Consider the following 55,919-nt stretch of genomic DNA (forward strand, 5'->3'; position numbering starts at 1 on the left):
GCCGCCTGCCGCATCGTCATCCTCGAAGACCAACTCGAGGAAGCCCAGCGCATCAACGCCGAATACCGCCGCGCCGCGAACGCCACAGCCGGCACCGACTGACCACACCGACACGGGCCTGGACACGGGCACGGGCATGTACGGGTGTCACCAGTTGACGGCGTCGTCCATCGACTGCTGCCAGTACGTGACCTTGAGCGAGTCGTCGACGTAGACGCCCTTCGCGGGCAGCGGCGGGTGGGCGCCGGTGCCGACGCTCCCGCTGCCGGAGCGGCCCTGGAAGTAGACGGTCAGGGACTTCGCGGTGTAGCCGTTCGCGCCGCTGCCGTCGGTGGCGGACAGGTTCACGGAGGCGTAGCCGGACTCGCCCGGGGCGAGCGTGACGACCGCCTGGGGCTGTGAGGCCTCGATGACCGGCGGCACGGCCTGGGCCTCGCCGAAGCGGACGGCCGGGTAGCCGTACAGGTAGCAGCTCTTGCTGCCGGTGTTGGTCACCGTCAGCAGCATGTGGTTCACGGGTCGGGTCAGCGGGGCCGCGACCGTCCTGGTGGTGGAGCCCTCGCAGGTGACCGGGTTGCCGGAGGAGGCGGGCGCCTTCGCCGCGGGCATGCGCGAGACGGACGTCGCGGCGCCGCCGCCGGACCCGGTGCCGGAGGACCCCGCGGCGGCCGAGGAGCGGGGGGTGGCCGACGAGTCCGTGGTGCCCGAGGGAGCCGGGGAGGCCGTGGCCCGGGAAGAGGCCGCGGACGAGGGGCTCGTGCCGGCCGCGTGACCCTCGACCTTGGTGCCCGTCCCGCTGTTGCACGCGGTCAGTGAGAGCGCGGCGAGGACAGTGGTCGCGGCGGCGGCGACGAGGCGGGTGCGGGAGGTGCTGGACATGTCGATGTGCCCCTTCGGAGTTCGGGTGGCGGTGGTGATTGGATGACCGAAGCTTGTGAGGTGATCCGTCCCGACCGCCACGTTCAGCGGGCAGTTGGGGACACTGGAACACCGAAATGGGCTCTGACCAGGCAGAACGCGGTGACCCTGGAATACGTGAACGGGACACGGGGGGTTGAGGGGAACGGGTGTCAGAGGCAACGGGGACCGAGCGGAACGAGGCGTTCGCGCAACTGCTGCGGGAGCTCAAGGACCGGTCGGGGCTGAGTTACGGGACGCTGGCCAAGCGTCTGCACATGAGTACGTCGACACTGCACCGCTACTGCAACGGCACCGCTGTGCCGGTCGAGTACGCCCCGGTGGAGCGCCTCGCGCGGGCCTGCCGGGCCACACCGCAGGAGCTGGTGGAGCTGCACCGGCGCTGGATCCTGGCGGACGCGGAACGTGGGCGCAGGCCGGACCAGGCCGTGGTGAAGGGTCCGGTTCAGGAGGCCGGTCCGGACGGGGGCGACGCCGAGACCGGGGACGGGGACGGTGAGTCCGTTGTCATCGACACCGCCGCCGAGGCCGCACCGCCCCGGCGTCCGTCCTGGCTCCGTCGTCGCCGTACCGTGCTGATCGCCTCCGTCGCGGTGGTCGCCGCGCTGGGGGCCGTCGCGTACACCCTGCGGCCGACGGCCGTCCGGGCCGGAGACACGGTGCCGACGTCCACCGGCACCCTGGACATCGGCACCGCCGCGCGGCCCTCCGCCACCCCGTCGGCCGACCGGAGCGCACCCAAGCCGTCCGCGTCGGCCACCACCTCTCCGACCAGGACGACCGGTGGGGAAGGTGCCGGGTCCGCTGCGTCGAAGGGCGAGGACGAACAGAGCGCGGGCAGCGCCACCGACGCCGTCCCGCTCACCGTCGGCATCCGCCCCTACGTCTACGACGATCCGTGCAGCCAGCACTTCCTCGTCGACAGCGATCCCGAGCAGGTCGGCCCACCGGCGCCCGAGCAGGACGCCCCGCGCTGGGCCGCCGCGTACGGGGCGGTCTCCTCGGGCGAGCAGCGGGTCGCGCTCACCGTCCAGGGCACCGGTGAGGAGACCGTCGTACTGAACGCCCTGCACGTCCGCTTCCTCACCAAGGACGCGCCGCTCGCCTGGAACGACTACTCGATGGGCGTCGGCTGCGGAGGCGGTGTCGGCACCAAGTCGTTCGACATCGACCTGGACAACGGCAGCCCGACGGTCAGCGTGAAGAACGGCCAGCGCGACTTCCCGTACAAGGTCAGCCAGTCCGATCCGGAGGTCTTCTACATCAGCGCCCACACCAAGGCGCACGACGTGCGCTGGGACCTCAGTCTCGACTGGTCCAGCGGCGAGCGCAGCGGTACCGTCCGCATCGACAACGACGGCAGCGCGTTCCGCACCAGCGCGGACGTGAGCCGGCCGGGCTACGACTATCCGCTGGGCTCCAGCGAGTGGATCGAGCGGGTGGGCGGCTGATCGGGGCGTACGCCGTGGTTCACAGCAGTTCGGGCTGCGGCTGCGGCGCTCGCGCCGGCACGGTCGCCGGTTCCCACCGGGCGACGGTGCGCAGGTAGCCGTAGATCACCGAGCCCATCGCCAGCAGGACAAGGGGTCCGGCCAGCCAGGGGTACTCGGCCATCCGTACCGGCAGGAAGCGGTACGACACCAGGAGCGCGACGAAGACCGCCGTGCCGTAGGCGGTCAGCCGGAGGCCGGAACGGTCCCAGCCGCGGTCGAACGTGCGCACTCCCGCCTCGATGGTGAGGGTGAACACCACGCCGGCGACGAGGTCCACGCCGTAGTGGTAGCCGAAGCCCAGCGTGGCGCAGAGGGTGGCGATCAGCCAGAAGGTGCCCGCGTACCGCAGGAACCTGGGGCCCTTGCGGGAGTGGATGAAGATCGCGGTGGCCCACGCCGTGTGCAGGCTGGGCATGCAGTTGCGGGGGGTGATCCCGTCGAAGGGTATGGAGTGCGGCGCCGATATCGGCGGCGGCGTCTGCGGCCACAGGTTCGCCACGGCCCAGTGCCCGTCGCTCGGTATCTGCGGCGACCACAGGGCGATCGACGCCCAGTGGTCGGTCCCGGTGCCGTAGGCGAAGACCGGTCCGACCACCGGGAAGATCATGTAGATACCCGGTCCGAGGAGGCCGATCAGCAGGAAGGTGCGCACCAGGTGGTGGCGCGGGAAGCGGCGGTCCGCCGCCACGTTGCGCAGTTGGTACAGCGCGACGACCACCGCGGCGACCGCCAGCTGGCCGTAGATGGTGTCGAGGAAGTTGAAGCCGACCGCTCCGGTGGCCGTGATGATCCGGCCCATGACCCACGAGGGGTTGCCCAGGGCGTGGTCGGCGTTCGCCAGGTACGGGTCGAGGACCATGTGCCGGCTCTTCGCGGTGATGAGGAGCCAGGTGTCACCGGTCTTGCGGCCGGCCACCAGGAGCAGGCCCAGCCCTACGCCCTTCAGCAGCAGGACGCGTTCCGGGCCGGTGCGGCGGGTGAGGGCGAGGACCGCGCAGGCCAGGATCACCCACAGCGCGCCGTTGCCGAAGGGGTGGCCGTGGGGCACATGGAGGTCGAACATCCACCGGACCCCGAGGATGACGAGGTCGACGCCGATCGCGGCCCCGAGCGCGATGAACCGCTGCCGCCAGGTGAGCACCACCATCATCAGGGCCAGGCCGGCGTACAGCAGGGGGCCTGACTTGGGCGGGTACACGAACTCGCGCATCTGAGTGCCGAGCGGTCCCGGCAGGCCGTAGCGATGCGCGGTGAGCTCCATCGCGACGAAGAAGCCGAGGGCCACGAAGGCCGCCACGGCCCAGAGTCTCGCCCGCGGAGGAGTCTGCGGTGGCATGTGTATCAATTTCGGCCAATTTCACTAGATGCTCGTCAGAGAACCGCCCGCCCGACTGAGGAAGAGGGAAGGATCGCGGTCCGGGTTCCTGTGTCCCCCTGAGAAGCCCGGCTCACCGAAGATGCAGGGTATGACATCCGGCGGTAATCGAACACCGCACGGTGTCCACGTCAGGAGATGGCGCGCAGCCCGCCGTGGGCCGGGCGGCGGAGTTCCTCGACGGCCTGGTCCGTCGCCTCGTCGGCGGGGAGCAGGACGACCAACTGCTGCGCGTCCGCGGAGAGGTCGAGGGTCTCGCGGACCAGCCGGAGCTCGCGTCCGGAGGGGTGCCGGAGCCGGAGGTCCCCGCGCTGCGGAACGACGTGCCGGTGCAGGCGGCGGGTGAGATCGGGGCCGGCGAGGGGTGCGAGTTCCGCGGTGAACCACTCATAGGAGTCGAGGGACGGGCCCAGCCACAGATCGAAGGCCCGCTCGTCCGCGACGTCGTCCCAGTCGGCGAAGAACGACCGGGCGCGGGGGTCGGTGAAGACGTACCGGGTGAGGTTAGGGGTGTCGGAGTCGAGCAGTCCGGTGCCGCTCGTCACCGCCTCGAACGCACTGGTGTGGGAGAGGACGTCGCCCGTCCGGTTGGTCACCAGGGCGATGCCCGGCTCCAGAAGGCGCAGCGTGCGCAGGACGGACGGCCGTACCTGGCGCGTCGGCGGGGCGGGCCGGGTGTGGCTGACGCACTCCCCGCCGCTGATCTTCGCGAGGTAGCGCAGATGGTCGCGCTCCGCGGGGTCGAGGCTGAGCCCGTCGGCCAGGGCGTTGACCACCGCGATCGAGGGATGGCGGTCGCGGCCCTGCTCGATGCGGGTCAGGTACTCGACGCTGATGCCCGCCCGGGTGGCGAGATCCGATCGCCGTAGCCCGGGTGACCTGCGGCGCCCATGGTCCGGCAGGCCCAGCGACTGCGGCTGGACCGGGCGGCACGCGGTGCTGCACCTGGAGAACGTGCTGACCGAACTGCACGCGGTCACGATCCGCGACGGTCTCGCCTTCCCCTACTACTTCACCGCGTGGCAGGACGGCCGTCCCCTGGATCCCGGGGCAGCCGAATACGCCAAGACCCTGCTGGAGCAGCTGTCCTGGTGGACGGGCGCCCTGCGCACGGCACGCGAGACGACGCCGTACCCGGTGTGAGCGGGGGCGGGTGCTTGCGGAGCAGCCGGCTGTGGGGGGCCGGTGGGCACTGAGGGTGCAGTGCACCCAGGGCAGCGGGGGCTCGTGGCGGGCCGCGGGGGCTCGGCGAACCAGGGCAGATCGACCGGCCCGAGCGCCGGCACCGACCCGGGGACGCGGGCGGCAGGCAAGGCGGGCGGCAGGCCACGGGTGCGGCCACTTGTCCGACCAGCAGCCCTACCTCGGCCGGCTGGACACCTGGGAGTCCTGGCAGCGGTGGCGGGACCTGGTGGTCGAGCGCTACGAACCCCAGGGCGACCATTGCCCGTTGGGGGCACTGTTCCTCCAGGTCGGCCGGGACCGGCCCGGGGCGCGGGCGATCGTGACCGAGCTGATGTGCCCGTGGCAGGAGCAGCCGGCCCTCGGCATGCGCGCCCTGCGGGCGAACGGCCTGGTCCCGCCGACGCTCGACGTCGACCGGGCGGCGGCCACGCTGCTCGCGGGTATCCAGAGCCGCGTGGCCATCATGATCTCCACGGGCGACTCGACCCACCTCAGGGCGGCGCTCGACACGGGCATCGAGCACCTGCGGAGCGGGTGAGCGCGTGGACGCGATGCCATGATCAGCCCCGTGTCGCCGCGCTCGGCCTGTCGGTGCAACCCTTCGTGCAGCCCCGTTGATCCACGGGTCGCAGCCGCAGGCAGGCGGCCGACGGGACCTGCGGTCGATCAGCGGCGCTCGATCGGGCTGTCGCCACCCGGACGGGGGACGCGTGTGATGGATCACGGTGGGCGGCCCGGGTGGGGTTTCGGGCGGTTCGGCCGGGTGCAGAAGTCTGGTGTGGTGACATCACATATGCGGGGGCGCCGATGTCAGGATCGGGAGCGTCCCGGCGGCGGACACCGCGCCGGCTCCACGACGAGCGGCGTGAGGCCGAGCTCCTGGAAGGAGGAGACGCGTCGGCGTCCCGACGAATAACTGTCGCCGTCGCGACAGAATCACGTGCGGGGCGCAGCGAGGTTTTCGGAGTGGACGCCACCAGAATGCGGGGCGACGTAGATCCGCCAACCTACCGTGTGTTACCGTGATAAAAGTTGCAGTTTTGGTTTCCGGAGAATTTCTATGAGGTTCACCGGCGTCTTTCCGGGTCTTCCGGAGGGGAGTCCATCGCGGCGACTCGGGGTCCGTACAGTGCGGGTCCCGGCACTGCCCCCTAGGGAGATTCAATATGGCATCTGGCACCGTGAAGTGGTTCAACGCGGAAAAGGGCTTCGGCTTCATCGAGCAGGACGGCGGCGGCGCCGACGTGTTCGCGCACTACTCGAACATCGCCACCTCCGGCTTCCGCGAGCTTCAGGAAGGCCAGAAGGTTACCTTCGACGTCACGCAGGGCCAGAAGGGCCCGCAGGCCGAGAACATCGTTCCCGCCTGACGCTGACGCGTATCTTCACGGCTGGGGCCCGCACTCTTCGGGTGCGGGCCCTGTCCCATTGCCGTGAAAGAATCTGATTGTCCCGAAGAATGTGATTTTCTTCGTTTCTCCTCGGCTCTTTCTTGCGAATTCTCGTGCGGTTTCGCCGCGCCTCGGAGGAATTCCTCGACACGTGCCGCACGCATCGAGGAAGGGTTCCCCTCCCATGGACCGCACCCGCCGAACCGGGAACAACGGGAACAACACGTCCCGCCTCCGCTCCCGGGGCGCGAGCCACCCGCGCTCCCGCCCGGCCGCCGCACCCCGCGGCGAGTTCACCCTCCCCACCACCGTCACCGAGGCCCTGCCCGCGGTGGAGGCGTTCACCGACCTCGACCTGCCCGAGCGACTGCAGGCCGCGCTCCGCGCCGAGGGTGTGACCACACCCTTCCCCATCCAGGCGGCGACCCTGCCGAACTCTCTGGCCGGCCGTGACGTCCTGGGCCGTGGCCGCACCGGCTCGGGCAAGACGCTCGCCTTCGGTCTGCCGCTGCTGGCCCGACTGGACGGACAGCGCGCCGAGCCCCGGCACCCGCTCGCCCTGGTCCTCGTCCCGACCCGCGAACTGGCCCAGCAGGTCACCGACGCGCTCACCCCCTACGCGCGGGCGCTGCGCCTGCGCGCGGCCACCGTCGTCGGCGGCATGTCGATCGGCCGGCAGGCGTCCGCGCTGCGGGCCGGCGCCGAGGTCCTCGTGGCGACGCCCGGCCGGCTCAAGGACCTCATCGAGCGCGGCGACTGCAGCCTGAACCAGGTCACGATGACCGTCCTGGACGAGGCCGACCAGATGACCGACATGGGCTTCATGCCCCAGGTCACCGCCCTGCTCGACCAGGTACGACCCGACGGCCAGCGGATGCTCTTCTCCGCCACGCTCGACCGCAACATCGACCGGCTGGTGCGGAACTACCTGCACGACCCCGTCGTCCACTCGGTCGACCCGTCCGCGGGCACCGTCACCACCATGGACCACCACCTCCTGCACGTCCGGGACGACGACAAGCACGCCACCGCCACCGAGATCGCCGCCCGTGACGGCCGCGTGATCATGTTCCTGGACACCAAGCACGCGGCGGAGCGCCTCGCCAAGCACCTGCTGTCGGTGGGCGTGCGGGCCTCGGCGCTGCACGGCGGCAAGTCCCAGCCGCAGCGCACCCGGACCCTCGGCCAGTTCAAGGACGGCCAGGTGACGGTCCTGGTGGCCACCAACGTCGCGGCCCGCGGCATCCACGTCGACGACGTCGACCTCGTCGTCAACTTCGACCCGCCCGCCGACCACAAGGACTACCTGCACCGCGGCGGCCGTACCGCACGCGCCGGCGAGTCCGGCACCGTCGTCACGCTGGTCCTGCCGCACCAGCGCCGCTCCGTGGACCGTCTGATGTCCGACGCCGGCGTCACCGCGCGGACCACCCGGGTCCGCCCGGGCGAGGCCGAGCTGAACCGCATCACCGGCGCCCGCACCCCCTCCGGTGTGCCCGTCACCCTCCCCGCGCCCGCGCCCGCCGAGGCCCCGAAGCGTTCCGGCTCCGCGGGACGCAACCGCAGCAGCCGCTCCGCGCGGGGCCGTCGCCGCTCCACCCCCACCAGCCGATAGCCGTACGACCGCTGAGGGGGCCGGTGGCCGCGCCGCCGGCGTCCCGTCGAGAAGGAGACGAACAGGGCCGCACCCTGGCCGTTCTCACCGTCACACCCCGACCGCTCCCCGTGGAGGCACCATGCGCATCGTCATCGCACGTTTTCCCTTCGACCTGACCATGAGCGAGGTCGAGAGGTCGATGGACGGCGTCCAGCCCGAACCCGCCACCGGCCTGTGTGTGACCGTCGGCCCCCACGTCTACCCGGTCAAGCAGGTCGGTCAGGTGATCACCCGGCAGGACCGCCGCGACTTCACCGCCAACGAGGTGGGCCGGGCCCTGACCCGGCTCGGCTTCACCTGCCACGAGGTCCAGCCGCCCCGCCAGGAAGCCTTCAACGACCCGGCTGCGTCGCTCCCCTGGGCCGACACCCCGCTGGGCTGACGCCCCCAGGGCGACCGGCACCGCCCATGCCCCGGCCCGGCCCCGCCCCCGAGATCACTCCGTTCCGTTCCCCCCTCCGGCCACCCCGTGCAAGACTGCGGCTCCCCACGGCAGAGCCGCCGTGTTCCTCCTGTCATCGCGTGACATCGCTTGAGCGAGGAGCTGCGCGGCGGGACGCTGGGAGCATGGACAGCAGGGGCGGCACACCCGGAGGCACCGTGGAGGGACGCGTACCCGAGGACCTGGCGGTCGTCGTCGGCGCCGACGGGACCATCACGGTGTGGAGCGCCGGGGCGCGTCAGCTGCTCGGGTACGAGGCCGAAGAGGTCGTGGGCCGGCCCGCCGCCGGACTGCTCGCCACCGACCTGCCCGAGTCCGCGCGCCGCCACGTGGCCGTGGGCCGCAGCTGGGCCACCGAGGTCGCGCTGCGGCACCGGGGCGGCGACCGGGTCGTCGTACGCCTGAAGGCGACACCGCTCACGGACGGTGACGGCGCACGGCCGTGGCTGGTGACCGCCGCCGTGCCCGAGCGCATGGCCGAGCCCCTCGAACCGGACGCGGAGGCCCTGTGGGACCTCACACTCGCGCAGCTGCCCGTGCCGGTGGCGGTCTACGACACCGAGGCCCGGCTGGTGTCGGCCAACGAGGTCATGACCCGGGTGATGGGCCGTAGCCTGGCCGAGATGCGCGGTCTGACCCTGTGGGAGATCGAGCCGAACCCGCCCTTCGACGAGTACGACCGCCTCCAGCGGCAGGTCCTGCGCACGGGCGAGCCGCTCTTCCACGAGAACTTCGGACAGGCCCCCGGCGAGGTCCGGGGCCACGCCTGGTCGATGTTCCTGTCCCCGCTGAAGGACGCGAGCGGGGCCGTGCGGGGCGTGTCCGCGGCCGTCTTCGACACCACCGAGCAGTACTGGGCCCGCCGCCGCCTCGCCGTCCTCAACGACGCCAGCCTGCGCATCGGCAGCACCCTGGACGTGGCCCGGACCGCCGACGAGCTGGCCGAGGTGGCCGTGACGGGCTTCGCGGACTTCGTCACCGTGGACCTGCTGGAGTCGGTGGCGCTCGGTGAGGAACCGGCACCGGTGCCGCCGGACCAGCCGGTCACGGTACGCCGTACCGCGCAACGGTCGATCCTCAATGGCTGCCCGGAGTCGGTGGTCCCCACCGACGGGAGGACGTTCTACCCGGTGGGCACGCCCCCGATGCGGGCCCTGATAGCCGGCCGCGGCACCCGCCCGGAGTCCTGGGATCCCGGGATGCGGGAGTGGGTCGACTCCTCCCCGGCCCGTGCCGAGACCGTGGCCAAGTACATGATCCACTCGGTGATGATGGTGCCGCTGCGCGCCCGGGGCGTCACCCTGGGCCTGGTGCACTTCCTGCGGCACCGTACGGCGGAGCCGTTCAGCGAGGACGACCTGCTGCTCGCTGAGGAGATCGTCGCGAGGGCCGCGGTGAGCGTGGACAACGCCCGCCGCTACACCCACGAACGCCGTACCGCGCTCACCCTCCAGCGCAGCCTGCTGCCCGAGCGCCCGCCGGACCTCGCGGCCATGGAGGTGGCGTACCGCTATCTCCCGGCGGGTTCCGGCGCGGACGTGGGCGGGGACTGGTTCGACGTCATCCCGCTGTCCGGCGCCCGGGTCGCCCTGGTCGTGGGCGACGTGGTGGGCCACGGCATCCACGCCTCGGCGACGATGGGCCGCCTGCGCACGGCCGTACGCACCCTCGCGGACGTGGACCTCGCCCCCGACGAACTCCTCACCCAGCTCGACGACCTCGTCGTCAGGCTCGACCGGGAGGAGGGGCCGGACACCCGCGACCGGGGTGCGGAGGCCCCGACGCCGAGCGAGGTCGGGGCCACCTGTCTGTACGCCGTCTACGACCCGGTCTCCCGCCGCTGCACGATGGCCCGCGCCGGCCACCCGCCGCCGGCCGTGGTCACCCCGGACGGCGAGGTCCGCTTCCTGAAACTCCCGGCCGGCCCGCCCCTCGGCCTCGGCGGCCTGCCGTTCGAGTCCGTCGAGGTGGAACTGGAGGAGGGCAGCCTGCTCGCCCTCTACACCGACGGCCTGGTCGAGGCGGCCGACCGCGACATCGAGGTCGGCCTGAACCTGCTGCGCGGGGCCCTCGCCGACAAGGCGGGCCCGCTGGAGGAGACCTGCGACGAGGTCCTGCGGACGGTCCTGCCGGCCCGCCCGGCCGACGACATCGTCCTGATGCTGGCCCGCACCTCGGCCCTGGACGCCGGGAAGGTCCGCACCTGGCACCTCCGGCGCGACCCGGCGGCGGTGGCACGGGCCCGGAAGGCGGCGAGCGAACAGGTCACGGCGTGGGGCCTGGACGATGCGTCCTTCGCGACGGAACTGATCGTCAGCGAACTCGTCACGAACGCCGTCCGCTACGGCGACGACCCCGTCGTCCTGCGACTGATCCGTGACTCGGCGCTGATCTGCGAGGTCTCCGACGGCAGCAGTACGGCTCCGCATCTGCGGCGGGCGAGGGTGTTCGACGAGGGCGGGCGGGGGCTGCTGCTGGTCGCGCAGATGGCGGAGCGGTGGGGGAGTCGGCAGACGGCCACGGGGAAGACGATCTGGGCGGAGCTGGGGTTACCGGCCGAGTAGACGCGGGACGGCAAACGGAACGGTGAATTCACCCACCTGTGCGACGATGCGGCCGTGAACGCACCCTCCAGCCCTTCCGCCGGCACATCCCCCACGGAGCCGGCCCCCAAGTCACCTGGTTTCGCGGCGGAGTTCAAGGACGCCGTGACGTTCCGGGCCTTCGGCCTGGTCCTCGGCGGCCTGCTGGTCCAACTGGCCTTCGTCTTCTCGTACGTAGGCGCCTTCCACTCCCCCACCCCCCACCGGATCCCCGTAGCGGTGGTGGCCCCCCAGCAGGCATCGGCGCAGATCGTCGCCAAGTTGAACGCACTGGACGGCGACCCGGTGAAGGCGACCGCGGCCTCCAGTAAGGCTGTTGCCCGCGACTGGGTCATGACGCGGCGCGCGGACGCGGCCTTCTTCCTCGACCCGAAGGGGACCGAGGACACCCTGCTCGTCGCCTCTGCCGGCGGCCCGTCGGTCTCCCAGACCGCCACGCAGATCGCCCAGAAGATCGAGGCGTCCGAGAAACGCCGGATCACGGTGACGGACATCCGCTCCCCCAACTCCGGTGACGGCCGCGGCATGACGTCCTTCTACCTGGTCCTGGGCTGGGTGATCGGCGGCTACCTGACCGCGACGATCATGGGCATGGCGTCCGGCTCCCGTCCGGCGAACCGCCCCCGCACCCTGATCCGCCTCGCGGCCCTCGTCCCGTACGCGATCGTCTCGGGCCTGGCCGGAGCGCTGATCGTGGGCCCGGTCTTCGACGCCCTGGGCGGCCACTTCTGGGCCCTGAGCGCGATCGGAACCCTGACCGTCCTGGCCTCGGCGACCACGGCACTGGCCCTGCAGACCCTGCTGGGCCTGCTCGGCACGGGCCTGGTCATCCTGCTGTTCGTGGTCCTCGGCAACCCGAGCTCGGGCGGCGTCTACCCGGCCCCCCTGCTCCCCGCCTTCTGGAGCGCGATCGGCCAGGCCCTGCCGCCGGGCGCGGGGACCACGCTGGTCCGCAACACGGTGTACTTCTCCGGGCATGCGACGGGGTCCGCACTGTGGGTGCTGGGGGCGTATGCGGTGGGCGGGGCTGTGCTGGCTTGGGGAGCGTCCTGGTGGCGGGAGGGGCGGAGGGCTGCCACGGCGGCGGAGACCTCAGTGGCTGTCTGACGGGCGGTACGGCCGAGCCGTACCCCACGCTCCGCGTCACGGTCGGCGCCCGCCACGGATTCCCGTGCGGGGCGCCGCCCTTACGGGCGAAGCGACCTTTCGACGACGCGGGCATCGCAGCCGCTGCAGCGCTACGATCCCGCCCATGACTTCACCCCAGGCGGATGCCGCGTAGATCCCGGCGCGAGCTGAGGACTGCCGTGCCCGGCAGGCGGAGAGAGGATCGGGTCAGCACGCTGCTCGTCAGCGCATGTGCTCCGTTCGCGTGTGCTGCCGTGCACACGTACCTCTTCGTCGACGGCCTCGACCTGATGGCTCGCAGCGACAGCAGGATGGCCGGGCTCGGTCCCGGGCGGCTCCTCCGCCCGGGCGGGCCGCTCTGGCCGACGGACATGCCGTGCACGGTGGAGGTGGCGGCCGATGATCCGCCGGGGCCGGGCAGGCTGACTCTCCGGGTACGGCTCCGCGGCGAGACGGTCGTCTGGTCCGACCTGATGTATCCGGGCGTGGACGGCAGGCCCGTCGAGTGCGTTCGCTTCCGCCTGGAGCAGTACCTGGGCGAGATGGAGCGGGCGTACAGGGCGTTGACCTCCGAGTGAGCGAGGTCGTACCGCCGGCCACCCGGGCACCCCTACGTCGCCGCCGCCAACACCGGCCCCCGCGCTTTCGTCGCGTGTGCCCTCCGGAGGAACGGCCTCTCGATCGCGTAGTACGACAGCAGTGCCATCAGGAGCGTGAGCATCACCGTCCACGCCAGTCGGCCCTCCGTCACACCGAGGGAGGCGAGGAGGCGTACGACCGGGTAGTGCCAGAGGTAGATGCCGTAGCTCAGGTTGCGGCCCACCCAGGCCAGGGGGGTCAGGGCCAGCAGGCGGGACAGGCGGTCGTCGGGGCGTAGTTCCAGGGCCGTGACCAGCGTGGCGGAGAGGGTTGCCACGGCGAGGAAGCCGATCGTGTACCACGCGGCCGTCCAGACGCCGAGGTCCTCGGTGACCGGGACCTGCCAGGCGACCAGGCCCAGCAGGGCGAGGGCCGGCCACGCGAGGCGGGCGGACCAGGTGCGCAGGAGGGCGAGGCGGGGGTCGTCGGACCGCAGACGCGCCAGGGCTACGGCCACCAGGGCGCCGGCCAGCAGTTGGTCGGCGCGGGTGTCGGTGCCGTTGTAGATGCGGTGGGCCGCCTCCGGGTTCCACAGGACGCAGCGCCAGAGAAGGGGGAGCACGCACAGGGCCGCCGTGCAGAGGAGGACCGTACGGGCCCGGAACCGTCGTAGCAGAAGCAGCAGCATCAGGGGCCACAGCAGGTAGAACTGCTCCTCCACGCCCAGGGACCAGGTGTGCGCGAGCGGGCCGGTGAGGCCGGAGTAGGGGCCGGACTCCATGGCCCGTACGACGTTGGTGAGGAAGGCGGCCGACAGGCCCGCGGCCTGGAGGGAACCGTCGAAGCCCCACAGGGAGGTGGTCGACGCGAGCAGCGCGCAGAACGCGCACACGGCCAGCATCGCGGGGACCAGGCGCAGCCAGCGGCGGCGGTAGAAGGACATGAGGGAGATGCCGCCGCGGCGGACGTACTCGGCGAGCAGCAGGCGGGTGATGACGAAGCCGCTGATGGTGAAGAAGACGTCCACGGCGACCGCGCCGCCCGGCAGCACGTCGGGTTCCACGTGGTGGACGATGACCAGCGCGACGGCGAGGGTGCGCAGTCCGTCCAGGCCGCTCACCCGGCCGGTGCGGGACACCGCGGACGGAAAACCCCGGCTCGCACGGGGTGCGACCGGGGCTGGGGGTCTGCGGACGCCGACCGCCGCGTCCGCTCCCTCGTGCCCTTCCTGCTCCGTTTCCGCCACGGCCGTCGAGTCCGGTGCCTTCGCCATGAAAGAGATCTCTGCTCACCTGCCCGCTGAATCGAGTAATCCCGGTGCGCCTAACCGGAATCCACGCTCGCATGCCTCTCTGGGCGCGGGCTGTGCCGAATCACCACCGGGCCACAGCACACGCACAGGGCGGGCTCAGGGGGCGGGTGGGGGGCGGGTGAGCCGGGGCGCACGTCGTACGGCGTCATGGTGACGGTGCCGACGACGGCGGGCTGAGGTTTCAGGGGAACAGCGCGAAGGCGGGCGCGCCAAAGGTACGGCCGGCGGTCGACTGCCAGGGTCCGGGCCCCTGGCCGGCGCGTACGGCGCGAGCCAGGGGGACGATCCGAACCGGAAACACGTCCACTCGGGGATCCGCGCTCCGAACGGCAACGACTACGGAAAGGAGCTCATCGGGCAGCACTGTCCGACCCCACCGCGCGGTGAGACGGACTAGGCCGCTTCCGGCCGCGGGAAGGTCTCGTCCTCGTCGTCCCCGAAGTCCGGGGCCTGGAAGGGGTTCGTGGTGGGGGGCGGCAGGGCCGCCGGGGTGCGCTGGGGCTGCCCTTCAGGGGCGGAGAACAGCGAGGTCAGATCGATGAGAGGGAGTCCTTTCTCCTACAGCTTGGTCATCTTGGAGTACGGACTCAGGATCCGCATCTGCGACGAGCCGAAATCGACGAGCACAGCGATTCCGTCCTCGACGCCGATCACCCGGCCGAGACCGTACATGTCGTGTGTGACCTGGTCGCCCACGGCGAAGTGCTTGGGTGCGGGTGCGACCGGTGCCTTGAAGGGGCTGGTGGGCAAGTGACGCTTCGGTGCAGCAGGCTTTGTCATCCTTCTCAGTATGCGCCTATGGCCGCCCCGCCCGCGCCGTCTGTCCCGGACCGATACGAACACGCAACGGGCGGCGGGCCGCGAAGGACGTCACGAAGGCCGCCCGCGACTCGGCCGGCCTCCGCGCCCTCCCCACCTCCGCCGATCAAGAAGCAGGTAAGAACCCCCTGGCCAGGTGCAACTTTCGCGGCGGGCATATGGTCCAGCTTGCGCCCGGTCCTGATCAATGTGCCGGGCTCCTTCTGTCCCATGTGGGAGATTTTATGAGTTCTGTCTCGGTCGGGCGTGCGGTCGCGGGGGCGTTGGTCCTCGCCGGGCTCGGGAGCGGGGTCGCGTTCGCCGACGACTCCGCGCCGAGCGACGGGCTGGAGATCCAGGCGCCCTACGAGCAGGCGGTCGTCGCCGCGCCCGGTGACGGCGGTGCGGCGCAGTACCGGTCGATGGCGTTGGGACTGCAGCACTACAACGGCGACTTCACCGTGACCGACGGGCGGCTGACCGTCGACGCCTCCGGGCTCGCCGGGGTCGCCGAGATCGCCTGGCCCGACACCTGCGTGCCCGACGCCGCGGGCACCGTCGCCGTCTGCGACACCGGTGACGTGCCGGTCCGCTACAGCCCGCAGGTGCGGCTGAGGCTGCGGGCCGTCGCCGGCGCCGCCGTGGGCGCGCAGGGTGCGATCGAGTACTCGGCCACGGCCACCGGCGGCCCGGACGGCACACTCACCGCCCCCGAGTACTCCGCGGAGACCTTCGTCACCGTCGGATCCGGTCCCGACCTCGGCGTCACCGCCCCGCAGGACGTCACCGGTGTCGCGCCCGGCACCGGTCTCACCGTGCCGTTCTCCGTCACCAACACCGGCAACGAGACCGCCCACGGCTTCACCGTGCAGATGTGGGCGACGTACGGCCTAGGCGTCACCACCCGCTACCCGCAGTGCACCTACACCGGCCCCGACGAGGCCGACGCCCAGTACCCGGCGATGACGCACGCGACCTGCTCCTTCGACACCGATGTCGCGCCCGGCGCCACCGTGGAGCTGCCCGAGCCGCTGCGGCTCGCGGTCACCGACCACGCGCTGTACGAGCGGTTCGACTACGAGGTCGAGCCCGCGGGCGGCGTCACCGACCTCGACAGCTCGGACAACGGCCGCGCCCTGCACATCGACGCCGACAACACCGCCGACTTCGCCGTGCACGGCAGTGAGGTGAGCGGCGCGCAGGGCGACACGGTCACCGCCGGTCTCCGCTTCGTCAACCGCGGCCCGGCCTGGGTCGCCGACGTCGCCTCGGGAGACCCGGTCCCCGCGATCGACTACTACCTCCCGCCGGGCACCACCGCGACCTCGGTGCCCAGCACCTGCCACACCGCCGCGCCGTCCGCCGACGACCCGGCGGTCCCGCACTACGTCTGCACCCTGCCGACCTGGACCAGGCCCGACCTGAAGGTCGGCTTCCCGTTCCGGCTGCGCGTCGACCAGGTGATCCCCGACGCCACGGGCCGGGTCGTCGTCCGTCCCTACGACGGCAGTCCGTCCTTCGCCTTCGACCCGAAGACCAGGAACAACTCGGCCAAGGTGGTCGTCAACCCGTCCGCCTGACGGCGGTGACCCCGGTGAGGGGGCGCGGGCCCGCGGCCGGCCCCCTCACTCCCGTACGCTGCCCATCTCCGCCATGAATCCCGCGGGGTTGCTGTCGAAGCCCCGGATCAGCTCCGTGAGGTGCCACGCCCCGGACGGGTCACGGGTGAACTCCGCAATCGTCGCGGCCGTGGCGTCCGCGACGCCCGCGAAGTCGTCGGCCAGCAGGCGGCGGTAGCCCTCGACGACGAGCACCCCGGCGTGGGTGAGGTCGCCGAAGGTGCGGGGGCCGCCGTTTTGGTGGATGGCGACGCCGACCACCACCCGCCCGTAGGCGGACGACAGGCGCTCGAACTCCAGCTCCATCACCTCGACGAACCCGAGACCGAGGCCGGTCTCGCTGTGCCGGGTCATGTTGATGGTGCCGTCCGGTGAGCGGCTCTCGGTGTGCACGACGTACTCCGGCCGCCCGTACGGGTCGCCCGTCGCGTAGGTCGCGGCGATGATGTCGAGGTGCCGGGCCGGTTCTCCGTAGGCGCTCGGGTCCCACTTGAGCCGCACCTGGACCTTGCCAAGACCCGCACCGTCGGCATGCATCAAGCCGCTCCCCGTCCACGTTCCCCCGGGACCCTCCCGCTTGCTGAAGTATGTGCTCTGATCTGCCTCTTGATGCCTCACTGACGGTCATCTCCTGGTCAGATCCGGCCGAGGGGGCCGTCAGCCGGCCGCCGCACCCGACCTGCGCCAGATGTCCGCGGCCTCCTCGGCGGCGCCGGGCGCCACGAGCAGCAACGGCTGATTGTGGGACGGGAGTTCGGGCAGGGCCACCGCTCCCGCCTCCCGCGCGATCAGCAGCGCGGGGAGCCCGTCGACGGCGTGGAAGCCCCCGATCGCCGCCGCGGTCGCCCGGCCTGCCGCGACCTGCGCGAGGGAGAGCGCCGTGGAGCCCATCACGCGCACCGTGCAGTGCCGGTCGGCGAGTTCGGCCAGGAGGGGGTCCATGCCGGGCCAGTGGGCGTGCGCGGCCCACTCGGTGAGGAAGACATGGCCGGTGAGGGTGGTGTGGGCGGCCGCGTGCGTGCGGGTGCCGTTCAGATACGCGCCGCGGCCCCGGACCGCCGTGAACGTCTCGCCGCGCCACGGGTCCGCCACCACGCCGAGCAGCGGGGTGCCGTCGGGGGCGGCGAGGCCCAGCGAGTAGGAGCACCAGCCCAGGGAGTGGGCGTAGTTGGTGGTGCCGTCGACCGGGTCGACCACCCAGTGCGGGGCGCCGGCCGAGCCCTCCCTCGTGCCGTACTCCTCGCCGACGATCCCGTGGTCGGGGAAGGCCCGCCCGAGGACCTCGCGGGTGTGGGTCTCCACCGCCTCGTCGGTAGCGGTCACGATGTCCGCGGGGCCGTCCTTCTCCCGCACCTCGGCACCCGGGTCGCGGGGGCGCCGGATCGTCTCCGACGCCCAGGCCGCGAGTTCCGTCGCGACCTCCAGTGCCCGGTCGAGATCCACGTCAGCCATGTCGGCCACCCTACGGGCACGGGGCCCGGCGGCCGGCGACCTCCCGGTGAACCCGGGATGGACCCTGTCCTACAGCCGGAACCCAGCCCCTCACGCCGTCTCCTCCTCGCTCACCGACGGCTGCAACGGCAGTGCCGTCCTCACCTCGAAGCCGCCCTCCGGGCGTGGTCCCGCCCTCAGTTCGCCGCCGATGGAGTGGGCGCGTTCGCGCATGCCCATGACGCCGAAGCCCTTAGACGGCTCGGCGGCCAGGGTGGGCGGGCCCTCGTCGGTGACCGTGATGAGGAGGCGGGGGCCGGCGTAGACGAAGCGGACGTGCGCGGTCTGGGTGGCCGCGTGCTTGCTGACGTTGGTGAGCGCCTCCTGCACGATCCGGAACGCGGTCAGGTCGACGCCCGGGGAGAGGGGCTGCGGCTCCCCCTCCGTGGTGACGGTGACGGTGATCCCCGCGGAGGCGCACGAGGAGACCAGTTCGGGCAGCCGGGCGAGGCCGGGGGCGGGTTCCAGCGGGGCGCCCTCGTCGTCGGTCTGCCGCAGCAGGCCCAGCGTGGCCTTCAGTTCGCGCAGTGCGGAGGAGGTCGTACCGGTGAGGTCGTGCAGGATCTGCTGGGTCTGCCGCGGGTTGGCGAGCGCGAGGTGTTCGGCGGTGCCGGCCTGGGCGTTGGCGAGGGCCAGGTGGTGGGCGACGACGTCGTGCAACTCCCGGACGATCCGCATACGTTCCTCGGTGACCCGGAGCCGCGCCTCCTCCTCGCGGGTGCGCTCGGCGTGGTCGGCGCGGGCCTGGGTGGCCTGGAGGTAGGCGCGCCGCAGCCGGGTCATGGTGCCGGCTGCGAGGGGAAGGAGGAGCCAGAAGACCGGGCCGATGGTCCTGAGCAGCAGCGCCACATGGTCCATGGAGTCGGAGAAGGCCGCCGCGAGCGTCAGCATCACCATCGTGGGCAGGCCGTAGGCGCGGATGGTCTCGCGCTCGGTGAGGGTGGCCAGCCAGTACAGCGAGGCCATGACGGGCCCCAGCAGCAGGGGGGTGAGGAGATACCCCTGCGCGATCACGACCGTGGCGCAGACCGCGTTGACCACGACGGTGAGGCGCGGGTGGGTGCGGTGCTTGAGCAGGGCGAGGCAGGACACGCCCATGAGGGGACCGCCAGCCTGTCGTCGTCCGGCGGCGTGGCCCCGGGCAGCGTGAGCGAGGAGCCGAGGGTCGCGGACCCGAACAGCATCACGACCAGTGCCAGGTCGACGAGGAGGGGATGGCGGTCCGAGAACTCCTCCAGGCGGTCGGTGTAGCGCCGCTCCGGGCTGGTGGTCATCGTGGTCTCCGGTGGGTGGACTCAGGGCCCCATGGTGAGCGAAGGGGGCCGGACGGGGGTGGCCGGGTGGGTGCGCTGCGGAGCATCGCGGCGCTGTGCGTCGCGTCCGGGCCGACCGGTGTGGCCGTGCCGGACCCGGCTCAAGCAGCCGGCGCCGGGCGATGGGAAGGTGCTGCGTCTGGTGAGCGCGCATCTGGGGTCGCTGGCATCGAGGGACCTCAAGGCACGCTGCCGGGACGGCACGGAGCACTCCGCTCAGGCGTGGGCGGTGCGCAACGGCGACGGACGGCACCGCCTCCGCACGACCGGAGTGATCGTGCGGGGCATCGGACCGTCCAGGCCGGACCAGGTGTTCCCGGGCGTGAGGGAACCCGCCCCCGCGTCCCCGGACCCCCGACACGATCCGTGCCGCTCGGACGCGGAGCGAACGCGGGTGACCAGAACGCCCAACACCGTCCGGGGCGTTCGGCCGAGTACGAGACCTGGCAACAGGACTCACCCCCGCTCAGTCACCAGGAACGGTCTCCACCTCTGGTGCCCCTCCAGGCTGTCGGGACGAGGGCCGCTAAGTCGTCGTGCGCCTGCCGACAATCCCCCGCACTCAGAACGCAGTACGCGGCCCCGCACGGGTAGGCCCCCGGGACGACGGCGGGGCCCGGGAACCGGCACGCGTGATTTTCTGTGTTTCCTCTGTGAGACGACCAGTTCTTTGAGGCTTGACCAGCCCAAGGGGGAACAAAAGTAGTGAAGTTGAGACGACTCAGACTCGCCGGGGCCGCAGTGAGCGCGCTCGCCGTGGCCTGGACCGCGTCCCCGGTGTCCGCGGCCGCGCAGGACACACCGACCGTGCCGACACCGACCGTGCCGACCCTGGCCTGGTCGGACTGCCAGGGCGGCTTCCAGTGCGCGAACGCCCAGGTGCCCCTGGACTACCGTGATCCGCAGGGAAGGAGCATCACCCTGGCCGTCATACGCAAGCCGGCGGCCGACCCCTCCCACCGCAAGGGCACCCTGTTCCTGCAGCCCGGCGGCCCCGGCAACTCCGGCGTGGACTTCGTCCGCAACAACTACGCCGACCTGCCCACCCAACTGCGCGACGACTTCGACGTGTTCGGCTACGACGTGCGGGGCGTCGGCCGCAGCTCGCAGGTCGTGTGCTGGGACGACCCGACCTACACCCAGGCCGTCACCGCCGCCAAGGGCGTCCCCGGCCCCGACGCCTACGAGCCCGCCGTCCGGCAGGCCGCCGACTTCGACCAGGCCTGCCAGGACAACGCGGGCGACCTGCTGCCGTACGTCGGCACCCAGTACGTGGCCCGGGACATCGACCTCCTGCGCCAGGCGCTCGGTGAGCAGCAACTGACGTACTACGGGCGCTCGTTCGGCTCCTACATCGGTACGGTCTACGCCGCGATGTTCCCCAAGCGGGTCCGCGCGCTCGCGCTCGACGGGGCCTACGACCCGGAGCACTACACCAACCAGCCGTACGCCTACGACCGCCCGCAGTACCTCGCCCTGGACGGGGCGATGAGCCGCTTCCTGGACTGGTGCAAGGCCGACCAGGCGACCTGCGGCTTCGGTGACGGCGACCCGCGCGGGGCGTTCGAGAAGCTGAAGGCCGACCTGGACGCCAACCCGGTGCCCACCGCCAACGGGGGCCAGGCGAACGGCTACACGCTGGTCTACCGGCTGATGTTCAACATCAACGAGGGCAAGGTCATCTGGCCCTCCTTCGGCGAGGCCCTGCGCAAGGCGCAGTTGCGCGACAACACCTCGTTCCTGCTGCGGCCGCCGTCCCCGGCCAGCTTCGACTTCCTCAACCCGAACGTCGTGGTCGAGTGCGTCGACAAGAAGTACCCGACCGACCCGGCCCTGCTGAAGCGCCAGGTCACCACCAACGCCCGGCTGGCCCCGCTGCTGGGCCCGGCCATGGCCTACGGCCCGCCGACCTACGACCACCAGCACGCCACGGCCTGCGTGCAATGGCAGGGCGAGCACACCAGCCGCTACGCCGGCAACTTCCACGCGAAGGGCTCCGCGCCGATCCTCGTCATCGGCAACACCGGTGACCCGGACACCCCGTACCAGGACGCGGTGGCGCTCTCCCGTGAACTCGACAACGGCCGGCTGCTCACCTTCAAGGCGGAGGGGCACACCGCCTTCAACCGCAGTGTGTGCGCGTCGGACGCGATCACGAACTATCTGGTGGACCTGAAGGTCCCGGCCCGTGGCGCGAGTTGCGCGGACGAGACCCAGCCGCCGTCGTCCACCCCGACGGTGGCCCCGCCCGGCACGACGCTCTCGGAACTCCGCAACGGCGTGAACGAGCGGGTCGACCGGATCGGCGCACTTCGCTGACCGAACGTCGCTGACCGAACGAACGAGGGCCCGGGTCTCCTGTGAGACCCGGGCCCTCGCACGCCCCTAGTTGTAGAGCGCGATCCTCGGGAGCACGGTCCCCTGGGCCGCGGGGTTTGTGACCGTGATCCGGTAGACCTGAGTGAGGGTCTGGCCCGCGTGCAGGGTGCGCTGAGCGGCCGTCAGGTCGGTGAAGAGCGTGCCGGTCTGGCTCGCGGTCTCCACCGGCCGCCAGCAGCCGTGCGCGGTGCGCTGCTCGACCAGGACGTCCGACGGCGTGAGGAAGGGGCCCGCGTCCGGCGACTCCACCAGGAGCTGCGGGGCGACGGTCCGGTCCGCCGGAGTGTCGTTGCGGTAGGTGACGGTGACCTGGTGCTGCCGGCCGTCGGCCACGAGGGCAGTGGCGGGCAGGTCCACGAAGTCGACCGGTACGGCGGGCTGTTGGGCCCGGACGGCCGCGATCGTGGTCGTGGTCGTGGGTGCGGCGGACGCCGGGCCGGCCGCCGCCAGACCGGCGAGGGTCATGGCCGCGGCGACGAAAGCCACCTTGAGACGAGTGCTGTTCATCAACACGTTCGCTGTTCCTTGTCGTGCGTGGGGGATGTCGTTCAAGGGGACCGCGGCAAAGGGAAAACCGTTGGCCGATTCTCGTGGATATTTCGTGGATACCCCCCGGTAGATCACCGCGAGCCCTCATTGCGGCCATAGCGGACTGGTAGCTTCCGCGTCACCGGCCTGGGGGAGCGTCGACGCCGGTACCCCCCACCCTTTTCTCCGAATGACCGGACGGAATCCCTTGCGTACTTTCCGTGAAAGCCCCGGCGGAAGACACCGCTGGCGCATACCGAGAAGCCGGCGCGGTCGCATAGCCGCGGCCGGCGCGATGTCCGTGCTCTCGCTGGCCCTCATCGCCCCGCTGGCCTCGGCGGCCCTGACCGACCCCGCCGACCCGACGCCCGCCCCGAAGGCGGACCACGTCACCGACACCTCCCGACTTCCCTCCGGCTGGCAGAAGTCCGGCGACCGGATCGTCACCTACGACGGTGACGGCACCGGACTGCACGTCCTGGTCGCCGACGCGGCCGACGCCTACAAGTGGCACACCGCGGCCACCCTGTCCGAGCCGGGCATCGACACCGACCAGTGGATCGGCCAGACCTGTGTGACCGGGTCCGGCGACCGTGCCGTCGTGGTCTACGCGCCACGGCAGGCCGTCAACGACCAACAGGGCTTCCAGCAGGGCGCGTTCGCGGCCGTGGTCGACCTGGCGGACGGCACCGTGACCAAGCTGCCCGAGCTGGTCTCCCTCGCCTACTTCAACCCGGGCTGCGGCGACGGCGAACAGGCCGTCCTGACCCGGCCGCAGGGCGACGGCACGCAACTGCTCACCGTCGACGCCGCGAAGGGAGAGCTGGTCCGGCAGCAGACCGTCGCCGCCCAGCTGACCTCCGCCGTGCCCTTCGGCGACAAGATCGCGGCGGCCTCCGGCGACTCGGTGGTCTCGGTGGACGCCAAGGGCTCGACCAGCACCCTGGCCAGGACCGGCGGCACACCGTTCCGGCTGGTGCCGGACGCGCACAGCGGGCTCGCCTACCAGGTCCCTGCCGGGACGAAGGTCCAGGTCCACCGCGTCACCTCGGCGGGCACCGACCGGCTCCTCGGCTCCGGCACGCTCGGCGCCCTCGCGGTGCACGGCAACGGCGGCCGGGTCTTCGTGACCGGCACGGACGCCGAGGACGCCGTGAAGACCCTGCCGAAGAGCTGGCGCACGCTGGACGTGCCCGCCACCGCCGAGGTCTCCACCACGGGCGGCCTCGCGCTGACCTCGGTCGGCAACGGCACCGAGGCGGCCGGCGGCAGGAAGGCGGCGGCGGACATCGCCCGGTCCGTCGGGATCGGCGCGGTGCTGCCCGGCAACGACAGCACCGTCGACTTCACGGTGCGGCCGAAGATCTCCCGGACGTCGCAGGGAGCCGAGCAGTCCCCGGCGCTGTCCGACGGCGTGCACACGGACAGCGTCACCCCGGGCGACGACGACCCGTCGACCTCCACCACCGACCCCGACCGCGCCTGCGCCGTCACCCGCAACGATCCGAGGCTCCAGTCGCTCCAGCCCTCGACCGCGCAGGTCGAGTGGGCGACGGACCTCGCCGTGCAGGGCAAGCTCGATGTGCGCCGCCGCAGCGGCTGGAACGGCAGCGAACTCCCGTCGTACACCCCGCAGAACCTGTTCCCGTCCACCCCGCTCAAGGGTGGCGGCCGGGTGCCCGCGCAGATCATGCTCGGGGTGCTCTCCCAGGAGTCCAACCTGCTCCAGGCGAGCTCCCGGGCGGCCGCCGGGGAGAGCGGCAACTTCATCCAGGGCGGCTACTACGGCAACGCGGGCAGCGTCCACACCGTCGACTGGGCGGCCGCCGACTGCGGTTACGGCATCGCCCAGGTGACCAGCGGCATGGCGAAGGCCGACACCACGTACACCGCCGAGCAGCAGCAGGCGATCACCGTGGACTACGCGGCCGACATCGCCGCGGGGCTCCAGATCCTCCAGGACAAGTGGAACCAGCTGTACGACAAGGGTCTGCTCGTCAACGGCGGCGACCCGCGGTACCTGGAGAACTGGTGGCTCGCGCTGTGGGCCTACAACAGCGGCCTGAACCTGCCGAGTTCGACCGACGCGAGCGCTCCCTGGGGCCTGGGCTGGTTCAACAACCCGGCCAACGGCCTCTACCCGGCCGACCGGAAGATGTTCCTCTCGTCCGGTTACGACGACGCCCGCAACCCCAACCTGTGGACGTACCCGGAGCGGGTGCTCGGCTGGGCGGCCTACTCCCAGCAGAAGACCGACCCGGCGACCGGGGCGACCGTCCGGGCGTTCACCGTCGGCGACTGGCCCGCGGGCGCGCCGGCCGCCGAACCCGCGCACGACACGTTCTGCGAGCCCGCGGTCAACGACTGCGACATCAGCAAGCCGCACAAGGTGGAGGGCTCCAGCCAGCCCGAGGGTCCGTGCCAGCGAGACGACTTCAAGTGCTGGTGGAACCAGCCGGTGAACTGGACCGACTGCACGGCCACGTGTGGCACGGAGGTGCTGAAGTACCAGGTCGGTGACCCCGAGCCGAAGGTCGCGGTGCCCCACCCGGCCGCCTGTGCGTCCACCCTCCCGGCGAACGCCCTGATCGTGGACGACGTGCCGAACACGGTGAAGTTCCGGGTGGGTTCCGCCAACCCCTGTGCGGGTGAGCGCAATTGGACCAGCCGGGGCACGCTGACGTTCACCTTCGGATCGGCCCAGCAGAACGGCTCGACCGTCTACCCCTCGAAGATCGACTTCCATCAGCTCGGTGCCGGCTTCGGCGGGCACTTCTGGCTCACCCACACGCGGGCGCCGAGCTACACCGACTCGGTGGTCACCGGCACGTGGACGCCGGACCGGAAGGTGGTGGGATCGGCGGAGGTGATGGTGCACCTGCCCGACCACGAGGCCAACACCCCGTCGGCCACGTACCGCATCGACCTCGGTGACGGCACGGTCGTGGAGAAGACGATCTCCCAGGACACCGGTGGCAAGAACGCCTGGGTCTCGCTCGGGACGTACGAGTTCAAGGGCACGCCTCGCGTCACACTGAGCTCGGCGACGGCGGACGGCACGGGGGACGCGTCGATCGCTTGGGACGCGGTGGCGTTCGTACCGGTGAGGGGGGAACCGGCGGGTTCGTGAGTGCGGCGACGGTCGCCTTCCGTCTGCCGCGCCGTCGGGGCTTGTCGCGCAGTTCCCCGCGCCCCTAAAGGCGCTCGCAGCGCCCGTCGTCGGTCCACCGGACCGACGGCGGGCGTTCCCATGCGTGCGGCCCGGACGGGAACTGCGCGACAAGCCACGACGGACCCGCACCCGGCAGCGGCGGTCGCTCACCAGGCGGTGGCGTTCGTACCGGTGGAGGGAGGACCGGCGGGGTCGTGAGTGCCGCTGCGGTCGTCTTCCGTCTGCCGCGCAGTCGTGGCTGGTCGCGCAGTTCCCCGCGCCCCTTAAGGCGTTGCAGTGAGCGCCCGGCGTCAGACCCCGGACCGACGGCGGGCGTTCCCGTGCGGCGCCCCCGGACGCGCCCCTCAGGGGCGCGGGGAACTGCGTGTCAAGCCACGACGGACCCGCACCCGCACCCGCACCCGCACCCGCACGCGACCATCACCCCCCACGGCGCTGCCAAAACACTGGCGGTCCCCCCAGGGGACTCACCCCAACGCCGCCCCCGCCCGCACCGCCTCCACGAACGCCGTGATCAGGGCCGGGTCCTTGACGCCCCGGCTCGCCTCCACGCCGCTGGAGACGTCGACGCCCCAGGGGCGGGTGACGTCCACGGCCTCCCGTACGTTCTCCGGGGTGAGGCCCCCGGCGAGGAGCCACTTCTCCCCCGCCCCGGCCACCTGCTTCCGCGACCAGTCCCACGCGATGCCGGAGCCCGGCACCGGGGCGTCGAGGAGCAGCATGTCCTCGCCGAACTCCCCGCAGCGCGGCAGGGAGTCACCGAAGGCGGCCGCGCGGATCAACGTCCACCCGCCGCCGGAGAGTTCGTCGTAGTAGCCGCGGTCGTCGGGACCGTGCAGCTGGACCGCCCCGATGCCCGACTCGGCGGCCACCGAGCGGACGTACTCCAGGGGTTCGCGGCGGAACACGCCCACCGTGAGGACGCTCTCGGGGATCCTGGCGGCCAGCCGTGCCGCCGTGGCGGGGTCGATGCGGCGCGGGCTGTCGGAGAAGACGAACCCGATGGCGTCGGCGCCGGCCTCGACGGCCGTGTCGACGTCCTGCTCGGTCCTCAGGCCGCAGATCTTCACGAAGAGCGTCATGCCGCCCACCGTATCCAATTCGCATGCGTGAACAACGATCACATACACAACCGTTGACGCGGCCATGGCAAGCGCTTACCGTCCGAACGATACGTGCCCCCGTCGCCGCACACCATGGAGACGAACGATGCACCTGAGACCAGTCATCGCGTCCGTCGGCCTCATCGCCGGCACGCTCGTCGCACTGTCCGGCACCACCGCCCAGGCCGCCACCACCCGCTACGAGGCCGAGACATCCCCGGCCATCTGCACGGGAGCCGTCGAGACCGAGTACGCCGGCTACTCCGGCAGCGGATTCTGCAACGGCACCAACGCCACCGGCGCGTACGCCCAGTTCACCGTGACCGCACCCGCATCGGGCACGGCGACCCTGAGCGTCCGCTTCGCCAACGGCACCACCACCGCACGCGCCGCGGACATCATCGTGAACGGCTCGACGGCCACGTCGGCGTCCTTCGAGTCCACCGGCACCTGGACCGGCTGGACCACCAAGACGCTCACCGTCCCGGTGAACGCGGGCAGCAACACCATCCGGCTCAACCCGACCAGCGCGAACGGTCTGCCCAACGTCGACTACCTGGACGCCGAGACGTCCGGCACGACCACCCCGCCGCCGTCGAGCAGCGCGCTGTACGTGTCGCCTAGCGGCACCGACAGTGCGGCCGGCACGGTGACCGCGCCGACCACCCTCACCTCGGCGATCAGCCGTATCTCCGCCGGCGGCACCATCTACATGCGGGGAGGGACGTACGCCTACTCCTCGACGGTGACCATCCCGGCCGGCAACAACGGCACCTCGGCCGCCCGCACCACGCTCTCCGCCTACCCGGGCGAGACCCCGGTGCTCAACTTCTCGGCGCAGACCGAGAGTTCCACCAACCGCGGCATCCAGCTCAACGCCAACTACTGGAAGATCTACGGCCTGGTCGTCGAACGGGCCGGTGACAACGGCATCTACGTCGGCGGCAGCAACAACATCGTCGAGCGCACGGTGACCCGCTTCAACCGGGACACCGGGCTCCAGCTGGGCCGGATCGCCTCCTCCACCCCGGCGAGCCAGTGGCCCGCCAACAACCTGATCCTGAGCGCCGAGTCCCACGACAACGCCGACTCCGACGGCGAGGACGCCGACGGCTTCGCCGCGAAGCTCACCACCGGCACCGGGAACGTGTTCCGGTACGCCGTCTCGCACAACAACATCGACGACGGCTGGGACCTCTACACCAAGACCGACACCGGCGCGATCGGCCCGGTGACCATCGAGTACTCGCTGTCCTACGGCAACGGCACGCTCAGCGACGGCTCACAGGCCGGCAACGGCGACCGCAACGGCTTCAAGCTCGGCGGCGACGACATCGCGGTCAACCACGTGGTCCAGCACTCCCTCGCCTACCGCAACGGCCATCACGGGTTCACGTACAACAGCAACCCCGGCTCGATGACCATCACCAGCAACGTCTCCATCGGCAACACCGAGCGCAACTTCAACTTCGAGACCGGCACCTCGGTCTTCCGCGGCAACACCTCGTGCGACAGCGGAGGCAACGACCGGTACGCCGGTGACGCCGACGGCTCCAACCAGTTCTGGTCCGGCACCAACGGCTCCCGCTGCGCCACCTACGCGGGCGCCCTGGGCTGGTCCTACGCCTCCAACGGCAGCCTGGTCGTCACCTTCGGCGGCAAGCAGGTCACGCTGTAGGGCATGGCGAGGACCCCGGGCTCGGTGATCCGTGCCCGGGGTCCGCTTCCTTCACTGCTTATGCGCGGCCTGTTACTGCTTGGGCGCGGCCTGCTGGACGACCTCGAAGGTCCACAGCGTCGAGCCGGAGGCGGCGGGCCTGGGACGGCCCTGCTCACCGCCGCCCCCGTGCGAGGCCTGCGACATCCCGGTCATCCACGCCTGGAAGTCCTCCTCGCTGCGCCAGCGCGTGTACACGAGGTAGGTGTCGGTGCCCTCGACGGGACGCAGCAGCTCGAACCACTCGAATCCGTCCGAGTTCTCGACGGTCCCCGCCCGCGAGGCGAACCGCTTCTCCAGCGTCTCGCGCTGTTCCTCGGGGACCGTGAGTACGTTGATCTTGACGATGCTCATGGCGGCCATTGTGCGCCCACGGGCATCAACGGGACGTCAGCGGGCCGCGGCCCGGGCGGGCACCTCACCCTGCTTGTCGACGACGGCGGTCTCCATCACGGCGCTGGTGCCGGCGAGGGCCTCGGTGGTGATGCCCCGGTCCGGGTCGGTGAGGTAGAAGCGGGAGCCGAGCAGGGCGAGGGTCTGCCTGTCGAAGATCCACTCGTCGCGGGTCGCGAAACCGGTGTCGTCGAGGGTGATGGCGATGCCGTGCCGGCCGGCCGCGTCCACTGCGTCCGGGATCTCCCGCACTCCGGGAAGTTTCGCGGCCGCGCGGTAGAAGGCAGCGGCGTTGGCGGGCGGCATGACGGCGCCGCCGATCAGGTCGCCGATCAGCGAGAAGACCGCCTGGTCCCGCGACTCCCCCTCGACCGGCCTGGCCTCCTTGTAGAGCCGGGCGAGTAGGGCGTCGGGGTCGGTGGGCAGCGAGGCCAGCCACCGGTAGGTCGGGTGGAAGACGCCCGCGGGGACAGGATCCGTGCTCTCGATCGGACCCAGTTCACCGGGCATGATCGCGTCCTTGCCGCTGGACCTGAGCCATCCGGTGACACGCAGGGGCCGGGGGTCCTGGGAGGTCCACCTCTCCTCGGTGTGCAGGGCGCCGAGCCGCACGGGGCCGGAGAAGCTGCCCGTGTTCGACCGGTCCAGCGTCCTGACGTAGACGAACTGGTCGTCCCGCACCCGGATCGTGTCGCTCGCCATGGCGGCCGTGGCGATCCGGTTCAGGGTGACGGAGGCGCCCGCGGCGGTCACCGACGGGGTGGACCCGGTCGCCGGGGCCCGGCCGTCCACGGAGAGGGTCACGAGCAGGGCGCCGGCCAGGGCCGCGGAGGCCAGCGGCACCAGTACGGCGGGCCGCAGGAACCGGCTCCGCCGGGGCGTGGCCGCTGTGTCGTGATCTGTGGCCTGATCTGTGTCGTGATCGATCTGCTGCATCAGTACGTCCTTGAAGTGACGGTGGCGCTCCGGCGGGAGGTCCCATTCCGCCGGGGTCGACAGCAGTTCCTCGGCCTCGCTCATCGGGTCTCCTCCCGCAGGAACAGGGCCGCGAGCGCGGCCTCACTCTCCATCTCTCCGTGGGCCGGGGGCGGTTCCGCCTCCGAGCTCAGCCGGGCCAGCCGGGCGCGGGCCCGCGACAGCCGGGACCGCACGGTGCCGACCGGGACGCCCAGCGCCTCGGCGGCCTGCCGGTAGTCGAGGCCGGCCGACACGCACAGCGCGAACACCTCACGGTCCTGCCGCCCCAGCCGGCCCAGGGCGCGATGCACCACCGCGAGCCGCCGGGCATCGTCGATCCGTCCGGCGGTCTCCTCGGCGAAGTCCGCCACCGGGCGCGGCTCAGGGCTGCGCGCCAGGAAGGCGAGCCTGCGCCGCAGACCCCGGTTGGCGTTGTGCGCCTTGTGCGTGGCGATGCCCAGCAGCCAGGGCTTCAGCGAGCCGCCCTCTGGCTCCACGGTCTGTCTCGTCCGCCAGGCGGCGAGGAACGTCTCGGACATCGCCTCCTCGGCCTCCGCCCAGTTCCCGGTCAGCCGCAGGGCGTGGTTGTAGACCGCCCGCGCGTACCGGTCGTACAGCTCGCCGAAGGCCGCCCGGTCGCCGGCCCGTATCCGCGCCCGCTCCGGTTCCGCCGCTTCTGTTTCCCTCACACCACTTACGCTCCGCACCCCGGCCCCGGGTTCCTGTGTCCTGTGACACACGGACCACACACGAACCGCATACGCTGCGGACCATGCAGCAGCGAGAGGTCATGCAGAACGTCGTCGGCATCCTCACCGAGGCCCTCGAGATGCGACGCCAGGTCCGTGAACACCCGGACCGGCAGGTCTCGCTGACCGGCGCCATCTCGGCGCTGCTCGTGGAGACCCTGCCACAGATCCACCTCCCCGCGGACGCGAGCGGGCACGCGGCGGCGGACGCCGTCGTCGAGGAGCTGGGCCCCGCCATCGCGAGCATCGCCAACTGCTTCGCGTTCGCCTTCGTCCAGCTGGCCGAGGTCCACGACGAGGGCCGCACCGACACCTCCGCAGCGGACGTCCTGCGGCGCATCTCGCTCCAGTTCGCGAACGGCGCCGGGAAGTAGGCCTACGATCCCGTCGAAATTCCTGGGCCACCACGACATCCGATCCGCCGCGAACGACGAACAGTCCCCGGGGACGCACCGGAACGGGCGCCCGGGGCGACGAGGGAGGCGCCGGGAGCCCGTTCGTGTGCGGCGGGTGCGGGTGAGGTGGGTGCGGGTGGGTGTCCGGGTCACCGCTTGGGCAGGCCCAGCCGGCCCCGGGTCGCGGCCAGCAGGATCAGGGCCGCCGCCGTGGTGCCGAGGACGAGGGCGTGGGCGGCATCCCGGTCGGACAGCGACGGGAACATGTCCGACCAGGCGAGGGAGACGAAGTTGTTGACGCCGGTGTGCAGCAGCATGACCAGCGGCATGCTCTCGCCGGACCTGTTGAACACCCAGGTCATCACGCAGCTGAAGGTGATCGTCATCGCGATGAACTCCACCGGCACGGTCCACGCGACGTGCGGCCCGCCGCCCCACTGGGTCAGGAACAGCGGCAGGTGCCAGCAGCCCCACAGCGCGCCGACGACGAGGGTCGCGGTCAGGGGGCCGTAGCGGCGCTGCATCCGCGGCATCGCGAACTCCCGCCAGCCGGGCTCCTCCGCGAGACCGGTGGTGATCATCTGGATGAGCAGTCCGGGGAGGTACGCGGCGAGGATCATCACGGACGGCAGCGCGGGTCCGCGGCCGGCCAGCGCGGCCGAGGCGAGGGTCAGCGCGGCCGGCACCGCGAGCAGGACGGCCAGGTACCAGCGCCGGCTCACCCGGAACTTCGTCATCCTGGCCCGCCAGGTCCGCAGCCCCGCGCGGCCCTCGGTGATCCCCGTGACGAGCAGCGCCGAGGCGATCGGGCCGAGGTAGGCGCCGGGCAGGACGCCGGTGAGCTGGCTGCCCGCGCGGCCGCCGGGGAAGGTGAGGTGCCAGACGCCGAGGCCGTTCTCGGAGAGGACGTACGGCGTCCAGGCGGCCCAGCTCAGTGCGAAGGCCAGGGTGAAGAACCAGGTCAGGGGGTTGCGCCGGATACTTCCGCGCAGCCCTCCGGCCTCTTGCGCGGCCGGTCGGGTCTCGGTGCTGACGGGGGCTTGGACGCTCACCGCGGGGTCCCTTCGGAGGGGCTGATGTGATGCGTCCAGCACACCAGCGCCAGGTCCGCGGATCATTGCCGCAGGGGGCCCGAACTCCCTTGCAGCAGGCTGTACTACGACCGTCGCCGGGCGTCCTCCAGATAGCGCAGTACGGCTGCCACGCGCCGGTCGACCTGGTCCGTGGGCGCCAGGTCGAGCTTGGCGAAGATGCTCCGGATGTGCTTGTGCACGGCCCCGTCGGTGACGAACAGTTTCTCCGCGATGGCGCTGTTGCCGAGCCCCTCGGCCATCAGGGCGAGTACGTCCTTCTCGCGCGGGCTGAGCCGCTCGAGCCGCACGTCCTGGTGGGACCGGGTGAACAGCTGGGCGACGACCTCGGGGTCGATGGCGGTGCCGCCGGACGCCACCCGGCGCAGCGCGTCGAGGAACTCCTCGACCCGGCCGACCCGTTCCTTGAGCAGATAGCCCAGCCCGCCGACCCCGCCGGTCAGCAGCTCGGTCGCGAAGCTCTGCTCGACGTAGGCGGACAGCACGAGCACGGCGAGGTCGGGCCTGCGCCGCCTGGCCTCGACGGCCGCGCGGACGCCCTCGTCGGTGTGCGTCGGCGGCATCCGTACGTCGAGGATGGCCACGTCGGGCTTGTGCGCGTCGATGGCGTCGAGCGCCCCCTCGGCGGTGTCGGCCGTACCGACCACGTCCAGCCCCTCGGCACGCAGCAGCAGCGCGAGCCCCTCCCGCAGCAGGGGGTCGTCCTCGGCGATCACGATCCGCATGACAGGTCCGTCTCCAGTGTCCCAGTACCGTCCGGCGGGCCCGCCGGACGAAGAGTGCCGTCACAACAGACGGGGCCGTCCCCCGCCCCGTCCCTCACCCGGCACAGGGCGACTCCGCCTCCAGGGCCCCGAAGCCGCCACCGGAGACGTCGCATTGCCGGGCGGAAGGCGCCGCCGCAGACCGCGCCCCGCGCGCCGAATCCGGGCCCCGTCACAGCCCGCACGGGAGATCCACCTCCACGATCGTCGGGCCGCCCGGTGAGCCCCGTCCCGCCGAGTCCGTCGACACACCCGGCCGCGCCACGCCCCGCAGCGACACCTGATCCGCCGCCGAAGCCCCTCGCGCCGCCAGGCAGAAGGTGCCGTCGCCGAGCACCGCCCCGCACGCCGAATCCGGGCCCCGTCACAACCCGCACGGGAGATCCACCTCCACGATCGTCGGGCCGCCCGGTGAGCCCCGCAGCGCCGACACCTGGCCCGCCGCCGAAGCCGCCGCCGGAACCGTCGCCCCGCCGGGCAGAAGGTGCCGTCGCCGAGCACCGCCGCGCGCGCCGAATGCGGGCCCCGTCACAGCCCGCACGGGAGATCCACCTCCACGATCGTCGGGCCGCCCGGGGGGCTCGTCAGGTGGAGGGTGCCGTCGTGGGCGGCGACGCGGTGGCGGATGCCGGTGAGGCCGGAGCCGCCGTGCTCGTCGGCACCGCCCAGGCCGTCGTCGGTGACCCGCAGCAGGAGCCGTGAGCCGGGGGCGCGGACGGTGATCGTGGCCCGGGACGCCCCGCTGTGCTTGGCGATGTTGGTCAGCGCCTCGGCCGCGACGAAGTACGCGGTCGCCTCGACGGAGGCCGCGCAGCGCCCCGGCATCTCGACATCGACCGCGCACGGCACCGCGCTCTCCGCCGCGAGCCCGGTCAGCGCCCCCGCGAGACCCCGGTCGGCGAGGACCGGCGGCAGGATGCTGCGGGAGACGGTCCGCAGCTCCGCGAGGGCCTGTTCGGCCGCGGACTGGGCCCGCTCCAGGAGTTCGTCGGCGCCGTCCGGGTCGCGGGCGACCATCCGGCGGGCGGCCCCGAGCAGCACGGTCACCGTGACGATCCGGTTCTGGGTGCCGTCGTGCAACGAGCGCTCGATGCGCCGCAGTTCGGTGGCGTGGGCGTCCAGCGCGGCCGCCCGGGTCGCGGTCAGCTCGGCGATGCGCAGGGAGAGGTCGGCATCGGGTCCGGCCGACAGCAGCCGGCGCCCCGGGCTCGCCTGGAGCCGTGCCATGCCGGGCGTGAGCCCCAGGATGATGGCGATCCAGCCCACGCCGAGCAGGCACACCGCGAGGGCGTCCGGCCAGGACTGCGCGACGCCGATGCCGATGGACGTGGCGGTCGCGTCCTTCGGGGCGAGCCGCCAGTACAGCGGGAACGCGGTGTCCCGCAGGGCGAGCACCGGCAGGACGAAGCCGATCAGTCCCAGCGGCAGGCCCCCGGCCAGATGCCGGACCAGCCACAGCAGTTCGCGCCGGGTCGTGGGGTCACCGAGGGCGGCCCGCAGCCGCGTCGGCGGTGGCGCGGGGGCGATGACCTCGGGGCCCCAGCGGGCGAGCCGGACGCGTTCCATGCCGGCCAGGGCGTGCAGCACACGCACCCCGCCGGGCGCCAGCACCAGCCACAGCAGCACGAACGGTGTCAGGACCGCCGTACCGAGTCCGGAGACCAGCTGGCCGAGCGCGGCGGCCGCGGTCGTCGCGGTCCCCACGACCAGGCCCTTGACGTCGTCGGTGGCCATGCGAACCCCCCTCGGGCCGGAGAACAACGACCCTAGGCGGACCGTGAGTTCACCAACAGGCCGGGAGGCGGAAAGTACAGCCTGCTGTACCCCGGACCGGGCGGAGTACGGGATCGGCCGGGCCCGGTGGGGGCTCGTAGCGTCGGCACCACCGGGAACGACCCGACGCCCCGCCCCCTGGAGTGAACCGTGACCCTTCTCCTCTGGCCCCTGCTCGTCCTCAGTGTGCTCGGCAACGCAGTGGCGTCCTTCACCCCGGCCGACACCGCCGTCCACCTGGCCTTCGGCACGGTCACCGCACTGACGGCGACCGCGCTCGCCGTACGGCGCGTGCGCACCGGCCCCTGAGGATCGGCTACTTGAGACCGATCGCCGCGCAGTCCGCCGCGTACTCGGCCGTGCAGATCTGCTTCACGGTGTAGACGTCGTCCCTGATCACCGTCTGCTGGATGTTGTCCCTGGTCAGGGCGACCACCGGCACCAGCACGGAGGGGATGTCCTGCTGGGTGGGGCTGTCGACCTTGTCGGTGACCAGCGCGTCGAACTGCAGGTCGCGGCTCTGGATCTTGTACACCGCGATCTGCGCCGCGTTGGTCGCCTCCAGCAGGAACGACTTGTACACGGTCATGTACTGCTCGCCCGACACGACCCGCTGCACCGCGGCGAGGCTCGCGTCCTGACCCGTGACCGGCGGGATGCTGGTGGCCCCCGCCTCCTTGAGTTCGTCGATGACCGCGCCCGCCATGTCGTCGTTGGCCGAGTACACGGCGGCGATGTTCTTCAGCCCTACGGAGGCGATCGCCGCCTTCATGTTGGCCTTGGCGACCGAGGGCAGCCACTCCCGGGTGTCGTACTGCTTGGCGATGACGACCTTGCCGTCGAGCTCGTCCAGCGCGCCCTTCTTGAAGAGCGCGGTGTTGGGGTCGGCGGGCGAGCCGTTCATCATCACGATTTTGCTGGTCTCCGCCTTGTCGCCGAGCGCCTCGACGACAGCCCGGCCCTGCACCTCACCGACGAGTTCGTTGTCGTGCGAGACATAGGCGTCGATCGGGCCCTCGGCGAGCCGGTCGTAGGCGATGACGGGGATGCCCGCGTCCTTCGCCTTCTGGACGTCAGGCCCGATCGCCTTGGCGTCGACCGCGTCCACCAGGATCACGTCCACCTTGTCGGTGACCATCTGCCGGAACTGCTGACTCTGCCGCTTCGCGCTCGCCCCGGCGTTGGCATAACTGACCTTGCCCTTGCCGTGGGTGAGGGTCGCCACCTCCTTCTTGATGAGGGGGTGGTCGAACCGGTCGAAGCGGCTGGTGTCCCGGTCGGGCAGCAGCAGACCCAACGTGATGTCGTCGCCCTTCTTGGGGCTCACCGCGGTGTTGCTGGCGCCCACTCCGCAGGAGGTGAGCAGCAGGGCCGACGCGCAGACGGCCATGACAGGGGGGATGCGACGCATGGCGATCCTGGGGGTGGGGGGCTGTCACGTAGGCGCAACAGTAAGTGCCCTCAATCCCGATCAAACGCCCTGACCGTTTCCTTCAAGGGATCACCACCGGGCATACGCAACTGGGTGTCGATGTGCACAAGTTGCACGGCGGTCAGGGCCCGCACCATGAGGATCCCGGCGACGGCCGCGCCGACCACGGCGAGGTCGGCGACGAGCAGTGTGGTCACGCCGTGGTAGGCGCGGGCGATGACGTCGTCCGTGTCGCCGTCGTACATCAGGCCCACCCCGGTGACCATGCCGACGAGCCACAGCGCCCACCAGACGTTCACGACGACGGGCAGCTTCCGGTCCGGGGCGCTCTTGTGGTGGACGTCGGCGACGATGCCGCGCGGGATCCAGAGATTGGCGAGGGGCACGAACCAGGAGACGTAGACCCAGACGCCGGAGTAGCGCGCGGGCTCGCCCGACATGGCCCGCGCGTTGTCCCGCATCCGCCCCAGCCAGCCGATGAACAGGGCCGCGCACAGCAGGGTGAGGACGCTTCCCGCGGTACTGACCAGGTGGTACGAGTCCTCCAGGGAGTTCAGCGGGCGGTGCCGGCCCTCGCCCTGGTCCGGCGGCCCCGAGGTGGGCTCCCCCGCGACGGCGAGCCGGATGTGCCAGACCGCCCGCAGCGCCCAGGCGGCCCCGGCGAGCCCGAGTCCGACGACGGCGAGCCGGGCGGAGCCACGCACGCTGCACAGCACGGGCCGAACGACGTTCTCACTCACGGAGTCCCCCTTCGAAAGGATCACTTCACCCTCTCATCGCCACGAACCCGTCGATCGGTTCACGGGGGACGCATCGACGGACCGGTCGACAACGTGGGCACGGCACCGGCCCGGGGACACCTCACGCCCCGGTTACGTTTCGCTCAACCTCTGGTTGCGGGGCGGTGATCGGGCGACGATGGGCACATGACTCTGGCCGAGCGTGCCCTGGAGCGCCTGGAAGCATGGTCCGACCTCAGCACGGGCCTGCCCAGCTGCGGAGCGGGCCTGGCGCTGCGCTCCGTTCACAGCGAGATCGTGCACTTCCACCCGGGGCGGGACGTGGATCTGCACCTCACCGAGCCGGCCATCCGCAGGTTCCACGACGACCTCCAGGAGTCGACCGCGGTCCGGCTGCTGCCGGGCTCCCGCTGGGTCACCGTGCACCTCGACTGCGAGACCGACGTCGACCTGCTGATGAGCCTGGTCAGCGTGGCGCTCATGGCCCACCAGGCGGGCCCCCGCGCCGTCGGTCCGGCGCCGTGCAACTTCCACCGGGTCACGGTCGTCCCCCGGGACGTCTCGTTCGCGCCGATCCGGTGAAATCGGCGATAATCGGACCATGAGTACGGCGACGTTTGTCCTGGCGGCCTCGTCGAGCGAAGTACTCAACGTGATCGCCGCCTTTGCCGGTGGGCTGTTCATCGCCGGCGCGCTGGTGTGGGCCGTGCAGTTCGGCATGCGGGTCCAGGACCGGGAGCTTCCCCGGCCGCTCAGCGATGAGCAGCCGCACCTCCCGGAGACCGGACCGATCCGTGAGACCCGGGAGATGCGGGAGCCGGACGAAGTGCCGGTCCCGATGGAGGGGCAGGAACGGCTGATGCCGTACCAGCTCCATCACGCGGGAAGCAGACGAGGAAAGGACCAGCACCGCAAACGCTGGCTGCCCGGCTCCAGCGGCGGCTTCGGCAGCGGCGGCATCGGGCACGTGTGACCGGGCCTCCCCGGTGGCGGCGTGCTGCCGTGACCCGGTGGGTCAGGCATGCCCCGGTGGATCAGGCCCGCATGCCCGGCCGGTACACCGCCAGCGCCCAGATGACGAAGAAGTCGAGGCCGATCATGATGACCGACCACACCGGGGCGTAGGGCAGGAACAGGAACTGGGCGAGCATGCTCAGCGAGGCGAGGAAGATGCCGGTCATCCGCGCCCAGGCGGCGCCCCGGAGGATGAACGCGCCGGTGAGGACGGCGAGGGCGCCCAGGCAGAGCAGGATCACGCCCCAGCCGGTGTGGTTGATCTTGTAGACGTAGTCGCCGACGCGGGCCCAGACGTCGTCGTCAGCGAGCAGGGAGATGCCCTGGAAGATCGCCAGGATGCCGTTCATCAGCATCAGCACACCGGCGAAGACCACCCCGCCGGCGGCCCACGCGGCCTCGGTCGGCGTGGGGCCGGGGCCCGGGGTCGGGGTCGAGGTCATGCCGGCGGACGGCTGGGTGGCGTGCGGTTGCTGCGTCATGGCCGTGTCCCACCTTTCGTGGTCGATGTTGCTTCGACCATCCGGCGGGGCGGGGCCGGCCACCACGGGAGTGGGCCGTTCGGGTGACACGGGACATGCGGCCGTGGCGCGGAGGACCTTCACTGGGGGGACAGACCCGCACCCGGGAGGCGGGACGAGGAGGCGAGATGACCCGCTGGACGACGGCCGCACTGCTGACGGCCCTGGCCCTCACCGGCCTGTCCGCCTGCTCCGACGACGACAGCCCGTCGTCGGTGGCGAGCAAGGCCGCGTCGGCCGCCTCCCGCGCCGGGGAGGCGGTGTCGTCGGCGACGGCGGAGGCGGGCAGACGGTTCGACGACATCAAGAACGGCGTCGACGCCAAGGACGACGTACGGCTCGGTACTCCCGCGACCGCCTCCGACGGCCGTACGACAGTCGGGGTCACCGCCGCCAACAGCGCGGACTCGGCGAAGTCCTTCGCCGTCCAGGTCGACTTCACCGACGGGTCGGGCAAGCTGCTGGACGCGGTGGTGGTGACGGTCCGGGACGTCCCGGCGGGCGGCTCCGGGAAGGGCACCGCCCGCAGTACGCACGCCCTGTCGGGGGACGTGCGGGCGAAGGTGTCCCGGGCGGTGCGCTACTGACCCTCGGCCGGCGTCACGCCATCCAGAAGAAAACGGCCGTCATCCGCTTCTCCTCCAGCGTGCTGCCGCGGTAACCGGTCGCGCTGTGCACGAGGTTCGCGTTGTAGAGGAGCAGCCGGTTGTACTTGTGCGGTACCCGTACGTCCTCCTCGAAGGCGTCGGGCGCGACGAACCGGGTGCCGAGGGCCTCGACGAGGTTGTTGTGCGGGGCCTGTACGACGTTGCCGCCGAGCCGCCCGCCGGGCATGGACTGCCGGTAGAAGCTGGTGCCGCAGTCCTTGGGGACGCCCGGGTTGAGATAGAGCACGGCGGCGTACCGGCACAGCGCCCGGGAGTCGGTGTGCGGCCGGGGCTCGCTCTCGCCCTCCCCGACGACCTGGACGCAGTTGTGGTTGAGGGTGCCCCCGCCGGGCGCCTGCTGCACCCACAGCTTCGCGGCCCCCGTCGCCTTCCGCACCTGCCGCTCCACGTTCGCGAGTTCGGCGGGCTCGAGGCCAGGCATGGCCCGCAGCCCCGGCCAGGTCTCCGAGGTGTACGGATGCCCCCGCGCCCAGTCGTCCTTCGCGAGACAGCGTTCCCGTACCGCGTCGACGTCCGGGAGCACGTCGTCGATCACCCAGTAGTCGCGGCCCTTGGTGGGCTTGCGGTACGGGAGGACGGGGAGAGGCCGCTGGGACCGCTGTGGCATGGACATGCGGTGAATCTAGGTCCAGGGCCCGTCAGGTCTCTCCCGCGATTTCCTCCGGAGTTCCCCGCGAACCGGTCAACGAACGGTCAACCGGCGCGGCGGGACGCTGTCCTGACGGGGCGTGGTGTGAGCCCGGCCATCCTCCGGGAAAGATGATGAACATCCCTGGCCCGGCGTGCGTACTCCTGTGCGTCCGACCCGCCTCCCGGCGGGAGACCCCTACCGGGCAGGAGGCACGGTGCCACTCTCGCGCAATGCGATGGGAACGCTGTTCGTGGGCGGAGCCCTCACGCTGACACTGGGCGCTCTCGCATATCCGTCCATGCTGGGTGTCAGCCAGGCGTCGACCGCTCAGGACAGAATCATCGCCCAGACGCAGTGGGGCCCGCTGACCGAGCTGGACCGGGACTTCGTCGTCAAGGTGCGGGCGGCGGGCCTGTGGGAGTACCCGCTGGGCCAGGTCGCCCTGCAGAAGGGGACGACCCCGGAGGTGAAGGAGGCCGGACGGCACCTCATCGACGGACACGCGGCCCTGGACGCGGCCTGCCGCAAGATCGCCCCGATGCTCAACATCACCATCCCGAACGTGGCGAGCCCGCAGCAGGTCGGCTTCGTGAACACGATCGAGTCGAGCAACGGCCAGCAGTTCGACACGAACTTCGCCAACATCCTGCGGGTGACGCACGGCTCGATCTTCAACACGATCTCGAAGGTCCGCTCCACCACCAAGAACTCGCTGGTGCGGTCGCTGGCCGACATGGCCAACGACACGGTGCTCGACCACATGACGGTCATGGAGAAGACCGGCTTCGTCAACTTCGACCAGGCCCTCTTCATGCAGACCACTCCGCCGAAGCTGCCCGCCACCGACCTGACGCCGCCCGCGCCGCAGCCGGGCGCACCGATGGTCGTGCTCACCCCGCCCGCCAACCCGACGTCGACGCCGCTCGCGGTCCCGGGCGAGAACGCGAACGGCACGACCCCGGCCACGGGCGCGACCCCGGCCCCGACCCCGACCGTCGGCTAGCCCTAGCCCAGCCAGACCGTCGTATCCGGTGCCAGCAGCCCGTCCTCCAACGGGCTGCTGGTCAGGAGCACCTCCCCGGCCGGCAGCGGGACGGCGGCCTCCGACAGGTTGGTGACACACCGCCAGCCCTCGTGGCGGGCGAAGTCCAGCACGCCGACCGGGCCGCCGTCGGCCCAGGCGAGCTCTTCCCCCTGAAGGAGCTTGCGGCGCAGGCGCAGGGCGGTGCGGTACAGCTCCAGCGTGGAGCCCTCGACACCGTCCTGGGCCTCGACGGCGTACTCGGCGAACCACTGCGGCTGCGGCAACCAGGCGCCGCCGGCCCCGAAGCCGTACGACGGACCGCTCCGCGTCCAGGGCAGCGGCACCCGGCACCCGTCGCGCCCCTTGCGGACCCGGCCCGTCTGCTCCCAGATCGGGTCCTGGAGCACCTCGACGGGCAGGTCGGCGACCTCGGGCAGCCCGAGTTCCTCGCCCTGGTAGACGTACGACGATCCCGGCAGCGCGAGCATGAGCAGCGTGGCCGCGCGAGCGCGTCGCAGGCCCCGGGTGAGGTCGATCCCGGGCGCGTGGCCGCCGGACAGCAGCCAGGCGTTCTCGTCGGTGCCCGGCGGGAGCACGAGGCGGGAGGCGTGCCGTACGACGTCGTGGTTGGAGAGCACCCAGGTGGCCGAGGCGTGGGCCGCGCTGGCGGTGGCGAGGGAGCCGGTGATGGCCTGGCGTAGCTCGCCGGCGTCCCAGGGGGTCTGGAGGTACTCGAAGTTGAAGGCCTGGCCGAGTTCGTCCGCGCGGGCGTACAGCGCGCGGCGCGGGCCCGGGACCCAGGCCTCGGCGACGGCCGTACGCGGCGGGGTGTAGGAGTCGAGGATCGCGCGCCAGTCGCGGTAGATCTCGTGGACCTCGTCGCGGTCCCAGTAGGGATGGCTGCCCGGCTCCAGCTGGTCCAGGGCCTCCTCCGCGACACCGGGCAGGTCGCCGAGGTCGCGCAGCGGCTCGGTCAGGTCCTTGGCCAGCGCGTGCGCCACGTCCACCCGGAAGCCGTCGACCCCGCGGTCGGACCAGAAGCGCAGGGTGGTGCGGAAGTCCTCGCGGACCTCGTCGTGGGACCAGTTGAGGTCGGGTTGCTCGGGGGCGAACAGATGCAGGTACCACTGTCCGTCGGCGACCCGCCGCCAGGCGCTGCCACCGAAGACGGACTGCCAGTCGGTGGGCGGGAGTTCGCCGTGCGCGCCGCGCCCGTCACGGAACACGTACCGCTCGCGCGCCGCGGATCCGGGGCCCGCGGCGAGAGCCTCCTGGAACCAGACGTGCTGGTGGGAGGTGTGGTTCGGGACGAGGTCGACGATCACCTTCAGGCCGAGCCGGTGGGCCTCGGCGACCATGGCGTCGAAGTCGCCGAGGGTGCCCAGGCGCGGGTCGACGTCCCGGTAGTCGGCGACGTCGTAGCCGCCGTCGGCGAGTTCGGAGGGGTAGAAGGGGCTCAGCCACAGGGCGTCGGCGCCGAGGGCGGCCAGGTGCGTGAGGCGCTCGGTGACACCCCTGAGGTCCCCGAGGCCGTCCCCGTCGGCGTCGGCGAAACTGCGGGGGTAGACCTGGTAGACGACGGCCTGCCGCCACCAGTTCGGGTCGTTGCTGGAGAGGTCGGGCGAGGGGTCGGGCGTGGTGGTGCGGGAGGTCACGCGGGCTCCTCTGCAATGCGGGTGCGGTGCAATTCGGGAAGGCGACAAAGGGGATATCTGTCCACCTCACCAGAAAAGTGAACCTGGCTTTTGCGGAGTTGATAGTTCCCTGTGTGTCGAAATTGTGATGACAGTCGAACCGGCCATGTATCACCGCAGGTTGACAGCATTCCGCCAGGAGATCCACGATGTGCAAACACCGTGGCGCATGTGACCAATGGGCCCAGTGTTTCTGATGCTTGCTGTTACCACTCACTCTCATCCTGACGGGATACGTATGTCCATAGCGAGTCGTGTCACCATGCGGCGCCTGTTGGGGACGGGCGCCGCGACGCTCGCCTTCTCCGCCGCCCTCGCCTCCGTCGCCTCCGCCTCCGACTGCCCCGGCGGCAAGGGCTGGCAGGACGGCGGGCACTACACGCCGGGTACGGGCGCCGGCTCCAAGACCGAGACCGACCGCTGCGAGTTCTCCCTCGACGGCAAGAACTTCTTCGCCTCGGTCAAGGTCGACGACCAGAACCTGAAGCCGGGCGACGACGGCAAGGTCCACGTCAAGGTCCGCGCGGCGGGCGACGCGACCACCTGCACCGCCTCTCTGGCGTCCTACCTCGCGCACGGCCCGACGTTCGCCACCTCCGGCGAGCAGGTCTTCCACGACTTCGACACCGTGACCGTCAAGGCCGGCTCCGTCGACACCCTCGACGTCGCGATCCCCGACGCGGGCTGCTACGGACAGGTCGACCTGTACCGGGGCAACACGAAGTTCGACGGCAAGCTCGACGCCAACGACGGTTTCACGCACGGCGACCTCCCCAAGGGCCCGGACCACCCGGTCATCAAGGACAAGCTGATCGCGGCCTGGAACGGCGGCACGAAGGACTGCACGACCACGCAGACCACGCCCCCGGCGACCCCGCCCGCGGAGGAGTCCACTCCGCCGGCCTCGGAGTCGACCCCGCCGGCCTCCGAGTCCACCCCGCCGGCGTCCGAGAGCACGCCTCCGGCCTCCGAGACCCCGGGCACGGGCACTCCGACCCCGTCCGCCTCGGAGTCCACCACGACTCCGGGCGCCCCCACCCCGAACGGCGGCGGCGGTGACAACCTCGCCGAGACCGGCGCCAGCAGCAACACCCCGCTGATCGCGGGCGGTGCGGCGGTGCTGCTCGCGGGCGGCGCGGGCATCGTGCTGGCCACGCGTCGCCGCAAGGCTTCGCGCGCCTGACCCTTCCTGACGACGGGGCCGTCCCACCCTTCGGGGTGCGGGCGGCCCCTTCCGCGTTCCCGCGCGTGCCGCTCGTCAGTGAAGGGTGGGCCGGTAGACGAGCTCCTGGATGTTCCTGTCGAGCGTCCGGCTCTCCAGCAGCTCCAGGTCGAAGTCCTCCGCGCCCTGGAAGACCGGGTCGAGCCCGGTCCGGCCGGTGATGACGGGGAAGACCGTCACCTGCACGCGGTCGACCAGACCGGCGGCCATCAGGGCCCGGTTCATCCCCAGGCTGCCGTGCGAACGCAGGGGCACATCGGACTCCTTCTTGAGCCGGGCGACGACGTCCACGGCGTCACCGCTCACGACGCTCGCGTCCGGCCAGCCGAGCGAGTCCTCCAGGGTCGTCGAGACCACCGTCGCCGGCAGGTTCCTCATCCGGGTGACCCAGGGGTCCCGCACGTCGTCCCCCGCACTGCTCTCGGCCAGCATCCGCGCGAAGGCCCGGAAGGTGGTGGCCCCGAAGACCATCCGCTGTTCCTCCCCGTACAGGGCGAGTCGGCGGTCGAGCAGCTCGGGCCCCTGCTTGCCCCAGTAGCCGGTCCAGTCGCCGCCGGCGGCGCCGTAGCCGTCGAGTGAGGAGAAGACGTCGAAGGTGTAGGTGGCGGTCATGTCGTTCTCCGGTCTCTGGAGGATTCTCTCGCCTGGGTAGACCCGGCACACCTCCGGATCTCATCGCCGTGCGCGTCGCCGCACCCGCTGTGGCCCAAAAAATCGAACACATGATTGAATCCGAGCATGCGATCGTTCCCCGACGACCTCGCCCGGGCACAGCGGGAGTGGAGTTCCACCTACCGACAGCTCGCCGAGCACCCCGGCCGCACGGACCTGCGCCGACGCCTGCACCGACTGTCGACCCAGGTGTTCTTCCACCCTCACTGGCGGCGACGGCGCCCGCACCCCGCCGAGTGGTGGCAGCTGCGTGACCTGGGCCGTCCGGGCACCGGGAACACGGCCGAACGGCGCGACCGATGACGGACCGAAGTGCGGGACCGTACGCCCCGGACGATCCTGAGGACATGTCCGGACCGATCCGCGTGATCGTGCACCCGCCGTCCCCCACCGGCGGCCGCCGCGTGCGCGTCGACGGCGAGATCCTCGGCCTGGCCCACAACCTCACCGACGTCGCGGAGTTCCTGCGCCGGGCCGGGCTGGAGATCGACCCGGCGGAGGTGGCGGTCTCGCCGTGGATCGAGTGGAAGGGGGGTGGGCCGGAGCGGTGGGGGCCGGACGAGTAAGGGCTCGGCGATGACCCCCCTCCAGCTCGGCATGGCAGCGCCCAAGATCGAGTAAAAGGAGCTCGCGCAGGCGTTCGCCTCCCCCGAACCGGCCTAGTCTCACCTCAACTCCAGCGGACAGCTGACTGGATGTGAGAGGCCGTGCGCGTCGGCGATCCCCGCCCTGACCGGCCAGGGGGGAGCGCACCCGATGCGCCGTGCACAACCACTCGTGAAACCACTCGTGACGTCCGCCGCTCTGGTGGTCCTGCTCGGCGGCCTCGGCGCCGGCACCGCGCACGCGGACACCGCCACCACGCTGTACGTCGACAACCTCGCCGCCACCTGCAGCGACACCGGCCCCGGATCGCAGGCGGAACCCTTCTGCCAGATCCAGCCGGCCGCGCAGGCCGCTGTCGCGGGCGACACCGTCCGCATCACGGGCACCAACACCGCCTACGCCCCGGTGACCATCGCGGCCACGGGCACGGCGGACGCGCCCATCACCTTCATCCCCAGGTCCGGCAGCAGTTCGAACGTCACGGTGGCAGGCGGACCGAATACGGCGATCACCTTCTCCGGCGCCCAGTACATCGACATGGCGGGTGTCTACGCCTCCGCGGGCGGAGCCAGCCCGCTGGTCTTCGCGGGCGCGCAGCACATCACCTACCGCGTGGCCACGGTCAGAGCCGGCACCACGGCGACCACGCCGGCGGTCGCGGTCGACGGTTCCTCCTCCGGCATCACGCTCACCCGTGACCTGGTCACCACAACGTCCCGTCCCGGCTTCGGCAGTGCGGCCGGAGCGCAGGACATCACGCTCGCCGACGACCGCGTCGACACGGGCGCGGCCGACGGCGTCTCGGCCGTGGGCACCACGGGCATCCACCTCGCCGGCGACACCGTCATGACCCTCTGCGGAAGCGCGGTCAGGCTGACCGGGGGCACCTCCGGATCGGTGGAGAACACCGTCGCGCTGCCCGGCGGGACCACCAGCTGCTCCAGCACCGGCACACCGGCCGAGATGACGGTGGACTCCTCCTCCGCCTCCCAGGTCACCGCCGACTACAACGCGGTCAACCCGCTGTCCACCGGCACCGACTACGACTGGGCCGGCACCGCGTACGCCACCCGCGAGGCCTTTCAGGCCGGCACCGGCCAGGGCGCCCACGACCTGGACCAGACGGATCTCACCCTCCCCTACGAGGGACGGCCGACGGAACACTCCCCGCTCATCGACTCGGCCGACGCGAACGCCCCGGGTGAAACGTCCACGGACTACGACGGCCGCCCCAGGGTGAACGACCCGCTGGTCGCGGACACCGGCACGGGCGACAGCTCCTACGACCGCGGCGCCACGGAGTTCCAGGACCCGTTCACGGTGAGCGGAGTGGGCATGTCGCCCGGGGGCGCCTACGTCGGAGTGGCGACCACCTTCACCCCCGAGGTGACCAACCCCTGGTCGGACTCACTGGACGGCGCGAGTTACGTGTTCGACTTCGGCGACGGCACCACCGCCACGTCGACCACCGGCTCCGCGACACACACGTACACGCAGGACTCCGGGAGCGCGGACCTGAAGCTCACGGTGGTGATCGACAGGGCCGACGGCACCCGGATGGGCATCGGGGACATCTCCTTCCCGGTCACCCAGCCGCCCGGCCCCACCACGGGCCTCTCCTGCGAGCAGGACCCGCCCCAACCCCTCACCGCGATCTGCATGTTCACGGCCGACGACTACTACCCGGTCACCAGCGACCGGATCACGTTCGGCGACGGCTCGGCGGCCGTCACCGTCACCGGTACCAGTGGTTACCCCACCCATACCTACGCCGCCGCCGGCTCGTACACGGTCACGCAGAAGATCACCGACTCCGACGGACGCACCGGCACGGCGACCGCCAGGGTGACGGTCGGCCCTTCCTACGTGGTCACCGGCCCGAGGCGCATCCTGGACACCCGCCACGGCACGGGCGCGCCCCAGCGGCCGGTGGGCCCCGGCGGTGTGCTGCGCCTGAAGGTGCTCGGCGCGGGCGGCATCCCGGCTTCCGGGGTGACCGCGGTGACCATGAACGTCACCGACGCCGACGCCACCGCGAACAGCTACGTCACGGTGTACCCGGACGGCAGCGGCCGCCCGACGGCCTCGAACCTGAACTTCACCGCCGGGCGCGTCAATCCGAACCTGGTCACGGTCCGGGTCGGCGGCGACGGCTACGTCGACCTCTACAACGCCCACGGCCACGTCGACCTCATCGCCGACGTGCAGGGCTACTTCACCAGTGTGCCCAGGACCGGCGCGCACCTGAGCGGTCTGTACCCCCTCACCACACCCGAACGGAACCTGGACACCCGCAACGGCACCGGCGTGCCCAAAGGCAAGGTCGCACCGGGCAGCACCACGACCGTCACCCTGCGCCCCGGCGTGTCTTCCGCGGTGGCCGCCGTCCTCGACATCACCGCGACGGGAGGCACCGCGAGTGGCGTCGTCACCGTCTACTGCGGAAGCCGGCCCAGCACGTCGAACCTCAACTACCGCGCCGGGCAGACCGTCTCCAACCTGGTCGTCACTCCCGTCTGCAACGGCAAGATCGAGATCTACAACAGTGGCGGGCACGTCGACCTGATCGCGGACCTCCAGAGCTTCTACGTCACAGGGGGGTACGCCTTCGTACCGACCGGGCCCACCCGTTTCCTCGACACCCGCAACGGCACGGGCGTCCCCGCCGGACCGCTGGGCGCGAACGGCACCCTCACGGTGAAGGTCGCCGGCGTCGACGGCGTCCCGGCCGAGGCCCAGGCGGTGCTGGTCAACCTCACCGGGGTCGGGCCGACCACCGCCACCCACCTGACGGCCTACGGCGACGGCGGCCTCCCGACCGTCTCCAACGAGAACCTCGCGGCCGGAGAGACCCGCCCGGTCCTGGCCCTGCTCCCGATCGGCGCCGACGGCTGCATCCGCGTCCACAACGCCCAGGGAACCGTCGACGTCGACGGCGACCTGGCGGGCTACTACGGCTGACCGGCTCCGGCGCGGTTCAGGACACCTGCTGCAACAACCCCCGCACCTCGTCGTCCACCACCCGGTACCGCACCACCCGCCCCTCCTTCTCCCCCGCCACCACCCCGGCCGCCCGCAGCAGCCGTAGCGCCTGCGATACGGCGGGGTCGTTCATGCCGGTGGCGATCGCGAGGTCGGAGACCGCCAGGGGGCCGGTGCGGTGCAGGGCGAGGAGCAAGGAGAGGCGGTTCGGGTCGGCGAGGAGGGCGAAACGGTCGGACCAGGTGCGGACGTGTCCCGGGTCGCCGATCGCGGCGATGGCGTCGCACACCCGGTGTCCGTCGATGGTGCGGCGGTCGGCTCGGTCGGCCGGGACGAGGTGCATGGGGCTCATCCTCGCAGGCGGTCTTGTGTGATCTTCCATACCTGCGCAGGTATGCAGCTATGCAGGAGCCCCCGCCCCCGCCTACGGTGGTCGGGCCGTGGTGCTCGGGAAGCCGGTGACGACCCCTCAAAGGTCCATTCCGGTGCGGCCCTCGCCACTGTGATCGGGGAGTTTCCCTCCCACGTCCCTCGCGGGACAGCCACTGGCCGTCACCATCAGGCCGGGAAGGCGGGCAGGGAAACGCACGACCCGTAAGCCAGGAGACCGGCCACGGCAGCTCACGCGTTCATCCACGAGGTGCTGGAGTGACCACCGTATGACTGACCCTGCCCTGCCCGAGACCGCCACCTCCTCCTTCCGCTGGCGCCGCGAGGACACCGTCAAAACGGTCGGTCTGATGGCCGCGATAGCCGCCCTGCACGTCATCGCGTTCGGGATTCTCTTCCTTCTCGTCGTCCCCGAGCACTACGAGGTGGGCGACAAGGCCTTCGGCATCGGACTCGGGATCACCGCCTACACGCTCGGGATGCGGCATGCCTTCGACGCGGACCACATCGCCGCGATCGACAACACCACCCGCAAGCTGATGGCGGACGGGAAGCGGCCGGTGTCCGGAGGGTTCTGGTTCGCGCTCGGGCACTCCAGCGTCGTGGTCCTGCTCGCCGCGCTCATCGCGGGCGGCACCCAGCTCGCCGGCAAGGTCATGAACGAGGGCTCCAGCACCCACCAGGTCCTGGGTTTCCTCGGTACGACGGTCTCCGGGACGTTCCTCTACCTCATCGCCGCCCTCAACCTGGTCGCCCTGCTGGGCATCCTGAAGGTCTTCCGGGCGATGCGGGCGGGGTCGTACGACGAGAACGAGCTGGAGCAGCATCTCGACTCGCGCGGGTTCATGAACCGGATCCTCGGGCGGCTCACCAAGTCCATCACCCGGCCGGGGCAGATGTTCCCGCTGGGCTTCCTGTTCGGGCTCGGCTTCGACACCGCCACCGAGGTCACGCTGATGGTGATGGCCGGGTCGGGCGCGGCCGCCGGGCTGCCCTGGTACGCGATCCTGTGCCTGCCGCTGCTCTTCGCCGCCGGAATGAGCCTGTTCGACACCCTCGACGGCACCTTCATGAACTTCGCCTACCAGTGGGCCTTCTCCAACCCCGTCCGCAAGGTCTTCTACAACCTCGCCATCACCGGGCTGTCCATCGCGGTCGCCTTCTTCATCGGCACGATCGAGCTCGTCGGAGTCCTGCACGACAAGTTCGACCTCACCGACGCCCTCACCACCTGGATCGCCGACATCGACCTCGACAACGTCGGTTACGTCATCGTCGGCCTGTTCGTGGTGGTGTGGGCGGCGGCGATCGCCTACTGGCGGCTCGCGAAGGTGGAGCAGCGGTGGGGCGTCAGCGGTTCCTGAGGTCGCCGGTGACTAGACCCCCTCCACCGCCGTCAGCCACAGCTTCACGTAGCGCTCCACATCCACGCCCAACCCCACGTCCACCAGGGTCACTTCGCGCTCGCCCTCGTGGATCTCGGACTCGCCGGGACGGCGGCGGCGGTCGACGACGGTCTGGCCGCGGGTCGGGCCGGGCGCCAACGACACCTCCACCGGGAGGAGTTCGGTGGTCAGACCGTCCGGGTCGACGACCGCGCAGACCGCGCCCGCGTCGCCGAGACCGCCGGTGGGGGTGGGGTCGCCGGAGGTGGCCGGGTCGCGGTGGGCGAGGAGTTCGCCGGCCATGCGCAGGGACGGCTCCGAACTGGCGCGCAGCCGCTGGACGTCCGCCGCCGGGACGATGACCCGCTCGAAGACGTCGAGCCCGTACATCGTGATCGGCACCCCGGCGGTGAGCAGGACCGCGGCCGCCTCGGGGTCGTGCCAGACGTTGAACTCCGCCACCGGTGTGGCGTTCCCGGTCGCCACGGCGCCGCCCATGAACACGATCCGCTCGATGTTCCGCACCACTTCGGGGTGGGTGCGCAGGAGCAGGGCGATGTTCGTCAGCGGCGCGGTGGGGACGAGGGTCACCGGCCTGGGCGAGGCGAGGATCTCGCGCCTGAGCAGCGTCACCGCGTCCACGTCCACCGCCACCCGGGTCGGCGCGGGCAGCCCCAGGTCGCCCATGCCGTCGAGCCCGTGCACGTGCTGCGCGGTGCGCACGGGCTCGATCAGCGGCCGCGCGGCACCCCGGGCGACGGGGATGTCCCCGGCCCCCGCCTGCTCCAGGACGGTCAGCGTGTTGCGGACGACGCCGTCGACGTCGGTGTTCCCGGCGACACAGGTGACCGCGCGCAGGTCGATGCCTGGATGCCGGACGGCGAACAACAGAGCCAGGGCGTCGTCGACACCGGTGTCGCAGTCGATGATCACCGGGATGGGCTGACCGGTCACGGCGGGAGTCCTTTCGTCACTGGCGTACGGGACCGACCTTACGCAGCCGCCCAGAGTTCGGCCCCGCGGTCACCGGCCCGGACGGCGATCCGGTCCAGCAGCTCGTCGACCGGCACGACTCCGGGCCTGCGGCCGTCCCGCAGCCGTACGGCCGCACAGCCCGCGCCGGCCTCCCGCTCGCCGATCACCGCCTGGTACGGCACCCGGCGCGCGGCGCGGACGCGGGCGCCGAGGGTGCCGTCGCGGGGGCCGGAGAGCTCGGCCCGGATGCCGCGCGCTTCGGCCCGCCGTACGACGTCGAGGGCCCGCTCCTCCTGTGCCTCGGCCACCGGCAGGACCACCAGCTGCACGGGGGCGAGCCACACCGGGAAGGCGCCGCCGTGCGCCTCGATGAGATGCGCCACCGCCCGTTCCACGCTGCCGATGATGCTGCGGTGGACCATCACCGGGCGGTGTTCGGCGCCGTCGGGGCCGGTGTAGTGGAGGTCGAAGCGTTCGGGCTGGTGGAAGTCGATCTGGACGGTGGAGAGGGTGGACTCGCGGCCCGCGGGGTCGGTGATCTGCACGTCGATCTTGGGGCCGTAGAAGGCGGCCTCGCCCTCGACGGACTCGTACTCGATGCCGTCCAGGACCTCTTCGAGGAGGGCGGTGGCGCGGCGCCAGAGCTCCGGGTCGGCGACGTACTTGCCGCCCTCGCCCGGAAGAGAGAGACGGTACCGGCTCGCCCGGATGCCGAGGTCGTCGTAGGCGCGCCGGATGAGGTCGAGGGCGGCGCGGGCTTCCGCCGCGGCCTGCTCCAGGGTGCAGAAGATGTGGGCGTCGTTGAGCTGGATGGAGCGGACGCGGGTGAGGCCGCCGAGGACGCCCGAGAGTTCGGAGCGGTACATGCCTCCCACCTCGGCCATGCGGAGGGGAAGTTCACGGTAGCTGTGGGCTCGCGACCGGAAGATGAGGGCGTGGTGCGGACAGAGGCTGGGGCGCAGGACGACCTCCTCACCGCCGAGCCGCATCGGCGGGAACATGTCCTGGCTGTAGTGGTCCCAGTGCCCGGAGATCTCGTACAGCTCCCGTTTCCCGAGCACGGGCGAGTACACGTGCCGGTACCCGGCGGCCCGTTCGGCCTCCCTGACGTACTCCTCCAGGACATGCCGTACCACGGCCCCGTCGGGCAGCCAGTACGGCAGCCCGGCGCCCATCAACGGATCGGTGTCGAAGAGATCGAGCTCACGGCCGAGTCGGCGGTGGTCGTACATGGGGGGTCTCCCTCGCGGTGGGGGGCGAGGAACCGACGGGAACGACGAAGCCCCGGGGCACTCGCCCCGGGGCTTCGGACTGCGTCAGCTGTCAGCGCGCCGGGACCTGCTCCGGCGTCGTCGTGATCGACGGGATGGCGATGGCTCGGACACGCTGCATGGGGTGAGGGTAGGGGGAGGGGTGGGGGTGGCGCCACCGGATTTCGGGCGGGGTGGGGAAGGTGGCGGTCCAAGGACCTCAGCGATCCGCGTTCACCCTGACTGGTCGTTCCTCGTGAAGGTGCCGATACCGGTCGTGTCGAGGTTCTCGACCCGGACTTTCTCGGCGCGTCCGCCGGACCCGACGGTGAACGTCACGCCGGACAAGCCGACGGCGTTCTCGCCGGTGGTGCGGTAGCTGAAGGTGTCACCGTCGTAGTGGTGCAGGACGAAGCGTTGCTTCTTGGGCCCGAGTTGCATGGTGAGTTCGCCCCCCTGGGCGCTGACGGTCATCGGGCCGTAGTAGTCGTTGGCATACGTTCCGGTGTAGGCGCTGTTCGCCTTGGCGGGTGCGGGCGAGGCCGGGGGCTTGCTGTAGTCGACCTTCGAGTGCTCCCCCTGCAGGGTCTGCTGGAAGATCGGCCCGAGGAACTTCAGCCAGTCGACGGTCGGCCCGCCCGTCTGCGCGGTGTCGAGGAACGTGGCGGCGATCGCCTCGGGCACGCCGATGGGATCGCCGTTGGTCAGGACGACGATGCCGAGCTTCTCCGAGGGCAGCAACGCGACGGTGGTGGCCGCCCCCAGCGCGAAACCGCCGGAGTGGCCGAGCTTCAGTCTGCCCTGGTCGTCGTAGCTCACGTTCCAGCCGAGCCCGTAGAACCCGGCCCTGCCCGCGGGTGAGTGCGGCGGCTCGGAGACCATGTACGGCAGATGGGTCTGATCGAGCGCGTCGGCGTCGACGACCCGCCGTCCCTCGAAGGTGCCGTTGCCCAGTTGCAGGCGCAGCCACTTCGTCATGTCCCGGGCCGTGGAGCTGGCCCCGCCCGCCGGGCTCTGGGCGTCCGCGTCCCGCACGTGTTCGGCGTGCCAGGCGCCCCCGGTCCTCACGTGCAGGGATGCCTTGTCGGCCGCCTTCTCGTAGTCGGCGAAGGAGGAGCTGGTGGAGTCCATGCCGAGCGGCCGGTACAGCTTCTCGTCGGACAGCTTCTCCCAGCTGGTCCCCGCTGCTCGCGCGGTGGCGACGGCGGCTTCGGTCAGCCCGAAGTTGGTGTACGCGTAGTGGGCACGGAAGGGAGCCAGGGGTTCGTAGCGGAGGTGGTCCAGGATGTACGAGCGGTCGTAGCCGAGGTCCTCCAGGAGGTCTCCGGCGTGGTCGGGCAGTCCGCTGCGATGCGAGAACAGGTCGGCCAGCGTGACATGGCGGGTGACCCATGGGTCCTTCAGCTTGAAGCCGGGGCTGTGCTTGACGACCGGGTCGTCCCAGCCGACGGTCTTCTCGCCCACGGCCGCGGCGACCACGGTGGACGCAAGGGGCTTGGAGACCGAGGCGAGCTGGAAGACGGTGTCCGCTCCGACCCGGTCCTTCGTGCCCGCCTTCCGCAGGCCGAACCCCTTCAGATACACCACCTTGTCGTCGTACACCACTCCCACGGCGACTCCGGGCACACCGGTACGGCGCATGGCGTCCTTCACCACGCCGTCCAGCCGGCTCACCGCGGTCCCGACCTCGGCCCGGGTGAGCTGTGACGGTGGCTGGGCGGGTGGGACGGTGGGCAGCGGCGACGTCCCGTCGGCCGCCCGGCCGAGGGCGGCGGCGTTGGTGGTGTCGGCATCGGACCCGGTACAGCCGACGGCCAGCGCCGCCACCAGGCCCAGACCCGCGGCGGAGCGAAGGAGTCGGGGGCACGCGCTGTCGAGTGGAGGCATGTCCTTCATGGAAATCCCTCCCCCGGCACCTGTCGCGCCTTGGCAGGCCGTACGGGGGATCCGGCGTACCCCGTCGCGACACACCCCCTGACCCGTACGGCCCAGATCACTGGTGACCTCGGTGAACCCGGTGATCACTTGGACCATGACCCCGCCCCGCGCGGCCCGCGCCGCCGCCTCCGCTCTCGCCCTCTCCGGGCTCCTCGCCGCCACCGCCTGTTCCGCGCTCTCCACGCCGCCCACCGCTCCCAAGCCGCCGATCACGCCGCCCAGCAGCGCGCCGCCGCCGTCTCCCAAGGCGTCCACCACCGCGGCCTCGGCCCTCACCGAGGCCATGGCGCAGGCCGCGCTCATCACCGACGCGGATCTCGGTGAGCCCTGGACGCCGACCCAGGGGGTGGCCACCTGGCACGACGGGGTGCTGAAGGCGAAGGCCGACCGGCGAGGTTGTCAGCGGCTGCTCGACGCGCTGTACGCGGACGAGTTGTTCGGGGCCGACGCCGAGCCCCGTGCGGTCGTCGGGATGGACGACGTGTGGAACGAGGCGCAGATGCGGTACCAGGTGCTCGCGCGTCCGCCGGCGGAGATCGACAAGACCCTGGCCTGGCTCAAGAGCCTTCCGCGCACGTGCGCGCGGTTCGCGGCCACCACGACCGCGGGGGACGTTCTGGGAGTGCAGGTCACCGAGATGCCGTTGCCGGAGGCCGGGGACGCCCGGCAGGGGCTGCGGGTGCTGCTGACCGGGCAGTCGCCGGACGGCCGGCCGACGACGCTCACGCTGGACGTAGCCGCGCTCCGCGTGGGCGAGGACGCGATCAGTGTGACGAACGGCGGCTTCGGCGACGTACAGACGCAGGCCACGCAGACGGCCGTGCAGCTGGGCGCCGAGCGGCTGACGGAGGTGCGGAGGCAGGGACGGGTGCAGGTGTGAGCGGTCGGTGAGCGGTCCGTGAGGCGTCCGGGAGCCGTCCGCGAGCCGTCAGTCCCGGCCGAACCGCTTCCGGTGCCGGACCACGTCGTGCGCCACGTCGAGCGCGCTGCGGCTGTGCGCGAAGGCGTTCGCGCGCAGCCGGGCCAGGGCCTCGTCCGAGTCGACGCCGAGCTGCACCATGATCATGCCGACGGCCTGGTACACCTCGTCGTGCGCGGCGGCCAGGCCGCTGAGCCAGAGGTCGTCGCCGTCGGGGCCGCTCTCCTCGCCCCGGGACAGGGCCGTCAGGGCCACCGTCATGACACCGGCCACCAGCTCGGCGACGCGCAGTTCACGCCGGGTGAGCTCACCGGGGACGTCGCGGTAGAGGTCGAGGGTGCCCACGCACACCGTGTCGTTGCCGAGCGGCATCGAGTACACCGCCCGTATACCGGCGGCGGTGGCCTCCTGGGCGAAGACCGGCCAGCGGCCCACGTCCCGGCCTGACGTCAGATCGGTGGCGACCACGACGGCGCCGGTCGCCGCGGCGGCCGTGCAGGGCCCGTCCCCCAAGGTGGCCTGGATGTCCGACAGTTGAGCGGCCCGTTCACTGCTGGCACTGAGCTGGACGGGCATGCCGTCGCTGCGCAGCGACACGCTCGCGCCGGCCACCGGCAGCAGCTCACACGCGGCCACGCACAGCTTGCCCGGGATCTCCGCGGGGTCGGCGCCCCGCACCCCGGCCGCGATCACATCGGAGGCCCGCACGTCGTGGTCCCGCGGGGGTTGGGGTGCGAAGGAGTCGGCGCCGGAGTCGCCGCCCGCCCCGGGGAACGGACCGGGCTCGTCGCCGTGGGCGTCGCCGCGGGCGTCCCTGGGCCGCACGGTCACCGCCTCCTTCGCCAGAGCGGGGCTGTCCGTCGTCGGCCCCCGGGCAGGCTCACCGGGAGCGGGGGGGGGCGCCGCTCTTGGCGTACCGCCCAGGGGCACCGCCCGGCTACCCCTCGTCCCCGGGGCGAAACGCCGGGGACCTTCCGGGGGCGGCCGGGCAGGCCACCGGGCACACCTGTGCGCGGGCCGTCACAGAGGGGGCTGTGCGGGTGCGGGGCCGAGGGTGGTGGTGCCGGGGGCCGTACGGTGCCCGAGGCCCGTGCGGTACGCGTCCAGTGCCGCCTCGACCCTTCCCGTACGGCGCAGCAGATCGCCCAGCAGCCGGCACAGGTCGGCCAGGTCACCGGCGGCGCCGGCCCGCTCCAGGAGGCTCAGGGCGCGGACGTAGTGCTCCTCGGCGGCCTCGGTGTCGCGGGCGTCCTCGGCGATGATCCCGAGGAGGCGGTGGGCGGCGGCGGAGTGCAGGGCGCCGCGTTCGGAGCTGAGGTCGCTGAGCACGTCGTGGAGAAGGGCGGCGGCCTCGTCGGACTTGCCGCGCCGGTGCAGCACGTCGGCGAGTTCGACGGCGGCCTGGCTGGAGTAGAGGGCGGCCCGCTTGGCGGAGAGCATGGCGAGGGCCTGCCTCAACTCGGCCTCGGCGCGCTCCAGTTCGCCGTTCTGGGCGTAGACGTATCCGCGCATCCAGTGGCAGTTGGCGAGT

50 protein-coding genes, 4 pseudogenes and 1 riboswitch (1 of these 55 running past the window's edge) are annotated in these 55,919 nt (G+C 71.6%); of the genes and pseudogenes, 26 read left to right on the forward strand and 28 right to left on the reverse strand.

What is annotated here, in order from left to right:
- Positions 1–102 (forward strand): annotated as a pseudogene (locus ABZT06_RS34210) (MerR family transcriptional regulator); the annotation flags it as partial.
- 45 nt (positions 103–147) lie between these two features.
- On the opposite strand, the gene ABZT06_RS34215 reads toward ABZT06_RS34210, so the two are convergent.
- The gene (locus ABZT06_RS34215; RefSeq protein WP_355749930.1) at positions 148–879 is read right to left on the reverse strand and encodes a DUF4232 domain-containing protein; all 732 of its coding nucleotides are present in this window, start codon (positions 877–879) and stop codon (positions 148–150) included.
- A 188-nt stretch (positions 880–1,067) separates the two neighbouring features.
- Here ABZT06_RS34215 and ABZT06_RS34220 point away from each other — a divergent pair, with 188 nt between their 5' ends.
- Positions 1,068–2,369 (forward strand): helix-turn-helix transcriptional regulator, encoded by a 1,302-nt coding sequence (locus ABZT06_RS34220; RefSeq protein WP_355749933.1) that lies wholly within the window; start codon positions 1,068–1,070, stop codon positions 2,367–2,369.
- 19 nt (positions 2,370–2,388) lie between these two features.
- On the opposite strand, the gene ABZT06_RS34225 is transcribed toward ABZT06_RS34220, so the two are convergent.
- A complete protein-coding gene (locus ABZT06_RS34225; protein WP_355749936.1) occupies positions 2,389–3,708 on the reverse strand; it encodes a phosphatase PAP2 family protein in 1,320 nt (439 codons plus the stop codon).
- Between the two features lie 209 nt (positions 3,709–3,917).
- Positions 3,918–4,766 (reverse strand): helix-turn-helix transcriptional regulator, encoded by an 849-nt coding sequence (locus tag ABZT06_RS34230; RefSeq protein WP_355749939.1) that lies wholly within the window; start codon positions 4,764–4,766, stop codon positions 3,918–3,920.
- Between ABZT06_RS34230 and ABZT06_RS34235 the strand changes: the two are divergent.
- From ABZT06_RS34235 to ABZT06_RS34270, 8 genes and pseudogenes are all read left to right on the forward strand, one after another.
- Positions 4,711–4,929: pseudogene (locus ABZT06_RS34235) on the forward strand (NADPH-dependent oxidoreductase); the annotation flags it as partial. The gene ABZT06_RS34230 and the pseudogene ABZT06_RS34235 overlap by 56 nt on opposite strands.
- A 199-nt stretch (positions 4,930–5,128) precedes the next feature.
- Positions 5,129–5,509, forward strand: a pseudogene (locus ABZT06_RS34240) (TetR/AcrR family transcriptional regulator); the annotation flags it as partial.
- 628 nt (positions 5,510–6,137) lie between these two features.
- The gene (locus ABZT06_RS34245; protein WP_007383480.1) at positions 6,138–6,341 is read left to right on the forward strand and encodes a cold-shock protein; all 204 of its coding nucleotides are present in this window, start codon (positions 6,138–6,140) and stop codon (positions 6,339–6,341) included.
- 205 nt (positions 6,342–6,546) lie between these two features.
- On the forward strand, positions 6,547–7,977 hold the full coding sequence (locus ABZT06_RS34250) for a DEAD/DEAH box helicase (RefSeq protein WP_355749943.1): 1,431 nt from the start codon (positions 6,547–6,549) through the stop codon (positions 7,975–7,977).
- Between the two features lie 121 nt (positions 7,978–8,098).
- Positions 8,099–8,401 (forward strand): SCO5918 family protein, encoded by a 303-nt coding sequence (locus tag ABZT06_RS34255; RefSeq protein ID WP_355749946.1) that lies wholly within the window; start codon positions 8,099–8,101, stop codon positions 8,399–8,401.
- A 185-nt stretch (positions 8,402–8,586) separates the two neighbouring features.
- The gene (locus ABZT06_RS34260; protein ID WP_355749949.1) at positions 8,587–11,025 is read left to right on the forward strand and encodes a SpoIIE family protein phosphatase; all 2,439 of its coding nucleotides are present in this window, start codon (positions 8,587–8,589) and stop codon (positions 11,023–11,025) included.
- A gap of 54 nt (positions 11,026–11,079) precedes the next feature.
- Positions 11,080–12,171 (forward strand): DUF3533 domain-containing protein, encoded by a 1,092-nt coding sequence (locus ABZT06_RS34265; RefSeq protein WP_355749952.1) that lies wholly within the window; start codon positions 11,080–11,082, stop codon positions 12,169–12,171.
- A gap of 275 nt (positions 12,172–12,446) precedes the next feature.
- Positions 12,447–12,770: a hypothetical protein gene (locus ABZT06_RS34270; RefSeq protein WP_355749955.1), complete on the forward strand. Its 324-nt coding sequence runs from the start codon at positions 12,447–12,449 to the stop codon at positions 12,768–12,770.
- 32 nt (positions 12,771–12,802) lie between these two features.
- Here the strand turns inward: ABZT06_RS34270 and ABZT06_RS34275 are convergent, their stop codons facing one another.
- The gene (locus ABZT06_RS34275; RefSeq protein ID WP_355749958.1) at positions 12,803–14,044 is read right to left on the reverse strand and encodes an acyltransferase; all 1,242 of its coding nucleotides are present in this window, start codon (positions 14,042–14,044) and stop codon (positions 12,803–12,805) included.
- Between the two features lie 597 nt (positions 14,045–14,641).
- Complete coding sequence (locus ABZT06_RS34280; RefSeq protein WP_037706913.1) at positions 14,642–14,863, reverse strand: hypothetical protein; 222 nt, start codon at positions 14,861–14,863, stop codon at positions 14,642–14,644.
- 263 nt (positions 14,864–15,126) lie between these two features.
- On the opposite strand from ABZT06_RS34280, the gene ABZT06_RS34285 reads away from it, so the two are divergent.
- On the forward strand, positions 15,127–16,461 hold the full coding sequence (locus ABZT06_RS34285; RefSeq protein ID WP_355749962.1) for a hypothetical protein: 1,335 nt from the start codon (positions 15,127–15,129) through the stop codon (positions 16,459–16,461).
- Positions 16,462–16,506: 45 nt separating this feature from the next.
- Here ABZT06_RS34285 and ABZT06_RS34290 read toward each other — a convergent pair whose 3' ends face one another.
- The 3 genes and pseudogenes from ABZT06_RS34290 to ABZT06_RS34300 all read right to left on the reverse strand — a co-directional run bounded on the left by ABZT06_RS34290 (position 16,507) and on the right by ABZT06_RS34300 (position 19,265).
- Positions 16,507–17,037, reverse strand: coding sequence for a TerD family protein (locus tag ABZT06_RS34290; RefSeq protein WP_355749965.1), 531 nt, complete (start codon positions 17,035–17,037; stop codon positions 16,507–16,509).
- Between the two features lie 120 nt (positions 17,038–17,157).
- Positions 17,158–17,952, reverse strand: a complete 795-nt coding sequence (locus ABZT06_RS34295; protein ID WP_355749968.1) for an inositol monophosphatase family protein — start codon at positions 17,950–17,952, stop codon at positions 17,158–17,160.
- Positions 17,953–18,042: 90 nt separating this feature from the next.
- A pseudogene (locus ABZT06_RS34300) lies at positions 18,043–19,265 on the reverse strand (sensor histidine kinase).
- Positions 19,266–20,009: 744 nt separating this feature from the next.
- Between ABZT06_RS34300 and ABZT06_RS34305 the strand changes: the two are divergent.
- Positions 20,010–21,623 carry an alpha/beta hydrolase gene (locus ABZT06_RS34305; protein WP_355749971.1) on the forward strand — a complete coding sequence of 538 codons (1,614 nt, stop codon included), beginning with the start codon at positions 20,010–20,012 and terminating at the stop codon, positions 21,621–21,623.
- 66 nt (positions 21,624–21,689) lie between these two features.
- Here ABZT06_RS34305 and ABZT06_RS34310 read toward each other — a convergent pair whose 3' ends face one another.
- A complete protein-coding gene (locus ABZT06_RS34310; protein ID WP_355749974.1) occupies positions 21,690–22,190 on the reverse strand; it encodes a signal peptide protein in 501 nt (166 codons plus the stop codon).
- Between the two features lie 316 nt (positions 22,191–22,506).
- Here ABZT06_RS34310 and ABZT06_RS34315 point away from each other — a divergent pair, with 316 nt between their 5' ends.
- Positions 22,507–25,341 carry a hypothetical protein gene (locus ABZT06_RS34315; protein WP_355749977.1) on the forward strand — a complete coding sequence of 945 codons (2,835 nt, stop codon included), beginning with the start codon at positions 22,507–22,509 and terminating at the stop codon, positions 25,339–25,341.
- 509 nt (positions 25,342–25,850) lie between these two features.
- Here the strand turns inward: ABZT06_RS34315 and ABZT06_RS34320 are convergent.
- Positions 25,851–26,465, reverse strand: coding sequence for a phosphoribosylanthranilate isomerase (locus tag ABZT06_RS34320; protein WP_355749980.1), 615 nt, complete (start codon positions 26,463–26,465; stop codon positions 25,851–25,853).
- 127 nt (positions 26,466–26,592) lie between these two features.
- Here ABZT06_RS34320 and ABZT06_RS34325 point away from each other — a divergent pair, with 127 nt between their 5' ends.
- The gene (locus ABZT06_RS34325; protein WP_355749983.1) at positions 26,593–28,164 is read left to right on the forward strand and encodes a carbohydrate-binding protein; all 1,572 of its coding nucleotides are present in this window, start codon (positions 26,593–26,595) and stop codon (positions 28,162–28,164) included.
- A 72-nt stretch (positions 28,165–28,236) separates the two neighbouring features.
- Here the strand turns inward: ABZT06_RS34325 and ABZT06_RS34330 are convergent, their stop codons facing one another.
- From ABZT06_RS34330 to ABZT06_RS34340, 3 genes are read right to left on the reverse strand one after another with little or no spacing between them, the layout of a single operon-like run.
- Positions 28,237–28,557: an antibiotic biosynthesis monooxygenase gene (locus ABZT06_RS34330; protein WP_355749986.1), complete on the reverse strand. Its 321-nt coding sequence runs from the start codon at positions 28,555–28,557 to the stop codon at positions 28,237–28,239.
- Positions 28,558–28,593: 36 nt separating this feature from the next.
- Positions 28,594–29,616 carry a CU044_5270 family protein gene (locus tag ABZT06_RS34335; protein WP_355749989.1) on the reverse strand — a complete coding sequence of 341 codons (1,023 nt, stop codon included), beginning with the start codon at positions 29,614–29,616 and terminating at the stop codon, positions 28,594–28,596.
- A complete protein-coding gene (locus tag ABZT06_RS34340) occupies positions 29,613–30,242 on the reverse strand; it encodes an RNA polymerase sigma factor (protein ID WP_355749991.1) in 630 nt (209 codons plus the stop codon). The genes ABZT06_RS34335 and ABZT06_RS34340 overlap by 4 nt, the downstream gene beginning before the upstream one ends.
- Positions 30,243–30,325: 83 nt before the next feature.
- Between ABZT06_RS34340 and ABZT06_RS34345 the strand changes: the two genes are divergently transcribed.
- Positions 30,326–30,676, forward strand: coding sequence for a hypothetical protein (locus tag ABZT06_RS34345; RefSeq protein ID WP_355749994.1), 351 nt, complete (start codon positions 30,326–30,328; stop codon positions 30,674–30,676).
- Between the two features lie 170 nt (positions 30,677–30,846).
- On the opposite strand, the gene ABZT06_RS34350 is transcribed toward ABZT06_RS34345, so the two are convergent.
- The 3 genes from ABZT06_RS34350 to ABZT06_RS34360 all read right to left on the reverse strand — a co-directional run bounded on the left by ABZT06_RS34350 (position 30,847) and on the right by ABZT06_RS34360 (position 34,286).
- A complete protein-coding gene (locus tag ABZT06_RS34350; RefSeq protein WP_355749997.1) occupies positions 30,847–31,749 on the reverse strand; it encodes a type II CAAX endopeptidase family protein in 903 nt (300 codons plus the stop codon).
- A gap of 104 nt (positions 31,750–31,853) precedes the next feature.
- Complete coding sequence (locus ABZT06_RS34355) at positions 31,854–32,513, reverse strand: response regulator transcription factor (protein ID WP_355750000.1); 660 nt, start codon at positions 32,511–32,513, stop codon at positions 31,854–31,856.
- A gap of 567 nt (positions 32,514–33,080) precedes the next feature.
- Positions 33,081–34,286, reverse strand: coding sequence for a sensor domain-containing protein (locus ABZT06_RS34360; protein WP_355750003.1), 1,206 nt, complete (start codon positions 34,284–34,286; stop codon positions 33,081–33,083).
- Between the two features lie 189 nt (positions 34,287–34,475).
- Between ABZT06_RS34360 and ABZT06_RS34365 the strand changes: the two genes are divergently transcribed.
- Positions 34,476–34,634, forward strand: a complete 159-nt coding sequence (locus ABZT06_RS34365) for a hypothetical protein (protein WP_355750006.1) — start codon at positions 34,476–34,478, stop codon at positions 34,632–34,634.
- Positions 34,635–34,641: 7 nt separating this feature from the next.
- Here the strand turns inward: ABZT06_RS34365 and ABZT06_RS34370 are convergent, their stop codons facing one another.
- Both ABZT06_RS34370 and ABZT06_RS34375 read right to left on the reverse strand, forming a co-directional pair.
- On the reverse strand, positions 34,642–35,736 hold the full coding sequence (locus tag ABZT06_RS34370; RefSeq protein ID WP_355750009.1) for a substrate-binding domain-containing protein: 1,095 nt from the start codon (positions 35,734–35,736) through the stop codon (positions 34,642–34,644).
- A 50-nt stretch (positions 35,737–35,786) separates the two neighbouring features.
- Positions 35,787–36,497: a DUF4328 domain-containing protein gene (locus tag ABZT06_RS34375; RefSeq protein WP_355750012.1), complete on the reverse strand. Its 711-nt coding sequence runs from the start codon at positions 36,495–36,497 to the stop codon at positions 35,787–35,789.
- Between the two features lie 186 nt (positions 36,498–36,683).
- Between ABZT06_RS34375 and ABZT06_RS34380 the strand changes: the two genes are divergently transcribed.
- Entirely contained in the window at positions 36,684–37,079 is a 396-nt protein-coding gene (locus ABZT06_RS34380) for a luciferase family protein (RefSeq protein ID WP_355750015.1), read from the forward strand.
- A gap of 19 nt (positions 37,080–37,098) precedes the next feature.
- Complete coding sequence (locus tag ABZT06_RS34385) at positions 37,099–37,470, forward strand: DUF6479 family protein (protein ID WP_355750018.1); 372 nt, start codon at positions 37,099–37,101, stop codon at positions 37,468–37,470.
- Positions 37,471–37,531: 61 nt separating this feature from the next.
- Here the strand turns inward: ABZT06_RS34385 and ABZT06_RS34390 are convergent, their stop codons facing one another.
- Positions 37,532–37,993, reverse strand: a complete 462-nt coding sequence (locus tag ABZT06_RS34390) for a hypothetical protein (protein WP_355750021.1) — start codon at positions 37,991–37,993, stop codon at positions 37,532–37,534.
- A gap of 167 nt (positions 37,994–38,160) precedes the next feature.
- On the opposite strand from ABZT06_RS34390, the gene ABZT06_RS34395 reads away from it, so the two are divergent.
- The gene (locus ABZT06_RS34395) at positions 38,161–38,619 is read left to right on the forward strand and encodes a hypothetical protein (protein ID WP_355750025.1); all 459 of its coding nucleotides are present in this window, start codon (positions 38,161–38,163) and stop codon (positions 38,617–38,619) included.
- A gap of 13 nt (positions 38,620–38,632) precedes the next feature.
- Here the strand turns inward: ABZT06_RS34395 and ABZT06_RS34400 are convergent, their stop codons facing one another.
- Complete coding sequence (locus ABZT06_RS34400; protein ID WP_355750027.1) at positions 38,633–39,313, reverse strand: DUF6445 family protein; 681 nt, start codon at positions 39,311–39,313, stop codon at positions 38,633–38,635.
- Between the two features lie 253 nt (positions 39,314–39,566).
- Here ABZT06_RS34400 and ABZT06_RS34405 point away from each other — a divergent pair, with 253 nt between their 5' ends.
- Positions 39,567–40,334: a DUF4142 domain-containing protein gene (locus ABZT06_RS34405; RefSeq protein ID WP_355750232.1), complete on the forward strand. Its 768-nt coding sequence runs from the start codon at positions 39,567–39,569 to the stop codon at positions 40,332–40,334.
- Between the two features lie 2 nt (positions 40,335–40,336).
- On the opposite strand, the gene ABZT06_RS34410 is transcribed toward ABZT06_RS34405, so the two are convergent.
- Positions 40,337–42,010, reverse strand: a complete 1,674-nt coding sequence (locus ABZT06_RS34410) for an alpha-amylase family glycosyl hydrolase (RefSeq protein ID WP_355750030.1) — start codon at positions 42,008–42,010, stop codon at positions 40,337–40,339.
- A 277-nt stretch (positions 42,011–42,287) separates the two neighbouring features.
- On the opposite strand from ABZT06_RS34410, the gene ABZT06_RS34415 reads away from it, so the two are divergent.
- On the forward strand, positions 42,288–43,232 hold the full coding sequence (locus ABZT06_RS34415; protein ID WP_355750033.1) for an LAETG motif-containing sortase-dependent surface protein: 945 nt from the start codon (positions 42,288–42,290) through the stop codon (positions 43,230–43,232).
- 75 nt (positions 43,233–43,307) lie between these two features.
- On the opposite strand, the gene ABZT06_RS34420 is transcribed toward ABZT06_RS34415, so the two are convergent.
- Positions 43,308–43,883, reverse strand: coding sequence for a dihydrofolate reductase family protein (locus ABZT06_RS34420; RefSeq protein ID WP_355750036.1), 576 nt, complete (start codon positions 43,881–43,883; stop codon positions 43,308–43,310).
- 126 nt (positions 43,884–44,009) lie between these two features.
- Here ABZT06_RS34420 and ABZT06_RS34425 point away from each other — a divergent pair, with 126 nt between their 5' ends.
- The 3 genes from ABZT06_RS34425 to ABZT06_RS34435 all read left to right on the forward strand — a co-directional run bounded on the left by ABZT06_RS34425 (position 44,010) and on the right by ABZT06_RS34435 (position 47,510).
- The gene (locus tag ABZT06_RS34425; RefSeq protein ID WP_355750039.1) at positions 44,010–44,246 is read left to right on the forward strand and encodes a hypothetical protein; all 237 of its coding nucleotides are present in this window, start codon (positions 44,010–44,012) and stop codon (positions 44,244–44,246) included.
- Positions 44,247–44,290: 44 nt separating this feature from the next.
- The gene (locus ABZT06_RS34430; protein ID WP_355750042.1) at positions 44,291–44,509 is read left to right on the forward strand and encodes a hypothetical protein; all 219 of its coding nucleotides are present in this window, start codon (positions 44,291–44,293) and stop codon (positions 44,507–44,509) included.
- Positions 44,510–44,732: 223 nt separating this feature from the next.
- Positions 44,733–47,510, forward strand: coding sequence for a PKD domain-containing protein (locus ABZT06_RS34435; RefSeq protein ID WP_355750045.1), 2,778 nt, complete (start codon positions 44,733–44,735; stop codon positions 47,508–47,510).
- 16 nt (positions 47,511–47,526) lie between these two features.
- Here ABZT06_RS34435 and ABZT06_RS34440 read toward each other — a convergent pair whose 3' ends face one another.
- Positions 47,527–47,874: a metalloregulator ArsR/SmtB family transcription factor gene (locus ABZT06_RS34440; RefSeq protein ID WP_355750047.1), complete on the reverse strand. Its 348-nt coding sequence runs from the start codon at positions 47,872–47,874 to the stop codon at positions 47,527–47,529.
- An 81-nt stretch (positions 47,875–47,955) separates the two neighbouring features.
- Positions 47,956–48,162, forward strand: a riboswitch (cobalamin riboswitch).
- Between the two features lie 28 nt (positions 48,163–48,190).
- On the opposite strand from ABZT06_RS34440, the gene ABZT06_RS34445 reads away from it, so the two are divergent.
- The gene (locus tag ABZT06_RS34445; RefSeq protein WP_355750050.1) at positions 48,191–49,285 is read left to right on the forward strand and encodes a HoxN/HupN/NixA family nickel/cobalt transporter; all 1,095 of its coding nucleotides are present in this window, start codon (positions 48,191–48,193) and stop codon (positions 49,283–49,285) included.
- A gap of 12 nt (positions 49,286–49,297) precedes the next feature.
- Here ABZT06_RS34445 and ABZT06_RS34450 read toward each other — a convergent pair whose 3' ends face one another.
- The 3 genes from ABZT06_RS34450 to ABZT06_RS34460 form a co-directional block, all read right to left on the reverse strand.
- Positions 49,298–50,260, reverse strand: a complete 963-nt coding sequence (locus ABZT06_RS34450; RefSeq protein ID WP_355750053.1) for a nucleoside hydrolase — start codon at positions 50,258–50,260, stop codon at positions 49,298–49,300.
- A gap of 38 nt (positions 50,261–50,298) precedes the next feature.
- Positions 50,299–51,513, reverse strand: a complete 1,215-nt coding sequence (gene thrS, locus ABZT06_RS34455; protein WP_355750056.1) for a threonine--tRNA ligase — start codon at positions 51,511–51,513, stop codon at positions 50,299–50,301.
- 252 nt (positions 51,514–51,765) lie between these two features.
- On the reverse strand, positions 51,766–53,427 hold the full coding sequence (locus ABZT06_RS34460; protein ID WP_355750059.1) for a serine hydrolase: 1,662 nt from the start codon (positions 53,425–53,427) through the stop codon (positions 51,766–51,768).
- A gap of 136 nt (positions 53,428–53,563) precedes the next feature.
- Between ABZT06_RS34460 and ABZT06_RS34465 the strand changes: the two genes are divergently transcribed.
- The gene (locus tag ABZT06_RS34465; protein WP_355750062.1) at positions 53,564–54,349 is read left to right on the forward strand and encodes a hypothetical protein; all 786 of its coding nucleotides are present in this window, start codon (positions 53,564–53,566) and stop codon (positions 54,347–54,349) included.
- 48 nt (positions 54,350–54,397) lie between these two features.
- Here ABZT06_RS34465 and ABZT06_RS34470 read toward each other — a convergent pair whose 3' ends face one another.
- On the reverse strand, positions 54,398–55,219 hold the full coding sequence (locus tag ABZT06_RS34470; RefSeq protein ID WP_355750065.1) for a GAF and ANTAR domain-containing protein: 822 nt from the start codon (positions 55,217–55,219) through the stop codon (positions 54,398–54,400).
- A 189-nt stretch (positions 55,220–55,408) separates the two neighbouring features.
- Positions 55,409–55,919: the 3' end of a tetratricopeptide repeat protein gene (locus tag ABZT06_RS34475; RefSeq protein ID WP_355750068.1), read on the reverse strand. Its footprint extends 836 nt past the window's final position; only the last 511 of its 1,347 coding nucleotides appear in the window; the start codon falls outside the window, past its right edge — the gene reads right to left on this strand; it ends in the stop codon at positions 55,409–55,411.

This window comes from Streptomyces sp. NPDC005483 (assembly GCF_040606035.1).
Lineage (GTDB): Bacteria > Actinomycetota > Actinomycetes > Streptomycetales > Streptomycetaceae > Streptomyces.

Excerpts from the sequence above, each read along its gene's own strand:
- ABZT06_RS34215 (WP_355749930.1), bottom strand. The coding sequence starts at position 879 with ATGTCCAGCACCTCCCGCACCCGCCTCGTCGCCGCCGCCGCGACCACT.
- ABZT06_RS34245 (WP_007383480.1), top strand. The coding sequence starts at position 6,138 with ATGGCATCTGGCACCGTGAAGTGGTTCAACGCGGAAAAGGGCTTCGGC.
- ABZT06_RS34250 (WP_355749943.1), top strand. The coding sequence starts at position 6,547 with ATGGACCGCACCCGCCGAACCGGGAACAACGGGAACAACACGTCCCGC.
- ABZT06_RS34255 (WP_355749946.1), top strand. The coding sequence starts at position 8,099 with ATGCGCATCGTCATCGCACGTTTTCCCTTCGACCTGACCATGAGCGAG.
- ABZT06_RS34260 (WP_355749949.1), top strand. The coding sequence starts at position 8,587 with ATGGACAGCAGGGGCGGCACACCCGGAGGCACCGTGGAGGGACGCGTA.
- ABZT06_RS34275 (WP_355749958.1), bottom strand. The coding sequence starts at position 14,044 with ATGGCGAAGGCACCGGACTCGACGGCCGTGGCGGAAACGGAGCAGGAA.
- ABZT06_RS34280 (WP_037706913.1), bottom strand. The coding sequence starts at position 14,863 with ATGACAAAGCCTGCTGCACCGAAGCGTCACTTGCCCACCAGCCCCTTC.
- ABZT06_RS34285 (WP_355749962.1), top strand. The coding sequence starts at position 15,127 with ATGAGTTCTGTCTCGGTCGGGCGTGCGGTCGCGGGGGCGTTGGTCCTC.
- ABZT06_RS34290 (WP_355749965.1), bottom strand. The coding sequence starts at position 17,037 with ATGCATGCCGACGGTGCGGGTCTTGGCAAGGTCCAGGTGCGGCTCAAG.
- ABZT06_RS34295 (WP_355749968.1), bottom strand. The coding sequence starts at position 17,952 with ATGGCTGACGTGGATCTCGACCGGGCACTGGAGGTCGCGACGGAACTC.
- ABZT06_RS34310 (WP_355749974.1), bottom strand. The coding sequence starts at position 22,190 with ATGAACAGCACTCGTCTCAAGGTGGCTTTCGTCGCCGCGGCCATGACC.
- ABZT06_RS34315 (WP_355749977.1), top strand. The coding sequence starts at position 22,507 with ATGTCCGTGCTCTCGCTGGCCCTCATCGCCCCGCTGGCCTCGGCGGCC.
- ABZT06_RS34320 (WP_355749980.1), bottom strand. The coding sequence starts at position 26,465 with ATGACGCTCTTCGTGAAGATCTGCGGCCTGAGGACCGAGCAGGACGTC.
- ABZT06_RS34325 (WP_355749983.1), top strand. The coding sequence starts at position 26,593 with ATGCACCTGAGACCAGTCATCGCGTCCGTCGGCCTCATCGCCGGCACG.
- ABZT06_RS34330 (WP_355749986.1), bottom strand. The coding sequence starts at position 28,557 with ATGAGCATCGTCAAGATCAACGTACTCACGGTCCCCGAGGAACAGCGC.
- ABZT06_RS34335 (WP_355749989.1), bottom strand. The coding sequence starts at position 29,616 with ATGAGCGAGGCCGAGGAACTGCTGTCGACCCCGGCGGAATGGGACCTC.
- ABZT06_RS34345 (WP_355749994.1), top strand. The coding sequence starts at position 30,326 with ATGCAGCAGCGAGAGGTCATGCAGAACGTCGTCGGCATCCTCACCGAG.
- ABZT06_RS34355 (WP_355750000.1), bottom strand. The coding sequence starts at position 32,513 with ATGCGGATCGTGATCGCCGAGGACGACCCCCTGCTGCGGGAGGGGCTC.
- ABZT06_RS34360 (WP_355750003.1), bottom strand. The coding sequence starts at position 34,286 with ATGGCCACCGACGACGTCAAGGGCCTGGTCGTGGGGACCGCGACGACC.
- ABZT06_RS34370 (WP_355750009.1), bottom strand. The coding sequence starts at position 35,736 with ATGCGTCGCATCCCCCCTGTCATGGCCGTCTGCGCGTCGGCCCTGCTG.
- ABZT06_RS34380 (WP_355750015.1), top strand. The coding sequence starts at position 36,684 with ATGACTCTGGCCGAGCGTGCCCTGGAGCGCCTGGAAGCATGGTCCGAC.
- ABZT06_RS34385 (WP_355750018.1), top strand. The coding sequence starts at position 37,099 with ATGAGTACGGCGACGTTTGTCCTGGCGGCCTCGTCGAGCGAAGTACTC.
- ABZT06_RS34390 (WP_355750021.1), bottom strand. The coding sequence starts at position 37,993 with ATGACGCAGCAACCGCACGCCACCCAGCCGTCCGCCGGCATGACCTCG.
- ABZT06_RS34395 (WP_355750025.1), top strand. The coding sequence starts at position 38,161 with ATGACCCGCTGGACGACGGCCGCACTGCTGACGGCCCTGGCCCTCACC.
- ABZT06_RS34400 (WP_355750027.1), bottom strand. The coding sequence starts at position 39,313 with ATGTCCATGCCACAGCGGTCCCAGCGGCCTCTCCCCGTCCTCCCGTAC.
- ABZT06_RS34405 (WP_355750232.1), top strand. The coding sequence starts at position 39,567 with ATGGGAACGCTGTTCGTGGGCGGAGCCCTCACGCTGACACTGGGCGCT.
- ABZT06_RS34415 (WP_355750033.1), top strand. The coding sequence starts at position 42,288 with ATGTCCATAGCGAGTCGTGTCACCATGCGGCGCCTGTTGGGGACGGGC.
- ABZT06_RS34420 (WP_355750036.1), bottom strand. The coding sequence starts at position 43,883 with ATGACCGCCACCTACACCTTCGACGTCTTCTCCTCACTCGACGGCTAC.
- ABZT06_RS34425 (WP_355750039.1), top strand. The coding sequence starts at position 44,010 with ATGCGATCGTTCCCCGACGACCTCGCCCGGGCACAGCGGGAGTGGAGT.
- ABZT06_RS34430 (WP_355750042.1), top strand. The coding sequence starts at position 44,291 with ATGTCCGGACCGATCCGCGTGATCGTGCACCCGCCGTCCCCCACCGGC.
- ABZT06_RS34440 (WP_355750047.1), bottom strand. The coding sequence starts at position 47,874 with ATGCACCTCGTCCCGGCCGACCGAGCCGACCGCCGCACCATCGACGGA.
- ABZT06_RS34445 (WP_355750050.1), top strand. The coding sequence starts at position 48,191 with ATGACTGACCCTGCCCTGCCCGAGACCGCCACCTCCTCCTTCCGCTGG.
- thrS (WP_355750056.1), bottom strand. The coding sequence starts at position 51,513 with ATGTACGACCACCGCCGACTCGGCCGTGAGCTCGATCTCTTCGACACC.
- ABZT06_RS34460 (WP_355750059.1), bottom strand. The coding sequence starts at position 53,427 with ATGAAGGACATGCCTCCACTCGACAGCGCGTGCCCCCGACTCCTTCGC.
- ABZT06_RS34465 (WP_355750062.1), top strand. The coding sequence starts at position 53,564 with ATGACCCCGCCCCGCGCGGCCCGCGCCGCCGCCTCCGCTCTCGCCCTC.